Here is a 42,571-nt window from a genome sequence, read left to right as displayed (position 1 = left end):
TGCTTTTATTTTATCTTTTGAAGAAAATTTAGCCATAAAAAATGCACCTCCAATTGTTAGTTATGTGTCTAACAATTGGGGTGCACTTCACCTTACGAGGTCTTTTTTACTTATTTTCCAAATACACTAATTGATTCTTCCTCAATTACAAGTAAACAATTAGCATATTACATGATTTAATATCCCCATAGACAATTCAACTCTATTAATTCGGTTCGATCTTAATATCCCCCTTTTATTCCAAAAACTCAATAATCGTTTCACATACTTTATCCGTCTCCTCGATATCTGGGAAATGTCCACTTTTTTCAAATATAACAAGTTTACCATTTTTCAATTGTCTCGTTATTCTATAACTCATTCCTACACCCGTGTTATAGTCATGCGCTCCAACTATGACACACGTATCAATTTCTAAACCTTTAATACGCTCAATAAGCGGTAAAGATGATTTTGTTCCAAAAATAACTTTGCTCATCTTCCCTGTATTACTTAACTGACTTTCCTCCCAAAGACTCCGATTTAGCTTTGCAAATTCTTCATTTTTAAACAATAATCGATCTACAGCTTTTGTATCAACTATACTCCAAACTTGATTATACCTTTCTTTTAAAGGAATTTCTGACTTACTTATTATCAATATTTCTTCTTTCATTTCTCCTTTCGTTACTTGTAGAAAACCTTCTATCTGCACAGTATACATATCATTTAAATCATCTAACGATGGTGCTTGTAATACCATTTGTTCAACATTTTTTGGATATTTCAAAGCATACTCTAAACAAAGTTGTCCACCAAAAGAATATCCTAACAAATTTATCTTCTCTACATGTAATTGCTTTCTTAATTCCTCTAAATCTTCGACTAGAGTATTGATTGAGTACTCACCGTCATCTTGTGGTGCCTCACTTCTACCACATCCTCTTTGTTCATAATAAACAACAGTCATATTTTCTTCTAACCTCAACCCAAGTGTTCTTTCGAATACATAATGATTGCCACCTGGACCACCATGTACAATAATGAGAGGAACTGTATTATGAGCTGCCCCTGCAACTTTACACCAATGCAATACCCCATTGATTTTCAAATAGTGTACACCATCTTGCAACATTAACTGATTCATTTACCCTCTCTCCTCATCGCTCACTTATTACTATCTAAATGTATAAGTTCTGACCATTCACACTTTCTCCCTTTGTATCCTTTAGACACTATCCTCATTTATATGAATAGCTTTCTTATTCAAAAATAGATTTTTAAAAATTCCTACTCCCACAATTAATAAAACTATACCAACTAATTTATTTACTTGTAATGGAACACTCTCCATTCCAAATAATCCGAATGTATCAATACATAACGCAACAACCAATTGAGTAATAAGACTAATTAGCACCGTATATGCTGGACCTAAGCTCTTTATTGCACCCATTATACAAATAATTAACCCGATGCCAAACAGTCCACTTACATAAAACAAATAATTTGTAGTATACACTTTAATGTTAATACCGTTTTCTGTAATGATATAAAATAGAATAGAACTAATGAGACCTATTCCAAGGACACATGTAGTCGTTAACCACTGTCCTACATTTTCATTTACTTTTGCATTAAAAACAGATTGTAAGCTAATTAATATTCCTGCTAATGTAGCTAAACTAAATCCAATCAAAATCTTCCTCTCCCTTTCATTGCTCATATATATTATCTTTAGCGACTTCCTTCATTCTAGAAAAATCTTTAATTACAATAACTCCATTACTCTTTTCAATTAATTTTTCATTATAAAATTTTTGTAATACCCGTATTACGTGCCTATAACTTACCCCTATAAAATCCGCAATACTCGTTACCGAAGTTGCATCCAAATCCTCTTTATACATATTCCCGTTACTATCTGTTGAAATTGAAAGTAAATAACTAGCTACACGTACTTCTACAGGATAAAGTAAATTAAGAGCAGTAAAACGAGTCGATATTTTTAATGTGTTCGCAATGTTTTCAAGCAAGAACTTCATAAATATAGGATCATGTAATAACTTGTTTCTAATAACCGTATTAGAAATAGAGATTGCTACAACATCTGAACAAGCTTCAACGACATTATGTGCTTTGCTATTTTGAATTAATTCAATATCACCAACAATGGCCAATGGATTGATAAAGCGAAGGATTAGTTTCTTCCCTTCAGGTGTAATCGTGTAAACTTTTGCTTTACCTTTAACAACAAAATATAAACGATCCATTTCGTCATCTATATTGCAAATAAGCTCGCCTTTTTCAAAGTGATTTAATTGAAAATAAGCTGTATCTATTTCTGAAAAAACCTCGAGCGTTTTATTGGTTTTCAAATAATGCGTAATTAAACCTGATCTATTCTCCATATTCATTTCTCCTTTCATTTACATATTAAATACAACAATACCTATAATCATTACTATCGTTCCCACAATATGATATCTCTCCATCTGTATCTTTTTTATATGAAACAGTCCTTTCATTTCAATAACTGTTGCCGTTAACAATTGAGCAACCATTAGTATGCCAGCTGTCAATGTAACTCCTAATGAATATATCGCCATAGTTTCTGCACAAATAATGAATCCACCAAATGCACCAGCTGCTAAATATATTTTTTTCACACTCTTTAAATTTGTTACTTTCTCCTCTTTCTTTAATAAAAATACAGTTGTTGCAATAATGAATCCAATTAAATGGGTTATAATACTCGTCGACCATATACCGATATGTGAACTAAGTTTCGCATTAAAGGTACCTTGAAGTGTTATAAATATCCCCGCAAAAATAGCAAATAGAATACCTTTCAAAAAATCATCTCCTCATCCTTTATTTCTGACTTAATTAAAAACCATCATCCTATAATGGCAAAAGGACAAATGTCACATCACTATGAAAATAACTTGAAATGAACAAAAACACACCTCAAAAATGCGAGATGTGTTTTTAATTATTTATATATAATGTTTTAAAAATGAAAATTACGCTACATTAAAAGATTTCTTTTTCATAACAAACTTTGCAAATAAGAAACGTACAAGCGGTCCCATAATAATTAATTGTAATGGATATGCCATTATGAAATTTTTAATAAAAATCGAAAAATAAATGGAAACAAATGAATCTCCTTGTAGTCCACCATGTAAATACATCATAGCCATACCGAAAAATGACATAAAGAACACCATTCCAATTACCATAGTTGTCGCCATTGCAACGATAATATTTATTTTTTTAGATTTATCAAATGGCAATATGAATACAATTTTTTTCGCACAAGGTCCAACGATACATATTTCAATTAATAGTGCAATAATAAAGCCAATTAATAGTTCTAATGCAATCTCTTTAATATAAATTGGTCCTCCTGTTTCATTCATTAGTAAATTGTAAAACGTCATTACGATAACCATCCCAAGGCACATCATCATGCCAAATTGGAGGTTTTCCTTTCTTGTTGTTGGCAAATTTCATCATCCTTTCTCTTTGAGTCTTTGTCATTATATCGACATTGGAAACCCCTTCGTAAGTGAACATTTTGTGAACGAATTTAAAGCGTTTTCATATTTTTCCTTTCTACTCAAATTCTCACTTTTACTTATAGAGGTTATATATATCGCAATGTTGAATTACTAAATTTAACATTGCATTACACTATTACTAGGAGGATAACCATGAATGAAGCAGAATTTTACGCATATCACATCGTAACAAGGAAAAAAATGCATATCGGACAAATCATTCCTTTTAACAAAAATCAACACAATACTCTATATCACTTCTTTTTTGAAAGAGAACAATTAAATGCTAGTGGTGAAGATGGCATACAAATTTTAAATAAACACTATAAAAATAACGAATTACATATAAATAATGAAAATACTAAAGTAGTTATGAGTTATATGGATCAAACAATTAGAGCAGTTAGAGAAACAATTGTAGAAATGGTTAGACTACAAGAATTCCCTGAATACCCTTCCAGGTTATCTTGCTTATATGCTGCTAAAAGCTATGAGGATGCTTTGAAATGGAGAGCGCTATTTGATTCTTACAATCGAGAAGTTTTACAGATTGTTAAACTACGAGTGATTGGAAGTTCTTTTGAAGGTGACGGGAATCTTTTACCGAAAGAAGATGGAATTCCTTTTTCTCAAAAAATCGAACAAGCTAGAGAGTATTGGAAAGGAAATATTAGAAATGAGCTTCCTGAGCTACTGATTAATGGAGAAATTGAAGTGGTAGAAATTATTGATGACTTTTCCTCAATTCATATTTAATTTCTAACTAAATCATATAGGATGGAGATTACAATGAAGAAAAAAGTGTACTTCAATCATGATGGCGGCGTAGATGATTTAATTTCATTATTTTTATTACTTCAAATGGAAAACATTGAACTTACGGGTGTATCTGTTATCCCAGCAGACTGCTATTTAGAACCCGCAATGTCTGCCAGTCGTAAAATTATCGATCGCTTCGGCAAAGGTAATATTGCCGTAGCCGCTTCAAACTCTCGCGGGCAAAACCCGTTTCCGAAAGACTGGCGGATGCATGCATTTTATGTAGATGCTCTACCAATTTTAAATGAGTCTGGAAAAGTTGTAACACCCGTGGTGGCAAAACCCGCGCATCATCATTTAATAGAAACACTTCTACAAACGGAAGGAAAAACAACTTTATTATTTACTGGGCCCCTAACTGACCTTGCTCGTGCATTATATGAAGCTCCCATAATCGAAGATCAAATTGAACGCCTTGTTTGGATGGGTGGTACATTTCTTAAAGCTGGCAATGTACATGAACCAGAGCATGATGGAACAGCTGAGTGGAATTCGTTTTGGGATCCTGAAGCAGTAGCTCGTGTATGGGATGCAAAAATTAAAATCGACTTAGTGACACTAGAAAGTACAAACCAAGTTCCGTTAACTATAAACATACGTGAGCAGTGGGCAAAAGAACGAAAGTATATTGGTATGGATTTCCTTGGTCAATGCTATGCAATGGTCCCCCCTCTCGTTCACTTCTCAACGAACTCTACTTACTATTTATGGGATGTACTAACTACCGCTTTTGTCGGAAACACTAGCCTTGCAAAAACTGAAACGATTAATAGTATCGTTCATACATACGGACCAAGCCAAGGACGTACAGAGGAAACTACTGATGGACGACCTGTAAATGTCGTTTATGATGTAAAACATGATGTTTTCTTTGAATATATTACTGAATTAGCAAAGAAAGCTTCTATCTGAACCCCTATAAAGTGATATAACTTCAGATAATGAGCCCCAATTTTAGAAATTGGTTGTAACTAGATATTTAACTATTAAAAAGAGTATTGAATTAAATTTCAATACTCTTTTTGTGCAATTTAATTATATTTGATTAATGTAGTGTCTTACAGATTATTCATTTCATAATCATTGACAAAATACGTTATTGTTTCTAACTCATCTGCATTTAATTCTCTATCTAGCTCTTGTTTATACGCTGCCTTTATCTTCTCTTCATCGCCTTTATGAGCTTCTGTATATGTTCCTACTGTTTTTAGCAAATGAATTTCTTGTAAAAACTCGTCTCGATTTATAGCTGTCCCATGAGAAAGAATATATGTCTCAGCATCAAATTTCTCTAATTCATCTATCAATTTAAACGTTTTTTTCGTCGTATAGTTCCACTTTGAAGAAAAAATATCTGCATATATACAATCTCCTACAAACAATATCTTTTCTTCTTTTATATACATAACAACTGAATCATGCGCATGATCTCCGCCCACATGTTTTAACACGCATGTCACTTCACCAAGGTCTAATTCCATTTGATCCTGGAACGTTAAGGTTGGAGGAATAATGTTAATATTTCTCGCTTTTTCTTCAAACTCTTTCTTGATACAATTCGCACAAAATGCAATTTCAGTACCCTCTTTTACGCGTGCGTCCAACGCTTCATCTGTCCATTCATAAGATACTATTGCCTGCATTTCTTTTTTCGTTTCAGCGTGCGAAATAGTTAATGCATTCTGTAATACAGATAATCCAAAAATATGATCCCAATGCCAATGCGTTAATGCTACAAAATCAGGATTCGATACATTTTGTTCTTTTAACATTTCTAAAAATAATTGTGCATGTTCTTCTGAATTTCCTGCATCAATCATTAACGTTTTTTCTTGTCCAACGACCATTCCTAAGATAGGTCTATCTGTTTCAGAAACAGGTGTCATATACCAAAATGAGTTTCCTATTTTTTTAATTTGTTGCATAACCAATTCCCCTTTTCATTTTCTCACTTAAAATTAATATATAAATTATAACGAATCACTACTTTTTTCTCTATAATCAAACACAATTACTTGGACTAATCTAACTTTCTTTTTCGTAAGCTAAAAATAAGGGAATAGAATCGGAGTGTGATACTATGGAACGTTTATGGATTCCAATGATTGTAACATTTTTTTCGTTCGGTGGATTACTATTAGGAGGTGCTGTTGGAGTAGCAACACGCCAACTTATTGAAGAAAAGATGCATCGTTTATACGCATTATGTGGTGGTATTTTACTTGGGCTTTTATCCCTTGAAATTATTCCTGAAACATTTTCAAGCTACGAAATGGTTGGGCCTATACTTAGTATAGCTATCGGTATTTTAGTTATGAGCTTATTAGATAACTATTGTCACCATCCAATGATACATAAAAAAGATCAACAAGCATGGCAAACCTTCCTTTTTCTCTCTTTCGCTATATTTATTCATAATATACCGAGTGGATTTGCGTTAGGTACAGCTTTTATAAATCATAATGACTCTGCCATTCCCTTTTTAATAGCAATCGTCGTTCACCATATTCCAGAAGGATTAGCTTTAATTATTCCATTTCTTTTTACAAAACATAAATATATTTCCTTTTTATTAACGACTTTATTACTTTCTCTTATTCTCGGTACTGGCACAGTTTTTGGCATTTTGATGGAAGGAAAAGCTCTTCACCTGCAAGGCCTCATTATGGGAAGTGCTATTGGTTCACTTGGATATGTCACAATTCATGAAATGCTTTGGAAAGCTAAGAAACAGCTCTCTTTCCTTACATTTCTAATGTGGGCAACTAGTGGTTTTTTACTAATAACAGTGTTCACTTTATTCGCTGGTCATCATTAAAGTTGCTAAAGTGAAACTTTTGTTCCTCCCACACTGATTCTTGGATTACAAATAACTAGATAAATTTCTTACTTGTATATTTTTCCTTTTTATTCAAAACATAATGTTATCTACCTATTATAAGGAGGAACAATTATGTTTGGGAAAACAGCAGGTGAAGCATTAGTTGATTTATTAATTGATTGGGGAGTAGAGCACATATACGGTATGCCTGGAGATTCCATTAATTCTATCATTGAAGCTTTAAGAAAAAAACAAGATAAAATTAAATTCATTCAAGTTCGCCATGAAGAAGCTGGTGCACTAGCAGCGGCTGCCTATGCGAAATTAACAGGAAAACTTGGCGTTTGTATGGCAATTGCAGGACCTGGTGCTATTCATTTATTAAATGGTTTATATGATGCGAAACTCGATAAAGCCCCTGTTCTAGCAATTTCAGGTCAAGTAGAAACCGATTTACTTGGAACGGACTTTTTCCAAGAAGTAAATTTAGAAAGAATGTTTGATGATGTTGCGGTTTATAACCAGCGTATTATGTCAGCAGAGCAACTACCTGCCGTAGTGAATCAAGCAATTCGAATGGCTTATACGAAAAAAGGTGTATCCGTTCTTACTATTCCAGATGATGTCCCGAAATTTGAAGTGAAAAATGGTGCCCGTGTTACAAATACTTCTTTTACTTTGCCTGAATTATTTCCACAAAAAGAAGATTTAGATGCAGCGAAACTCGCAATAAATGAAGCGAAAAAGCCTGTGATTTTAGCTGGAAAAGGAACAAAACATGCGAGAGAATCTTTACTTGCATTAGCAGAACATATTGGTGCTCCAATCGTACTTACATTACCTGCTAAAGGAATTATTCCTGATGAACACCCTCTTTGTATTGGTGGATTAGGATTAATTGGAACGAAACCTTCTTATGAAGCAATGAAGCATGCAGATACTTTAATTATGGTCGGTACTTCTTATCCGTTCACCGGCTTCTTACCTGAAAAAGCAAAAACAATTCATATCGATACAGATCCTGCCCAAATCGGGAAACGTTATGCGACAGATATTGGTTTAGCTGGTGATGCTGATAAAACATTACGATGGTTAATTGAAAATGTTGAAGAACACACAGACCATTCCTTCTTAGAACAGCACCAAGAAATGATGAAAAAGTGGGAAGATAAATTACACGATCAAGAAGAAGACTCTTCCATTCCAATTAAACCACAACGTGTTATGCATGCTCTGCAGCAAGTAGCTCATGATGATGCAATATTATCAGTCGATGTCGGAAATGTAACAGTATGGACAGCAAGACACTTCCGTATGACAAACCAACAATTTATCATTTCTAGCTGGCTCGCAACACTTGGCTGCGGTTTACCTGGTGCACTTGCTGGAAAAATTGCTTTCCCGGATAAACAAGTATTTGCAGTTTGTGGTGATGGCGGATTTGGAATGACGATGAATGACTTCGTAACAGCTGTAAAATATAAATTACCAATCGTTGTCGTCGTATTACACAATAATAAAATTGCGATGATTAAATTTGAACAAGAAGTTATGGGTAATATCGAATTCGAAACAGACTTAACGAACCCTGATTTCGCAAAATATGCAGAGGCTTGTGGAGGTATTGGATACCGTGTTGAGAATTTAGATGAACTACTTCCCGCTTTCGAAAATGCAGTAAAACAAAATAAACCATGTATTATTGATGTAGTTGTAGATGCTAACGAAGCACCAATGCCAGCAAAAATCACATTTGGTCAAGCCGCTGGTTATACGAAGCATATGATAAAAGAATTATTTGAAGAAGGTAAGATTGATTTACCTCCACTTTAAGCAAAAAAAGATAGCTGAAAACAATTTGTCTTCAGCTATCTTTTTTATTTTTGTATCTCTCTATAAAAAGAAAAGTCATCCATAGTTGGTTGTACTTAAGACTCTTATTTTTTATCAAGAGTCTTTTTATTTAATTTCGCTTCAGTTAATACTATGCATCTAAAAATCTTTATACATCTCGCTAACTATTTCAATTCTCTAAAGTTCGGATATACTTTATTTTATGAATGTATCGCACATCCACTTATAGAATTTTTCTTTCTCTTCAAATTGTGGATAATGAGCTGATTTCTCAAAAGTAATAAATTGTTTTTGATCTGCTTCTATCTTATCAAAATATGTTTTTGCTGCATGCAATGAAGTGTTATAGTCATATTTCCCCATAAGGAAATAAAACGGTAGCTTCATTTCAATCACCTTAGTAGGCAATGGATTTTTTAAATCCTTTTCTAATAAGACAGTTTGAGAATGTGATAATCCAACGTTATAACGAATTACGTCTAACAAGTTATATTCATTACAGAAAGATTTGAAAACATCTCGCATACACATTTTTATAAAAACACATAGAAAAGAGCCCTTGCTTTCAACACAAGGACTCTTTTCATAAACTATTTAGCTACCTCTTCTTTCGGCATTACCATACCTTTATAAAGTTGAACAGTTATCCAGTAATACATGAAATAAATGACTAAGAAGATTCCTATTGGCACCCACACTTTCACAAACGGGTCAACTAATATAAAGCTGAATAAGTTAAGCCCTACTAAAACGTGAGAAATGCCAATGATCGCTGGGAAGATAAATAAATATGAAATTTCTTTATATATACTTTTCGTTAACATACTACGTCTCACACCAATTTTTCGTAACATTTCATAACGGCGTACGTCGCGAGAAGCACCTGTTAATATTTTGAACATAAGGGAACTTGCCATCATTGCTAAAAAGGCAATTCCGAGGAAAAATCCCATAAACATCGTTCCGCTCATGAAGCTGTTCATAAACTGATAAATTGTCATTTTCGTAAATAAGTCTGCCTTTTCACCTGTTGCTTTTTCAATTTGTGCTTTTTGTCTCTTATCTATTTCGATCAATAACGGTTTATATTTTTTCATATCATCTACTTTTGCTAATGTTACAGTATGTTCGGTTCCTTGAATCCCTTTATAATGCTCTTCGTCTGCAATTCTTACTGGTTTTCCGCTAAATTGATTATGCGTAATTTGTATCTCTCTTACAACTGCGTCTTCCCAATCCTTTGGCATATGAGGGAATTTTGCTAATTCAGGAGCCTCTAAAGCTGAATATACAGGTTCAGTTAAAGGTTCAGTCACACGTTTGCGAACAGGCTCTTTTAAAGTTTTTGTATCAAAATGGTCTGAAACAAGTGGCGGTTTCGCAGTTAAGTCGTTACGTAAATAATAAACCGCTTCTCCATCTACTTTATATTTGTACTTGCTTTCTTCAACAATTTCCATTTCTTTTAATGCTGCTGTATCTTGTTCGTTTGGATCATGAATTGCAACATCATATACACGAGAAAGGTCTGTCATAATACCTACATTTTTTTGGAAAGCCATACCTGCCGTCATCGCACCTGCGCCTAATGCAATTAACATAGCTACAGTACCTAATACTCTCGATAAACTATTAACTCGAAAGCGTAGCTGTGCGTATGTAAAACTATTTAAGCCCGTTTCATTTCGTTTTTTATTTCCTTTAATTTTCATCACAAAAAATGGGAGTAATGAACTAAAGATGAAATATATTCCAAGTGTTGTAACGATGGTTGCTATAATAAAACCTAATTCAGCATATATTTTTACATTAATCATAAAATAGTACCCTGTACTTACTAGTAATACACCAAGTACTGTCATTATGATAATGCGAGTTTTACTTTTCTTCACTTCATCTAGTGTTTCATCTTCACGAATTAACTCTAGTTCAGTTTTACGTAACAATCGGACACTGTTCATTAAGCCAGTAATGAAAAATAGTATTAAGAAGAAAATAGCTGTGACTAAAATTGCTGGTGTGTATACAGATGCATAACTACCTTTTGCTGAAATTTCCATTCCATTCATTAAAAAGTTTCCTGCTACACTTGCAAGTAACATCCCTACTAAAATACCGATAATAATACTGACAATACCCATACCGAATGTTTCAATAAATAATAACTGTGCTACTTTTTTCTTTTTTGCACCAAGCATCATGTACATACCGAGTTCTTTTCTTCTTAATGTGAGCAAGAAAGAGTTGGCATATATAATATAAAATACAGTAATGAAAGATAATAGTATTGCACCTACCCAAAAGACGAGTCTAATACTACTAATTAGACTATTATCTTTCGTAAATTCACTATTCATCGCCATCGTTTGGAACATGTAGAAAATACTAATACTAATAACGAGGCCAATAAGTAAAACCATATAATCTTTTAACATCTTTTTCATACTATGACGTGATAATTTAAATAACATAGTTTCGCCCCCCTACTTAGACTCAGCAGCTGAGCCCATATGAGCGAGCACATCTAAAATGTCTTGATAGAAATTCTCTCGAGTGCCTTGACGATTTAATTCTTTATAAAGAAGACCATCTTGAATAAATAAAATACGCTCACAATAACTTGCACTAAATGCATCGTGTGTAACCATCAAAATACTTACATTGTGATTTTCATGTAAATCTTGCATCGCTTCTAATAAACTTTTTGCGTTTTTACTATCAAGCGCACCTGTCGGTTCATCTGCTAATACAATTGCTGGATTATGTACTAAAGCTCTTGCCGCCGCTGTTCTTTGCTTTTGTCCTCCAGAAACAGCCGTCGGATATTTTGTTAAAATTTCGGTGATACCTAATTTCTTGGCAACGTCATTTACCTTTCCAGTAATCTCACTTGACGGTACGCCTTGCAAAGAAAGTGGTAAAGCTATATTTTCATAAATTGATAAGTTTTCTAGAAGATTAAAATCTTGAAAAATGAAACCTAATTTTTGAGAGCGAAAATCAGATAACGCATTGCCCTTCATAGAAGTAATATTTGTACCAGCTATCGTCACACTACCACCTGTCGCTTGGTCAAGTGTACTTATCACATTAAGTAAAGTCGTTTTGCCAGACCCAGAAGGTCCCATGATCCCGACAAATTCTCCTTCTTTAATACTTAACGATACACCCCTTAATGCTTTTGACTGATTCTCATTTCTTTTCCCATACGTTTTTTCTACACTTTCTACAGTAACTACATTTGTTGACATCTCTTTCACTCCATCCCTTTTGTATAAAATTAATTTCTCACATATTTCTTATTATTTTGCCATGTGAATTCTTAAGATTTTTTTAATTATTCATTCAATAAGAGTTACACCCTTAACATGAACCTATTTCCTACTCCATATTCTCATTTTTCTACAACTCGTTCCCTCGATTTCGCTTACATTTACCTTACATTTTTGTAAGATAAAAACGAAAACACACTAATTGCTAATAGTGTGTTTTCTTTACAATCAATATTTTCTATTCTTTATTTCTTCTTCAATACTTGCCACAAATACATCTAGCGCAATAACTTCTGACTTCTCTTCCCCATATTTACGTACATTTACAGCTCCGTTTTCCATTTCCTTATCCCCAATAACAAGAACATACGGTACTTTTTGCATTTGTGCTTCTCTTATTTTATATCCTAATTTTTCATCTCGTGCATCTTGTTCAACACGAACTCCAGCTTGTGCTAATTTATGTGCAATCTCATTGGCATATTGTTCATGTACTGCATTTGAAACTGGAATTACTTTCACTTGAACTGGTGCCACCCATGCCGGGAACGCACCTCCAAAGTGCTCAATTAATATTGCTAAGAAGCGATCTAATGACCCTAAAACTGCTCTGTGAATAACAACTGGTCTTTTCTTTTCATTATTTTCATCTATATAATTCAAATCAAATTTCTCTGGCATTTGGAAATCAAGCTGGATTGTTCCGCACTGGTGGCTTCTATTTAAAGCATCTTTAATATGAAAATCAATTTTCGGCCCGTAAAATGCACCGTCACCTTCATTTAGTCTATATTTATAATTTAGCGATTGTAATACATTTTCTAATGCCGCTTCTGCTTGCTCCCATAATTTATCATCACCCATTGAATCTTCTGGACGAGTAGAAAGCTCTACTTCATATTCGAATCCAAAAGTTTTATATACGTAATCAATTTGCGCCATTACTGATTTAATTTCATCTTCAATTTGTTTTGGAGTTACAAATAAATGTGCATCATCTTGGCAGAAAGTACGTACTCTTAATAATCCGTTTAACGCACCACTAAATTCATGACGATGTACTTGACCAAATTCACACATACGAATCGGTAATTCACGATAAGAATGCAATTGATTTTTAAACATAAGCATGTGCCCTGGGCAGTTCATCGGTTTTAATGCAAAACTTTTATTATCTACTTCAGAGAAATACATATTATCTTTATAATGTCCCCAGTGCCCTGATCTCTCCCATACTTCTTGGTTCATCATGAACGGAGTGCGTACTTCTTGATACTTATACTCTTTTTGAATTTCTCTTAAAAATGCTTCCAATTCGTTACGAATCATTTGTCCTTTCGGTAAATAAAACGGCATTCCCGGAGCCTCTTCAGAAAACATAAATAACTCAAGCTCACTGCCTAACTTACGATGATTTCTTTTTGCTGCTTCTTCAACGAAATGTAAATACTCTTCTAATTCTTTTTGAGAAGAGAATGCAACACCATATATGCGCTGAAGCACTTGGTTATTACTATCACCTCGCCAATATGCACCGGAAACGTGAGTTAATTGAAATGCTTTCAAATAACCTGTAGATGGTAAATGTGGTCCTCTACATAAATCTACAAATTCACCTTGTTTATATAGTGTTACACTTTCCCCACTAGGAATTGCTTCTAAAAGTTCTAATTTCAAGCGGTCGTTCATTTCTTGAAACAGTTTAGCTGCTTCTTCTCGAGAAACCTCAACTCGTTCTATCTTTATATTTTCATTTATGATCTTTTTCATTTCTTTTTCGATTTTTCGTAAATCTTCTATGTTTACACTACTTGGAAGATCCATATCATAATAAAATCCATTTTCAATAACAGGTCCTACTCCAAGATTTATATCACCATACAATCTTTTTACAGCTTGCGCTAAAATATGTGCCGCGGAGTGTCTTGCAATTTCTACCCCTTCATTTGAATCTATAGTAATGATTTCCACTTCCGCATTTTCTTCAATATCTCGGCGTAAATCATATAATCCATCATTTACTTTCCCCGCGACTGCTTTCTTTTTCAAACTACTGCTAATGGATCCAGCAATTTCTTCTAAAGTAACTCCATTTACAAATTCTTTAACGCTACCATCTGGAAATTTAATTTCAATCATTTGTTCTTTCATTTTTCATCTCTCCATTTCATAATAAAAAGCACACTCATCCCTAAAATAGGGACGAGCGTGCTTTTACCCGTGGTTCCACCCAGATTCCCATTGTAAATATACAATGGCTTCATTTACGGTAACGTCGTTTACACGGCACTAGATACTTCATTTCCCTAGTGCAGCTCTAAGGTGGTAAGTTATTTTTCTGCGTTAGGAAGTTCTCAGCTTTCCTTCCTTCTCTGTATAACCGGGTAAAATAGCTCGTGTCCTTTTCTTCGCTTATTATGAAATTGAATGCAAAAAAGCATATTCATCCCTAAATATAGGGACGAATATGCTTATATCCGTGGTTCCACCCAGATTCCCATCACAAAAAAACATAATGGCTTCTTTTGCGATAACGTCGCATACACGGCACTAGATACTTCATTTCCCTAGTGCAGCTCTAAGGTGGTAAGTTATTTTTCTGCGTTAGGAAGTTCTCAGCTTTCCTTCCTTCTCTGTATAACCGGGTAAAATAACTCGTGTCCTTTTCTTTGCTTTTTGTAAAACATCCATTTATTGTTATTTAATATATCTTATTCATTTTATTTTTGCAAGTGTTTAAAAAAATTATTTATTTAATTTAAAAAAGCGAAACCAAATTTTTTTGGTTTCACTTCACAATTTTACCAATCTTGTGATTCGTAATTTAAGTCTGCGAATAGACGTCTTTTCTCTTTCTTCGTTAAATCTCTCCACTGCCCAACTGGTAAATTATTCAATTCGATATTCATAATTCTCGTACGTTTTAACGTGTATACTTGATAACCTAAAGCTTCACACATACGGCGAATTTGGCGATTTAGCCCTTGTGTTAAAATAATTTGGAACTCATATTTTGATAACTGTGTAATCTCACAAGGAAGCGTTTTTGTTCCTAAAATTTTAACACCCGCTGCCATTTTCTCTAAGAAATCAGGTGTAATTGGCTTATCTACTGAAACGATATATTCTTTCTCATGTTTGTTTTCAGCACGTAAAATCTCATTAACAATATCGCCATCATTCGTTAACAAAATTAAACCGTCAGAGTCTTTATCAAGACGTCCAATGTGGCTAATTCGTAAAGGATGATTCACTAAATCAATAATATTACCTTTTACTGATTTTTCACTCGTACATGTAATACCTACTGGTTTATTTAAAGCGATATATACGTGATCTCGAGCAATTCGAAGCTGCTCTCCATTTACTCGTACATCATCACCTGGGTTCACTTGGTCACCAATTTTTGCAACCTTACCGTTAATAATTACTCTTCTCTCATTAATTAGTTTATCCGCTCCACGTCGAGACGCTTTTCCAGCTTCACTAATAAATTTATTGATACGCAAATTAGGCACATCCTTTTCTAAAAAAAATTTCAAGCTCACACTGCTTCTACCGTACAATACAAAAGGGTAAGCCTCCTATTATAACTTAAATATATTAACATGAAAGGGTATATAACGTCTTCTATTAATTACTTGTTTATAAGAAAATATCTTTATTATACATTCATTTATGCACTTTTTCAGCGTTTAATATACAAGCCATTCTTCCTTACATACAGCTTGTTTTCCTTTTATCTCTTCTATCTCTTCATGAATATTAGCTAATTTATATAAATCTGTGAAAATCTCTTCCACATAATGTTGATGTGTCTTTTCATCTTTCCAATACGTTAACACTATGTAACGATTTTCATTTTTTAAAGACTTCCCAACTACTCCACCTAACATTCCTTTTGCTTTTTCCATTCCTTTATTCCAAATTGTTTCTTGCTTATGTAAAAAATGATTTTCCTTTTCCATCTTTACATCACATATAGCAACTCTTACGAATGATCCTTCTGTAACAACGTCTTTCAAATGCGTATCAGTTATATCATACAACGTTTGAAATAATTCAATTTCACATGCAAGAAACGTATCCTCTTGATTACTATTTAAATAAATTGTATCGTGAGCACCCTTCATAAATGATTGATATGTACTTCTATCTTCCCATAAAGTAAATACACATGCCTCATCTTCATACCATCCACCAAATTGTCCATGAAAACCATCTAGGTGCCGTATATCACGCCATTTTCCTTGCGCATTTGAAAACAATTCCTTTTTCTCTTCTTCCACCTTACAGTAGATTGTTTTTAGTAGCATTTTTAATTCCCCCTTTAGCATATAATTTATCTTCTTCTCACAATAATTAGTTCACATAATATTTTTATAATCACCCTAATACTTTTTATAGACATATAGAACTAATCATATTTATCACTACATCTATCAAAACATCTATCGAATTTAATTTCAAATGATTCAGAATAAAAAAAGATGTAACTCTTAATGAATTACATCTTTAGCTAATCTCCCTTATTCATCTTTTTCTCAAATAAATAATACGTAATTTCTCCCGGATAATGTACTACTGCTACCTTCCGCTCCCCTTTTTTAAAACTAACAGTATGCCCATTTTCCCCTAAGTTCTCCCATCCACTCGCCTTTGTAATTGGCATTACACTTATATATTGATAGTCCTCTTCCTTATCATCGTTAATATGGATTGCTGACATTGGCACTGGAAAATCTTTAATTTTAGATTCTTTATTCATAAATATGAATGCAATTAAACCAACTAATAACATAGCCATTGAAATACTTAAAACCAGTTTTCTTCTATTCATTTTCACTAAAAACCCTCTTTTCTCGCATATAACTTTCATCATTTTACTAACTTTAATTATTTATGTATAGAGAAGAAATAATTTTAATTATTTCTAACCTATTTTCTCTACTTTAAACAACATTATTGTTATATATTATAATTATAAGTTTTTAAATTTTGGAGGCGTTACATATTGCAGAAATTACTTTTTACTAAATGGACAGTTGTTATTTCTATTTTCATCATTTTCGGTACGATTTTCTATGTTACTAATGTTAAAAATAACAACGAAAAAGCAACTGTAGAAACAGCGGATACAAAAACTTTCAAAACTAAATTACAACCTAAAATTAATGAATTGACTACTCATTATAATGACATCATCGAAAAAGATTGGTTACCTGCCTGGGAAGAGATTAACACGAATGGAGATTCAGTAGATCGAAATAAACTATTAGTTACAATGAGTGCTGTTTCCAAGCAGTACGAAACAATTATGAACGAAATAGACACGCTTAAAATTGAAGAAAATATAGCAGATATAGATATACAAAAACAACTAATTCAATTCACACCTCAGTTTAAATCCGCATCAAATTTCATGAAAAATGCAGCAAATTTAATTATAGACGGAGCAAATAACTCTACTCCAACCGATGAAACTATTGAAAAAACAAAACAAGCTTTAGGACTTGCGGATCAACATATTGTCATCGCTTTATCTACTTTAAATGAAGTTGAAGATAAATTAGGACTTACAAAAAAATAAAACTATTTACTATTTTAAAATAAAAAATGATTGCAATTCACAATTTGTATGTCTATAATGTTTTTATTGATTTACAATCAATGTGTTTATAAATTTTATAATTCGGATGAACCATTCAGGAGAAGGTCTATTGATCTACCGACGGGGCAAAAAGTTGTTATACCAGCTTTGAAACTCTCAGGTCTTGGTTACAAGTAGAACTGCATGGGGACGAATCTCTGGAGAGACTCCCTCTCGCTTTCATAGAGCGCGGAGGAAAACGAGCACCGAAGGAGCAAATCCGCTAATATAGCGGATAATCTCTCAGGTAAAAGGACAGAGACAAGCGAAAGAAAATGCCGATTTGTATCGGTTTATTTTTCTATCCCTTGTTTCTCCAGAGACCATTTCATTTACTTGAAGTGGTTTTTATTTTTTCTAAATAAAGGAGAATAAAGATGGAGCCAGTAAGTAAAGTATTAGAACAAATGAAGAGGATCATTTGGAGCTGATACTGTAATATGTACTGGTGGAATCATTAGTCCTTCACCTGTCGCTTTCAGCACCGCTTCTTTTCGAGTCCAATATGTTAAAAAACCTTCTATTTTCTGTTCATTTGGCAGTTTCATAACTTGCGCTATTTCAATGTCTGTTAATACACCTTCTGCCATTTTCATAACATCTATACTTGGATTCATTTGTTCTACATCTATGCCAACAGGTGCAGATTTTGTAAATGCAACGACAACCCACTCACCTGAATGCGAAACGGATAATTGCGGCATACCTTCTGGTAATTGTGGTCTTCCATGCTGCAATTTACATACTGAGCACATTCGATCAATTGGTACTTGGACTGGTGACATAGAAAGTATCTTGCCGAGAACTAATCTACTTATTACGCAACCTATTATAAAACGAGCTCGATCTGCCGAATGATGATACGAATTTGCTTTCTCTCGCTCTATATCATTTAGTAAATTGTAATGCCATGATTGTAAATCCGAAATTCTTGCCCACCATATTTGACAATCATTCTCATTCAAAGTTGGAATAGAATCTACAACTTTACTTTCTATCATGTAAACTCTCCTTTATTCAACGAATATCAATTTTCATAAAAAAGCATACGTATATTGTTATTCATTGACAAGTACTTTCTCTTTTTCTGATACAGATAATGTTTTTTCTTTCTTCTTTGACATTACCTCTTTATCGGAAATACGTAAAGAAAATAGTAGTGCTATGAGCAAAAATATTGCTGACCCAATTAATGCTGCTTGATATGGTAAAAAATCGGATTGAACGTTATTACCTCCAAAACCAGCTAGTATACTAGCTAAAACCGCTACTCCTATTGCTGAACCTAGTCGATTTTGCACATTGAATATAGTAGTCGCTCTCCCCATAGAAGGCGGCGTGATATTGTTAAAGGCAGAAAATTGAACCGCACCGACAGATTGACCTAAGAAAATACCGATACCAAACAATAATGCCCGGATTTGCCACGGATTCGTATCGTGATTTACAAAACTCAATAAAACAAATATAACCGCCGTACATATTAATCCAATAGAAATTACCTTTCGAGCTCCTAATTTCTTATATGACCATGGTACAATTTGTGAAGAAATCATTAATCCAATCGCCTCTGGAAATGTCGTAAGTCCTGATTCCAGTGCAGAAACTCCTATCACATTTTGATACATAAGAGGAAAAACAAATAACATTCCTAATAAACCAGCTGATGAAAATAATGATATAATGCTCATCTTTCTAAAGACTGGTTCTTTTAATAAGCGTAAATCTAACATCGGTTGCTTTACTTTCAGTTCTACAATTATAAACAATGTAATGAATACAACCCCAGCTATCCCAGTACTCATAATTTCTGGAGAAATCCACCCTTTTGATGGTCCCTGGCTGAGTGCATATATGAGCATCGCAAATCCTGGTGCTGATAAAATAAAGCCGAGCGAATCAAAGCGACCAGCTGATTTTTCAACATGTTCTGCTAAAAATAGAAGTCCAAATAGCAATGCAACGATTCCAAACGGTAGATTAATATAAAATGCCCAACGCCAAGACATTTGATCTACAAAGAAACCACCGATGATAGGACCAATTGCTGGTGCTACAGCAATTGGAAGTATAATGAACCGGGAAATCTTCGGTCTTTCCTCTGGTGAAAATGTTCGAAATAACATCGCCATTCCGACCGGTGTTAAAAGCCCTCCGCCAGCACCTTGAATAATACGGAAAATATTCAATGAAGTAATATCGTTAGCCATTCCGCATAAAGCAGATGCAATTGTAAATACGAAAAGAGCAATTAAAAATACTCTTTTCATACCAAAACGATCTCCTAACCAACCAGAAATCGGAAGGAAAACAGCTAAACTAACTAAATATCCAAAATTCACCGTCCCCATTGCAGATGGAGGTACTTGTAGTTCTCTACTTATCGTTTGCAGTGCTACATTTACAATCGTTGCGTCCATCGCAGCCATAAACATCGCAGTTATATAAACGATACTTACAACTACTTTTGGATTTAGTTTTTCTTTCATTATCGTTTTCCTACTAATGTTTTTTCGCGAACTTGATTACCTTGTGGATTCAAATCTTTCCAGTTATATTCAACATATTCTAAGCAGCTCTGCCTACTAGCTTCTTCATATACGACATTCCAGCCAATAGGTACATCGAGAAAAGCAGGCCAGAGAGAATACTGGCCCTCCTCATTTATTAATACTTTATATGTGTAATTATCATTTTCAAATGGATTCGTCATACTCTACTTACCCCTTTCTTATTCTGCAAATATTTCGCTAATACTTGTCCAATTTCCGTAAGTGGACCTGGCTGACATAGATCTTTATGTCTACAATCAATATCGTGCTGCACAATTTGCCCATCTAAATAATTTAGCCACGTATTTGGAGAAATAGGATCAAACCAGTCTGGTATAACAGTAGATCTAAAGAATAAGATATCTCCGTTATAAACTTTCGGTACATATTTCCCTAACAACCCTACTGAATTTACATATGTTTCTTTCAAGTTCAATATAGTCTCTTCTTCAAGACTTGCTAATGCACTTCCATCTTTACGAAGGATTTCAACTGCACTTTCCATTGTAAGTGGTTTACCATCCATGTTATCTGGGTCATATCCGCCTAAAGCAAGTAATGCGATTAACGCCTCCTCTTCAGTAGGCGCTTCCGTATTCGGTAAGAAGTGTCCAGGATAAGAGTCAAGCATAACGAGTAATTCTACTTCTTCCCCTTCATTTTGTAATTGCGCCGCCATTGCATGCACAACATTTCCTCCAAGCGACCAACCTAGTAAACGATATGGTCCATGAGGCTGTACTTCACGAACATGTTTCAAGTAATCCGCCGCCATCTCCTCTAAACTTTTTGGAAGTTCTTCATTTTTAGCAATACCTCGTGCTTGTACACCATAGATTGGATAATCTGTTCCTAAAGATTTCATAAGTCCTGCATAGCACCAACTTAATCCACCAGCTGGATGTACACAAAATAGTGGTAATTGATCCCCGCTTGCTCGTAATGGAAGCAACACATCAAGTGCACTTTGACCATTCCCCATCTCAAGTCTTTCAGCTAACCCTGCAACAGTCGGTGCTGCAAATAAAGTGCCAATATTTAGTTCCACTCCAAGCGCCTCTTTCATGCGGCTCATAAGTTGCACTGCAAGGAGTGAATGGCCACCAAGATCAAAGAATCCGTCATCAATTCCAATTTGAGGTACACTTAGCACTTCTGTAAACAAGTCACATAACATTTCTTCTTGCGGTGTTCTTGGACCACGACTAGAAGATGATGCAATAAATTCTGGAGCTGGCAATGCCTTTCTATCTAATTTACCGTTTGGAGTTAAAGGTAACTCATTTACTACTACAAAAGCGTATGGAACCATATAATCTGGTAAACTACCACTAGCAAACTGACGCATTTCATTCGTATCAATCGCTTCATTATTTGATGCAACGATATAAGAAACTAACCGTTTATCCCCTGGTTGATCTTCACGTACAATAACGGCTACTTGCTCAACTTTAGGGTGCTTCATTATGACTGCTTCTATTTCTCCTAATTCAATTCGGAACCCACGAATTTTGATTTGATGATCTGCACGTCCTATATAATCTAGCGTCCCATCTTTACGCCAGCGAGCTAAGTCTCCTGTACGATACATTCTTGTACCTGGCTTGCCAAATGGATCTGCGATAAAGCGTTCAGCCGTTAATCCTGCTCTTCCTAAATATCCACGCGCAAGCCCTGCACCTGCAACATACATTTCTCCAACTACTCCAGGTGGCACTGGTTGTAAATAGTTGTCTAACACATACACTTTAAGGTCAGGTATACTGCACCCAATTAAACTATTTGCTCGTAAAGAGACGATAGTTTCATCTATTTCAATATAACTAACATGTACTGTCGTCTCCGTAATACCGTACATATTAATAAGCTTTGGTGCGTTATGAGGATGTCGACTATACCAATCTTCTAAGCGACTTAGCTCAAGTGCTTCTCCTCCAAAAACAACATATCGTAAAGATAATTTTTGACCAATCTCTTCATTTTCACGATCTGCTTGCATCAATTGATAGAACGCTGATGGAGTTTGGTTTAAAACCGTAACCTTTTCTTTAACAAGAAGCTGTAAAAATTCTTTCGGCGAGCGACTTACAGTATGTGGCACTACAACTAAACGCCCTCCATATAATAAAGGTCCCCAAATTTCCCAAACCGAAAAATCAAAAGCATATGAATGGAACATCGTCCAAACATCGTTTTCGTCAAACTGGAACCAATGATCAGTTGCTCCTAAAAGTCTTACTACATTTTGATGAGGTATCATAACGCCTTTCGGTCTACCTGTTGACCCTGACGTATAAATAACGTAAGCAATATGTGATGGAGATAATGGCTTAATGCGTTCCACTTCATCAATATTGTCTTCACTATATTTCTCAACTTCTGCTATTACTTTTACATTATCAATTAAAACTTTTAGTGCCTCATTACATTCAATTTCCACTTCTGAATTCGTTAAAACACATGATGGTTTCGCATCGTGTAGCATAAATGAAATACGGTCTGCTGGGTAATCTGGATCTAACGGAAGGTATCCAGCACCAGCTTTAAGAACAGCTAATAAGCTTACAACCATGTTTAATGATCTTGGCATCGCTAAAGCAACGAGTTGATCAGGACCAATCCCTTTTGCTATTAGGAATCGAGCTATTTTATTTGCTTTTCTATTTAACTCTTCATAAGTTAATTTCTTATCTTCAAAGACAACAGCAATAGAATTTGGATTTATATGAGCCTGCTTTTCAAATAATTGTGGCAATGTCATTTCTGGTGCAATTTGAAAACCACCATTCCACTTTTCTAACACTGTATTTTTCTCTGCTACAGTTAATATTTCTAATGTGCCAATTGATCGATCCGGATGTTTCGCTGCATCATCTAATAACAAAATAAATCTTTCTATTAGTTTTTGAACCGTTTCACGTTTATATAAATCGGTACTAAACTCTAGTAATCCATGTAAACCCTTCGGAGTACCGTCACCCCCGTTACTCTCACTAATTTCAAATGTTAAGTCAAATTTTGCAGAACCGACGCTTTGAATTTCAAGGCTCGCTTCTATATCCGGGGCATCAAAGATTGCTTCTGGCGTATTTTGGAAAGCTAACATAACTTGAAACAACGGGTGGCTGTTTCGAGTACGCACTGGGTTTAACACTTCAACGAGTCGTTCAAATGGAACATCTTGATTTTCATAAGCTGCAAGATTTGTCTGCTTTACTCTATTCAATAATTCTTTAAAACTTGGATCTCCTGATGTATTTGTACGTAACACTAATGTATTTACAAATAAGCCGACTATGTCAGAGAGTACATCATCATTTCTTCCAGCAATCGGACTTCCAATTGGTATATCAGTGCCTGCACCTAATCTTGTAAATAGTGCACTAAGCCCTGCTTGCAATACCATAAACAAACTAGCTCCATTTTCACGTGCAAGCTCTACTAACCTACTATGCATACCTTCATCTATATGAAAATGAATTGTTTCCCCGCGGTAACTCGTCTCAATTGGACGCTGGAAATCTGTAGGTAACTCCATTTGGTCTGGTAAACCTTTAAGTTCTTCTTTCCAAAAATCTAATTGTGTTGAAATAAGACTCTCTGGTGTCGTTTCATCACCTAGCAATTGCTGTTGCCAAAGTGCATAATCTGCGTATTGAACGGGAAGTGACTCCAGCTGAACTCTGTCACCTTGACATCGCGCTTTATACGCCGCTGTAAAGTCTCTCGTTAACGGCTGTAATGACCAGCCATCACCTACAATATGATGTAATAGAATTAATAATACATGTTCGTTTTCACTCACTGTAAAAAGTTGCAAACGAACTGCCGGCTCAAAATCGAGGTTAAAACTATACCTTACCGCCTCTGAAAGTACACTTTCTAATTCATCTTTACATGTATTAGTTATAACCATTTCTAGATTTAAGTTTTCCATATCTAAAATTTTCTGATAAGAACTACCTAATACGTTAGGGAAAATTGTTCTAAGTGTTTCATGTTTCTCAACTACATCATAAAAAGCACCTTGTAATGCTTCCCGATTCAATATTCCATTCATACGAATGACTAGCGGAATATTATAAGTAGGACTTGGACCTTCTAAACAATTTAAGAACCATAACCTGCGCTGTGCAAATGAAAGTGGAACTTCATTTGGCCTACTTGCTTTCTGAATAGCTGGTCTTGCACTTTTTGCATCGTTTAATTGTTTCGCCAGTTCGGCAACAGTTGGTGATTCAAATAGTTTCCCGATTCCTAATTCCACACTTAACGTTTCACGAATTCTTGCCATTAAACGAGATGCGAGAAGTGAATGTCCACCCATTTCAAAGAAATTATCATCAATGCTAATTCGAGAAACACCAAGTACTTCTGCAAATAAATCACATAATATTTCTTCTTTCGGATTTCTAGCAACTCTCTCATTGTTCATTCCATTAAAATCAGGAGCAGGTAATTTCTTTCTGTCAACCTTACCATTTGGCGTTAATGGTAATTCTTCTAGCACAACAAATGCCGATGGTATCATATAATTCGCTAAACTTTCTGAAACATAAGAACGAATTTCTGAAAGATTAATCGGTTCCTTTTCTTCTGCAACGATATACGCAATGATGCGTTTATCATTTGGACGATCTTCTCGTACTATTACTACCGCTTGTTGAATATTTTCATGTCGTTGTAATACCGTTTCAATTTCAGCTAATTCAATTCGGAATCCACGAATTTTAATTTGATGATCTGCGCGACTAATGTACTCTAACGCACCATCACTACGCCATTTCACAAGATCTCCTGTACGGTACATGCGCTTCCCTGATTCTCCATAAGGATTTGCAACAAACCGTTCAGCTGTTAACTCAGGTTTTCCTAAATATCCGCTTGCAAGTCCTTCCCCTGCAGTATATAATTCCCCAATAACTCCAGGTGGAACTGGTTGTAACCCTGCATCCAATACATACACTTCTGTATTGCAAATTGGCTTTCCAATAGGAGGTATACCCTTTTCACCTTCATCAATGTTCATGAAAGTAGACCAAATCGTCGTTTCAGTTGGTCCATATAAATTAGTTATTGAGCAACCTAATTCTTTTAATTTATTTGCTAAATGCGCTGAAAGAGCTTCACCACCAACTAGTATGTTTAGCCCTTGTAGCTTCTCTGGATAATCAGTTACTAACGCCTGCCAAAGCGTCGGTGTAGCCTGCATAATGGCCACTCTTTCTTCATGTAAAAGTGTCGTTAATGCAGAAGGCTCTTGTATGTCTTCTTTTTGCGCAATTGTTAAACTTGCACCACTAATAAGAAGTAAATAAATTTCTAGAGCAGAAATATCAAATGCAAACGTTGTAACTGCTAATAAATGATCATTTTCATTTAATGAAAACTTTTGTTGCATAGCCATTAAAAAGTTACTTAAACCTCTCATAGGAACAATTACACCTTTTGGGTTTCCTGTTGAGCCTGAAGTATATATTGCATAGGCTGGGTTTAAAAGTGATACATCATTCTTACATGCTATATTCATACGAGAATATGTATATAACGCTAGTTTCGTTTCTTCTTCATCTAATACAATTTTTTTCATATCATTTTCTATAACTAACTTAGATGAAACAGATGAATGTGTTATGATACAAACTGGTTTTGCATCATTTACTATATAATTAATTCTTTCTGCTGGGTATTCTGGATCTATTGGTAAATACGCTGCACCAGCCTTTAAGACTGCTAGCATACTAACTACCATTTCTATTGATCTAGGGAATACTAAAGCTACAAACTGGTTTGGTCGTATTCCTTCTTCTACTAAATAATGTGCTAGTTCATTCGCTCGTTCATTTAGCTCTTTATACGTAAGGTTTACACCTTCACAAGTAATGGCTAGTTTATTGGGATTTTTTTGCACTTGTTTTTCAAATGATATAGGCAGACTGATTAACTCATCGTCTTCCTTCGTTTCATTCCATTCCAATAAAACTTTATGATTTTCTTCAGGCAGAGTAATGTTTATTTTTCCAATCGACTCGTTTTTCTCATAATTATTTACTACTAATTCAAATAGATTCATAAATCTTTCTTTATGCAATGCTAGCTCCGCGCCATTATATACTTCAGGATTTGCATCAAAACGTTTATATACATTTATTGATAAATCATCGACAGGTCCTGCTGATAAATTATGCGTAATACCACGATTCCCAGCAAAATTTAGCCCGTAATCAAAAGGCATAACATTCACTAACGGTCCAAACAACCTTTGATTTTCACCTAGTAACTTTAAGTCTCTTCTTAATTCCTCATGACGGTATTTATAATGGCGACGTACATCTCGGATTTCTTTAGAAACTTGTTGCAATAATTCCGCAAGAGTTATATTTGGAGTTACTGTAATACGAAGTGGCACTAAATTCATTACCATACTTGGTGTATGAATAGATACCGAACCTAGACGTCCCATCATCGGTAAACCTAAAACAATATCATGTGCACCTGTTAACTTATGCATATAGATACTTGTTACAGCGACAATGAATTCCGGCCAACTTGTTAACGAAATATTGATATCTTCTAATAAAGTTTTCGTGCTAGAACTAGATAAATAAGCTGTTTCTCGTGAAAATCCATTTGATGTTCTCGGTGCTCGCTCTGCCAAGCTTACAACTTCTGGTTCATCCGCAAATTTTTCTAACCAAAAAGTACGATCTTCCTGAAATTTTTTAGACTCACGATACTCAATATCTTCTTGCACGACTTTTGTAAGAGAATCAAATGGCTTTTCATTCTTGTTTGTTTCTTCTATAAGTGATGTATACTCATTCGCTACTTTTTGGCTAAGAAGTGAAAATCCATAGCCATCCATCACAATGTGATGGATGCGCTGATACCAAAAGAAACGATTATTTTCAACTTGAATAAGTGCTTCAGTAAATAATGTATCTTTTTTCAAATCGACTGGCATAGATAAATCATTTTTCATCCATACTTTAGCAGCTTCTTCAGGGTTTTCTTCTTTACGAACGTCAATAAAATGCATATGAAACTGTGATTCTTCAATAACTTGCCATGGGCCAATTTCATCCTCCTCGAAGCGAACATGAAGTGCTTCTGCTTCCATTACAACTTTACGTACAGCTAATTCGAAAATTTCTTGATGAATATTTCCGTTTATTTCTACATATTCCCCAGTATTGTAAATTGGATTAAGCGGATCTAATTGTTGCGCAAACCACATACCAGACTGCGCAGATGATAACGAATGACGAATCTTTTGACTGTTAGGCATTCTTTACTACCCCTTTATTATGTAGTCTATTTGTTACAGCACCTGTGCTGTTTGTGAAGATAGTAAACTGTACCAACCTGCAACAGTTGGACGTTCTGCTAAATCTGCAAAAGTGATTTCTTTCCCTTCACGACGCCACTTCTCTACTAAACTCATAATTCTGACCGAATCAAGCCCTCTATTTAATAAGTCCTCATCAATATCAATACTCTCTACTGGCTCACGAAGTAGTTGTGCAACTAGTTCATGCACTTCCTGTATAGTGATTCCTTCACTCTCATCATCTTTTACACTTTGTAAATCGTTTAACAGTAGGTTTGTTGATGTCGTTACTGCACATCTATTAGATGCATACTCCAATGCTTGTTTATGATGCTCTAGTGAAAAATCAGCAACTGCATCTGCTACAAAGAACGGCTCTATACCATCCATAAATGCTTCACAAGCTGTTAAAAGACAGCCAATATGCGCATAAATACCGCAAATAATGAGTTGATCTTTTCCTTGTTCATTTAAAATTTCTAATAGATTTGTCTTTTTAAATGCACTATATCTCCATTTTGTGAGGAATATATCATCCTCATCAGGAGTAAGTTCATCAACAATTTTCTTTTTATCTGGTCCAGCAGGTATACCGTCACCCCAAAAGTCTTGTAATAAACCTCGTTGTTCTAACGTTTGCCCACCAGGTTGTGCTGTATAAACAACTGGTATACCAAGTTCCTTACATTTTTCTCTTATCATTTTAATATTTGAAATAAGTTCTACTTTTGGGGATTCTTTATCGCTATATGCATCAAGAAAATATTCTTGCATGTCATGAATTAAAAGCACTGCACGTTTCGAATCTGGTGTCCAATTCACTTTATTTTTTGGTAGTTCTGATTCAATTGGCATTTTATATACTGAAATAGATGGGATGGCCATCTAATCACTTCCTTCCGGTTTTTATTATTGTTTTACTGTAATAAGTTTTTCAGCAATGACTTTACGTAGTTCCTTTTTGCTGACTTTTCCGACTCCTGTTTGCGGGAATGATTCAATAAATTCAATTCGATCTGGAATTTTATAAGCCGCTATACCACGTTCTCTTAAAAACATTTTTAATTCACTTACTGCCGGAACTTGTCCGCGAGCTATAACAAAAGCACAGGTGCGTTCACCTAAATAATCGTCAGGCATAGATACAATTGCTACGTCATGGACCGCATCGTGTGCTAATAGATGATTTTCAACTTCTTCCGCGGCGACTTTCTCACCACCACGGTTAATTTGATCTTTATCTCTTCCTTCTACAATGATGTATCCTTGTTCATTTACTTTTACAAGATCACCTGTGCGATAAAACCCATCCTTTGTAAATGATCGTGCATTATGCTCTTCGGCTTTATAGTAACCACGAATTGTATATGGACCTCGTGTTAATAAACTACCTACTTCGCCCGGTTGTACATCGTTGTCATTTTCATCAACAACTCGCACTTCATCGAGTGCAGACATTGGTCTACCTTGTGTATAAGTAATAATTTCTTCCGGATCATCTAATCTTGTATAGTTCACTAATCCTTCCGCCATACCGAATACTTGCTGTAACGTACATCCAAATGTAGGGCGTATACGTCTTGCAACCTCAGCACTAAACTTAGCACCACCTACTTGAATAACCTCTAGGCTTGATAAATCGGCATTACGAGAAGATGCAGCATCAAGCCAAATCATTGCTAATGGCGGAACGAGCGCTGTAATTGTAACTTTTTCTTTTTCGATAAGAGCAAAGGCCTCATCTGGACTACCACCAGTTGCCAATACCACTTTTCCACCCGCATAGAAAGTTCCAAATGTCCCTGGAGAACTCATTGGGTAATTGTGTGCTACTGGAAGAACTGCCATATAGACGCTTTCTGCATTCAAATTACAAATTTCAGCGCTAACACGCAAACTATAAATATAGTCATCATGCGTTCTAGGAATTAATTTAGAAAGACCTGTTGTGCCTCCTGATAATTGGAGAAATGCAACATCACTTGGCTGAACTTCTGGTAATGAGACGGGATCCATATACAGATCATTTATGTTCACAAACTCTTCTTCTTCTCCCACTACAATTACATGTTGTAAAGTTGGCACTTTCTCTTTCACTTCTCTTGCTAGTTTTCGATAATCAAAACCGAAAGCCTTATCTGAAATAACGTAAGCGCTCGCCTCGCCAAACTCACAAAAATAACTAATTTCACTACTTCGATGTGAAGGCAGTGCAAAGACAGGAAGCGCTCCAATTCGAAATAGTGCAAAACATATTTCGAAAAACTCGATAATGTTAGGTAACTGGATTACAACTCTGTCCTCTTTCTTTATTCCTAAATTGAGTAAACCTGCTGCTAAACGATCTACCTTTTTATTAAGTTCACTATATGTTATATGCTTCTTACCACTTACAACCGCGATTTGATCTCCATATTTCTCAGCCCGCTCTCTTAACACTCCTCCAAATGTTTCACCAAGCCAACATCCTGCTTCTCGGTAACGATCGGCAAATTCTTTTGGCCATTCTGTATAACCTACTAGCATTCTTTCTTCCCCCTATTTTTCATTAAGTGAACTATCTCTTAACCCTAAAGCTTTTAGCATTGTTTGGAACTTAGCTGATGTTTCTGCTAACTCATCTTCTGGTTTTGACTCAGCAACAACCCCAGCTCCTGCATATAAACGCAGTGTATTTTCTTGTACTTCAGCACAACGAATTGTAACAATCCATTCTCCATCTCCATTTAAATCGCTCCATCCTAGCATTCCTGTAAAGAACTCGCGGTCAAATGGCTCAATATGCTGTATAGCTTCTCTTGCTTTTTCCATCGGAGTTCCGCAAACTGCTGGCGTAGGATGAAGGGCAATTGCTAATTGTAAAGAAGAAGTATTTGGATCCTTAAGTTCACCTTTCACTTCTGTAGACAAATGCCACATCGCTTCACTATGAATAACTGATGGCTTTTCTGGAACATGTAATGTATGACAATACGGACGAAGTGCAGCGGCAACCGCTTCAACTACTACCGCATGTTCATGTAAATCTTTTGGCGAAGAAAGTAATTCCTCTGCTCTTCTTTTATCTTCTACTGGGTCCTCACTACGTGGCCTTGAACCAGCTAACGGGTTAGAAATAACTTGCATACCATTACGTGAAACAAGTAATTCAGGGCTTGCTCCAATTAGCGTCTTACTGTTCTCTTTTTCATCTTTCGGTAAATTTACAGCAAATGTATAACCATGCTTATTATGCTCTGCTAATTCTCGCAGAAGTTTTTGCTTATCAATCTTTTCGGAAGATTTAACATCTAACGATCTGGATAGAACGATTTTCTTTAAATCACCGTCCTGTATTTTTTCAATTCCTTGCTTCACACCATTCATATAAACTTCAGGGTCTGGCACTGGTGTCATTTCAAATGTTACATTCTCATTTGTTTCAAGCTGATTTGTTGTATCCAATTGTAAACGCTCAGAAATTCTGCTATATTCTGGTACGATGAGTTGGACTTCTTTTCTACGATCAAATGGCAAAGCACCCACAACGATAGGATTTGGATTTCCAGCTTGTTTCGCATTACTTAATGTCGCTTGCACAAGCTCTGGGAAACTTTCAATTTCACGATGCTTTACTGTAGTAAACTCTCCTTCTGCTAATATCGTTCGAGTTGGTGAAGCGAAAAAGAATGAAGATTCAGTCTTATAATCTTCTAAAAGTTTTTCTGACAATTCCTTTACAGCTATATGTTCATTCATAATATAATAACCTCCTGAATTTTTATTAAACTCCTAACGTAGCACCGCCATCAACACATAAATTGTGCATTGTAATATGACTTGCTCTATCTGAGGCTAAAAATAACACTGCTTCAGCAACTTCTGAAGGTTGTGCAATTTTTTGTAATGGAATTCCGAGTCTATATGTATTTTGAGAACCAGCAATTATATTTTTAGCTCCATTCTCATCAGCCCATAGTAATCTTTGCATCTCAGTTTCAGTAGAACCTGGAGAAACTAAGTTGCAGCGTATATTGTATGCCGCAAGCTCTAGTCCTAAACATTTCATAAACATCGTCGTTGCGGCCTTTGACGCAGCATACGCAGCCATCTCCATTCTTGGCGTATTTGCCGCATTTGAACCGACTGTAACAATTGCCCCCGATTTTCTTAACATCATATTTTTACTTACCGCTCGGGACATATTGAAAACCCCTGTAGTATTTACAGAGAATGTTTTATTCCAATCTTCATCACTTAACGAATGAATTGGTCCCATACGTAAAACCCCTGCAACATTTATTAAAATATCTATTGGCGCTATTTCATTTGCAATATGATTTACCATGTCTTCAACAGCGGCGCTATCACTCACATCTAAACGAAACGTTTTCATACGTGTATTGTTTAATTCATTTTGATTTAAGAGTACATTTAACCCCTCTTCATTTTGATCAACCGCAATAACTGTGGCTCCTCTTTCTAAAAACATTTTGGCAACGACACTGCCTATGCCTTGTGCTGCACCTGTTACTAAAACTGTTTTCCCATCAAATTCCCCTAAGTTCATTTTCTCTATCCTTTCACATAAACATTAATTTCATTAAGTAACACCGATGATATTGATTTTCATTATCAGTTGTGTTGTAAAAAATAATACACTTACTAAACTAATTGGTCAAGTGCGCATTACTTTAAAATTCATTTTATTGATAATGTTTCTCAATAAACTTGTCAATCTTTTTTTATTTTTCAGATAAACCATTTTAATGCTTCTTAATAAAATCATATGTAAACGCATTAAAAGTACTTATATTATAAATAAAATTCAAAGTCCTCTTTTTAAAATTGAAGAAACTAAACTAGAGATACGTTCATTTACAATGCTTTATGAAAAACTCAAGTATATATTTTCTCAATATTTTTCTGAAAATATATCTTACAAATACTAATGAATGTCTTCTTTATCATTTAAGATTTAATATATATTTCGAATACGATGTATCAATTTATTATATTCCAAATGGGTATTCCACTCACTTTTACATCTATAAAAATCCCAAAAGTAATTTAACCTTGTTAAAATAACTCATAAAAAAGCATCCTAATTAATAGAATAGGATGCTTTTTCGTAATCATAGTGTTATAGAAGATTTGTATACTTATGCTACGCTACGATACTCTTCTTCTTTTTCTTTTTTCTGTTTAGGTGCTTGAATTAAAATTGCGATAATGAATGACACGACACATAATACACCTATTACCATGAACGTTGGTTTGAATCCACCTAGAAGTGCACCGATAAAGGAACCTGCAAGCGCCCCAAATCCAAATCCTTGATACACAATTCCGTAGTTCTTACTATGGTTTTTCATACCGAAGAAATCACCAACAATAGCTGGGAAAATAGTGATATTTCCACCAAAGCAAAACGCTACACTTGCTACACATACGAAGTAAATACCATAATTTAAATCTACAAAACTTAGAACTAAGACTGAACTCGCCATAACAACAAAAGTACCAGTAACGATTTTTAAACGCCCAATTTTATCCGATAACGGTCCTAAAATGATACGACCTAATGTATTGAAGATTGCAACCATAGCCACCGCATTAGCTGCTGTTGCTGCGCTAAGTCCTACAAGTTGAACACCAATGTCTTTTACCATACCAATTAAGTATAAGCCACTCATACATGATGTAAATAACATGATAAATAATAAGTATACTTGTTTTGTGCCTAACATTTCTTTCGTTGTGTATTCCTCAGTTTTTGTTTCATGAACTGCTCCTTGATCTGCGGCTTGATGGATTAAACAAGCACCAATTACAATCATAGCTGTAACAATTAAACCCCAGTATATAAATGCTTGGGATACACCAACTGATTCAATCAACTGTGCGTTAACGTATTTAAAGATTAAGCTACCTGAACCATATGCAGAGACAGAAATACCAGCAATTAAACCTTTACGCTCTGGAAACCACTTTATTAAATTTGATAGTGAAGTGATATATGCTGTACCATCTGCATAACCTACAACAACTCCCGCTAGTACATAAAGTAATATTAGTGAGGATGCTTGTGAACTAAGTATTAATCCTAGTCCTAATGCTAATCCAGCTATCATAATAAGTTTACGAAGTCCCCATTTTTCTTGCAATTTACTCGCAAATAAAGTTGAAAATGCTAAAGAAAGACTAGTAATTGAGAAAGTTATCGCAACAGCGTTAAGACTCCAACCATATTTACTAACTAAAGGCTGATTGAATAAACTCCATGTATATATTGTCCCAAGCCCCATTTGTACTATAACTGTGCCAAGGACAACAAGCCATGGATTAACAGGTGATTTTTTCATACCTTTCCGCCTCCTCTTTCTATTTCAATGCTATTCGCTAAATTTACTTTTTTTATGTTCATTTTGGTCACCTCTTTTGATTTGACACCTTCATTGTATAAGATGTTTTTGTTTATGTAAGCACTTACAAGGTAGAGCGTCAAAAACGTAGAATCAGTTACAAAAAACGAAGGATGAAATACAAAAACTACTTATTAAATACGTAACAGTTATTTAATAAGTAGTTTTTGTATAAGCTCGATTTACATTTGTTTTTGAACCCTTTTTTAAAAAGTGAAACTTTAATCAGCCCTCACCAATCGGGCTTTTACGGGCAACAGGGCCCTCGCCTAACTTCTTTGCTTCCACTGAATTTTGAGGCGGGGGTCTTACTGCCCAACAAATAGCGGGATAAACTTAAATAAAATATAACTTTTAACATAGGAGTACTTTATACTCTTCTATTAGAGAACAAATTTTTTTCCAATAAATAAAACTAAATATTCACTAATATATCTATCCGTGGTTTAATATATATAATAAAAAAATATTTCTGTCTTTAATGAGGAGGTACTATGAAAGCAAACGTAGGGGATACTATACTTTTTCAACGAAATAATTTAAAGATTACAGGATCTGTATTAAAACTTTATACTGAATCGGTCTTAGTTGAAATTACAAATGTAAGCGGTGGTACTTTTGAATTTGATCGAACAATTGTAAACCATAAAAACTATAAAGTTTTAAATACAAATACATAAAACACCACAAAATAGCCCCTGCTCAACAGCAGGGGCTATTTTATATAAAAATATTTCACTAGTTTATATACCCTAAAACATTAACAATCTTACTCGCTTTTAAATTGTTAATATGATAATAAATTTCTAAACCTCTTCTCTCTGCTCGTAACACTTTACCCTTCATTTTTGATAAATGTTGTGAAACAGTAGATTGCGGAATATTCAGTAACTCTGTTAATTGTGTTACATTACAAGTTTTTCTCGTACTTAATTCATTTACAATTTGCAGTCGGATTGGATGCGCCATAATTTTTAAAATATCTACATCTTCTTCTGAAACTAAAGTTTTTCTCATTTCACTCGTATATGTTGTCATAAGACATTCCCCTTTTATATGAATTCCATATTCATAAGATCTATTTCCAAATTTTTTAAAACCCTTGATTAAAACTTTCATATAGAAATAAAAGGATTTTAAATTTTTGAAAACAGAACTTACATTCACTTTATTTATTTATTTGGTACATATACATAATACAATGTTAATATGTGCTCTATGTGAAGTTCACATAAATTTGTGATGAAGATTTACTTAGCCACTCGCATCCTACTCATCTAATTACCCACTGCATAAAATCATCAGTTATTTTAACACATTTTAGGCGTTTGTATATACTATTTATAAAACAACTTTTATAAAGGGAGGATTCATATGCCTACAGCGTTACAAGAAGAAGTCGAAGAAGCACGGGAAACATATGTCAGTCGTATCATCTTAGTTGGAGGATCGACTTTATTTTTAGTAGGCGGGGTTATATCGGCAATTTCAGCTTTTAAAGCTTATAATCGTTTGGAGAATACGCCGCCTTCTACAGATAATTCATAGATATTTTATAAAATAAAACGTCGCCTCCAATATGAAGAGACGACGTTTTATGATTCATACATATGACACTAAAAGTATCGATAGATTCCCTACTCCATTTTCTAAGCTTACTTCACCACAAACCTAGTCTGACTACATCCATCCTTCTGCTTCGTTACTTCTAATACAGCTGGCATTGCGTTTTTCAGCTCTTGAACGTGTGAGATGACACCGATAAATCGGCCTGATTTTTGTAAGTCAATTAAGGCATCTACTGCTTTCGTTAATGATTCTTCATCTAATGAACCGAACCCTTCATCGATGAACATCGTTTCGATAGAAATACCACCTTCATATGCTTGAATGACATCTGCCATTCCTAGCGCTAGGCAAAGTGATGCGTTAAATTTCTCTCCGCCGGATAGTGTTTTTACATCGCGTGTTTGACCAGTGTATGCATCGTACACATCTAAACCTAATCCACTTTGACGGTTTCTTTTTTCAACTCGCTCACTTCGTTTTAAATAAAATTGTCCATTTGATAATTTACGTAGTCGTTCGTTTGCGATTTGAACGATTTGTTCTAAATACTCAATTAAGATGTAACGTTCAAATGATATACGACTTTCGTTATCACCTTTCATTACTTCATATAAATCAACAAGTTCTTGGAAGGCTTTTTCTTCCTCGTGAATTTGTTCGTCAATACGTCTAATGTTTTCATGTAAATCAGAAATATATGTTACCGCATTTTGCGCACGTTGACGTTTTTCTTTAATTATATCGAGATTAATTTCTAGATCTTTTATGTGTTCACCTAAAGATGTAATATCCATATACTCTTGATCTTTTAATTCTGAGTTTAACTCTTCAATTTGTTTTGCAAGTACTTCAAGCGATGAATAATAACCTTGAATTTCTTTTTGTAATATCTCCATCTCGGCATCGCTTAATTTGGCTTCTTTATACGTGAATTGATCTGTAAACCCACTTTGTTCTAGCTCTTTCATAAAGCGTGCGAAAGTCTCTTCTTTCTTTAATTTTGCACTTTCAAATTGATTAGAAGCACCTTTTTGTTCAGCTTGAATACGTATATTTTCATTTTGCCAATGCTGATACGCTTCCTGCACTTTCTTCCATTCGTCCTCCATTAACCTAAGTTCCTGCATAGCTTGATTAAACTGTGCTTCCCAAGCTTGTACTGTTTGTAAGTTTTCTGGAATATTTCGTTTATCATGTTCATATGACGTACGAAGTTGCATACACTCCATTTCTGTACGGTGCTGCATTGTTTCCACTTCTCGTTTTTGTTTCTGAAGTTCTTCTATTTTTTCTTCTACGCTTTTCATGTTCGCAGCAATCTGCTTACGTGTTTCTTCACTTGCTTTTAACGTATTAACATCTGCAGCTAATTGTTTTCCTTTTTGAACAAGTGCACTATATGTTTCAGCTAATTTTTCCGAATTGTAGCCGCGCTTCACAACTTCTTCTATCACTTGTTCATATTGTAGTCGATAGAAATTCCATTTCTCCTCTACTTGCACATGGAATTTTTCAGCAATGTTCTTCTTATCTCTTAAATCGTTTAACTCTTTTTCATCGATCGCATTACTTTGCTCTGTAGCTTTTTGTGGATGATTCGTACTACCACATACCGGACAAGATTCACCGTCATGTAAATGAAGAGCTAATATACCAGCTTGTTCACTTAACCAGCGGCGCTCTATGTTTTCATATGCACGAACTGCCACTTGCATTTTATTATTTGCCGCTTCTTTTTCTTGCTCGAATTTTTGTTTTTCTTGCCAAACATCATATGCTTGTTTTAAAACTTTTGCATCTTCTCGCATATTCGTTAGTTCTTCCACTTTAGCTACATATTGCTCAAGTGCTTGTTCTAATTGCTGCAATTCATCAGACATTCTCTGTTTTTGGTTTGTATGCTCTTCTAGTTGTTGATCTAACTTTTGCATACTTTCTTTTAATTTCCCTATTTGAATTTCGGCATTTTGTAAATTCAGCTTTCTCTCAGCTAATGATTCAATGATCGCTTGTAACTCTTCTAATCTTTGAACAAGTTTTTTAGCATCTTCTCGTTCAGCTTCTTTATTCTTTACTACTTCATACTTCTCCTGAGCAAGTTCAAAGCTATTCATTATCTGTTCTTGTTTGACGATTATCTGTTTTAACAAACTTTCAGCTTTCTGCTCATTTTCCATCGCTTCTTCATACCATTGTTCAAATGGTAATAAGTGCTTTGCTTGTTCCGCACGTTTAAAGAATTTTTCTTTCCTTTCAATTGCTGCACGGTTCTCTTGTAAAGTGTTATATTTCTCATTCTTTTGTTGTAAATCTATAAATTTCTCATTTACAGATTTTGCTGCATGAAAACGTGTTTCTGCATCCTTTAATTGCTTCGTTTGAACATCTTGTTCTACTTGTAATTGCTCAACCTCTGCCTTATACACGGTTGTTTCTTGTTCTAACGCTTCTACTACTTGATGCGTATTTTCATGTTCTTGTGCCACTAATGTCTCTAATAATGCTCCATCACGGATTGGTAATTTAAAAACATTACGGAAGTATAACTCTCGCTCTTTCTGCTTTTCTTGTAAGACGTCTTTCCATTGTTTTCGTTTTTGGTCAAGTAACTCACGCATTAACTTATAACGATCCGTTTTAAAAATACGACGTAAAATCTCTTCTTTGTTTTCCGTCTCAGATGTTAATAATTTTCGGAATTCCCCTTGGGGTAACATAACAATTTGGCTAAATTGATGTTTACTTAACCCAATTAAATCTTCCACTTTTTTGTTTACGTCTGTTACATGAAAACGATCGACGGCTGGAACGTTTTCTCCATCAATAACTTCATATAATTCTACTGCATGTCCTGTAATGGTCTTATTCCCTTGTTTTTTATGTCCAAGTTGTCGTTTTATTTCATAGCGTTTCCCTTTTAATTGAAAGGTTAGTTCAACACTTGTATAAACATTATCATCAGCAAATTGACTTCGAAGCATGCTCGTATCACTACGTTCTTCTCCACTAGCCTCACCATATAACACATAACAAATCGCATCAAAAATCGTTGTTTTTCCAGCTCCTGTATTCCCAGAAATAGCGAAAATACGATGTTCTCCAAGATCTTCAAAATCGATTATTTCTTTCTGTTTATATGGCCCGAATGCTGTCATAATAAGCTGAATCGGTCTCATCCTCGTTCACCTTCCCGTTCTTGCACTGTTTGTAATACATCTATAAATAGGCGTTCTTTCTCTTCTGATAAATCTAACCCTTTCATTTCTTTATAGAAAGCCTTTAAAAGAGATAAATCATCCGTTTTATGTCTTGAAACAGTTACTTCATTTGTATCTGTGAGTTCTCGTCTTTGCATCGCTCTTTCAACGTGCATTGCATTTGGATATACAGATCGTATTTTCTCCATTGGCTGTAAGACAGGGTTTTCGTCTAATAATTTTACAAATACGTAATCTTCACTTACTGGGTGCTGTAATAATTCATCTATTTTCGCTTCTACTGTTCGCATTTTACGACGTGGTGAAAGTAACCTTTTTTCAATTGCTACTTCACCAGTTTCATTCAGTTCTACAATGTAATAACCTTTTTTATGTTTCTCTTCAGAAATTGAATAGGCAAGTGGTGAACCTGAATATCGAATCGTCTCATTACGTACGAAATGCGCTTGATGTAAATGTCCAAGCGCTGTGTAATGAAACTTATCAAAATAATGACTATTTACATATTCAGCACCACCAATTGAAAGTGGTCGTTCTGCATCACTTGTATTCTCCTCCGCTTCTCCTGAAGAAGTTACAAATGCATGTCCAACAAATACATGTCTAGCTTCTTTATCCATCGTTTCAGAGAGCTCATTCATAAAAATGCGCATCGCATCATCATGAGAACGTACGTCTTCATTTTTCAACACGTGCCTCACTATGCTTGGGTCTGCATACGGTATTAGATGGAAGTGAACCTCTCCATATTCATCATTTAGTACAACAGGTTCATACGGGAATTGAAATTGACCTGCAATATGCAAGCCCTGTTTTTTCATTAAACTACTTCCAAAATGGATACGATCCGGACTATCATGATTACCAGCTACTGCAATAACTGGTGTTTGTAAATCAATAACTATTTTTTGCAGCACATCATTTAATAAGTCTACTGCTTCTGTAGGTGGAATTGCTCGATCATATAAATCCCCTGCAATAATTACAGCATCAGGTTTTTCTTCTTCAACAGCCTGTACAAACTGATCTAATACAATCTTTTGGTCTTCAGTCATATACACGCCATGAACAAGCTTACCTAAATGCCAATCCGCTGTATGAAATAACTTCATATTTTTCTACTCCTTTTAATTTACTGATTTTAGTGAAACGAGTTGATAGTTTATTATAGTTTTTCCGTTCTCCCACTCTAGCTTTAATATCGTTGCACTTCCAATTCTTTCTTCATTTGATTTATATAAAGGCAATATTTCTTGAACTGTAAATAAGTGATAACCATCCAATATTAATTGAAATATATTTTCTTCAATATGTAATCTTACTTCTTTTTCATTTGAAATAATTTTTGTGTGCATCTCAAATTTCATGATAGATACAACCCCTTTTTATAATCTCTACATTTTAATAGTATAGTGGCTATGCAAGATTGACAAGTACATACACAGCAAAGTACACACTTTTCTATTGTTATATGTTTTATGTATTTTATATAAAATACGGTATGTGAAATTTTATATTTTTCCCAAAATAAAAATGCCTATTGTGACATCTTTATTTTTGTATAAAGTCTTTCATTACATAATATAAAACGGTAATTAAAACGATTGCGACGAAAAATGAGAACACTGCGACAATGTACCCATCTTTATTTAATAAAATACAGAATGAAATAGATATTATAAAAATCGGAAATACGAGACGTACTTTATCCTTCACTTCTTCTGTCGTATCTGTATGATGAAAATACTGCGTTATTCCTATCATTAAAGAAGACAAAATAATAACCGAAAATAGTAAAGGTCCTGGCATTCCGATTTCTCCTTTCTCTATTTCTAATTCAGTGTAAAATTTTTTATTACAATTGTACGATTCATTTTTTCTTCAAACACTCTTTTTAGAATTGATAATGAACAATTCACACCTATATAATAGCGCTTTTATCATTATAACTTCAAATAATTACACTTACAGTAATGTTGTAATATTCCCCCTCAGTCTCTGAAATCCTGCAAAGATAACTCGTCAAAATATGCGGTGACCAAATTAATATTTACCGTCAACTTTTGACGAAATTTATAAAGGACATTTCAGTACATATCAAGAATTAAGAATAAGAAGATATGTAAGGGCGGATGCATTATGACTGAACACGTTTTATTTTCTGTTAGTGAAAACGGCGTTGCAACAATTACTTTAAACCGTCCAAAAGCACTTAATTCTTTATCTTATGACATGTTACAACCTATCGGACAAAAACTTAAAGAGTGGGAACACGATGAGCGTATTGCACTTATCGTGTTAAAAGGAGCTGGCACAAAAGGTTTTTGTGCAGGCGGCGACATTAAAACTCTTTATGAAGCGCGTTCCAATGAAGTGGCATTGCAACATGCAGAACGTTTTTTTGAAGAAGAGTATGAAATTGATACATATATTTATCAATATACAAAACCGATTATTGCTTGTTTAGATGGAATTGTAATGGGCGGTGGTGTCGGTCTTACAAATGGTGCGAAGTATCGCATTGTAACTGAGCGTACGAAATGGGCAATGCCAGAGATGAATATCGGCTTCTTCCCAGACGTCGGAGCTGCATATTTCTTAAATAAAGCGCCTGGATATACAGGACGATTCGTTGCTTTAACAGCATCTATTTTAAAAGCTTCTGACGTATTATTTATTAATGCTGCTGATTACTTTATGACATCTGATTCATTACCAAAGTTTCTTACTGAACTTGAAAGTGTAAATTGGCATAAAGAAGATGATGTACATACTAATTTAAAAGAAGTTATTCGTACATTTGCAACTGCTCCAAACTTAGAAAGCGAGCTTGCTCCTTCAATAGAAGTAATCAATTCACATTTTGCTTTCGATACAATTGAAGAAATCATCCATTCATTGGAGAAAGATGAAAGTTCCTTTGCTCTAAAAACGAAAGAAACACTGTTATCAAAATCCCCTATTTCACTAAAAGTAACATTAAAACAGTTTATTGATGGAAAAGATAAATCCGTTAAAGAATGTTTCGCTACGGACCTTATACTTGCTAAAAATTTCATGAGACATGAAGATTTCTTCGAAGGAGTACGCTCCGTTGTCGTTGATAAAGATCAAAATCCGAATTATAAATATAAACAGTTAAGTGACGTTTCAGAAGAAGATGTGAATCGTTTCTTTAACTTACTTAATGCATAAAATGAAACTGTCATGAGGGGGTGTTTCGTTCATCCCCCACCTAACTTCTTTGCTTCAGCTAAATCTTGTGCGGTAAAAATCTTACTACCCGCAAATAGCGGTATAAAATCGAGGCTATATAGTAGCTGTAATTACAGCTACTATATAGCCTTTTTATTTAATGCTTTTTAAAAAAATTTAATTTTATTAAATCCATTTTTGTGCTACACTATTTTTAATCAAATATTCTAAAAATAAAAAGGAGGGGCGGCTTGGTCATCTCCCTGTCAAGTAGACAGTAATAAAAAGAGTATTATGCCACGGCCTTTTCCCGATATTCTATCGGGGAAAGGCCGTGAAGTT

General features: G+C 34.7%; 33 protein-coding genes, 2 pseudogenes, 1 riboswitch and 2 other annotated features. Of the genes and pseudogenes, 8 read left to right on the top strand and 27 right to left on the bottom strand.

All coding sequences use genetic code 11. The annotated features are described in order from the left end of the window. Positions 1-235: 235 nt before the first annotated feature. The 5 genes from MR169_RS21615 to MR169_RS21595 form a co-directional block, all read right to left on the bottom strand. Positions 236-1,126 carry an alpha/beta fold hydrolase gene (locus tag MR169_RS21615; RefSeq protein ID WP_061664946.1) on the bottom strand — a complete coding sequence of 297 codons (891 nt, stop codon included), beginning with the start codon at positions 1,124-1,126 and terminating at the stop codon, positions 236-238. An 81-nt stretch (positions 1,127-1,207) separates the two neighbouring features. Next, positions 1,208-1,678 carry a DMT family transporter gene (locus MR169_RS21610; RefSeq protein ID WP_242320010.1) on the bottom strand — a complete coding sequence of 157 codons (471 nt, stop codon included), beginning with the start codon at positions 1,676-1,678 and terminating at the stop codon, positions 1,208-1,210. Positions 1,679-1,694: 16 nt separating this feature from the next. Next, positions 1,695-2,390 (bottom strand): Crp/Fnr family transcriptional regulator, encoded by a 696-nt coding sequence (locus MR169_RS21605; protein ID WP_016117888.1) that lies wholly within the window; start codon positions 2,388-2,390, stop codon positions 1,695-1,697. 18 nt (positions 2,391-2,408) lie between these two features. Next, positions 2,409-2,834 carry a DMT family transporter gene (locus tag MR169_RS21600; RefSeq protein WP_242320009.1) on the bottom strand — a complete coding sequence of 142 codons (426 nt, stop codon included), beginning with the start codon at positions 2,832-2,834 and terminating at the stop codon, positions 2,409-2,411. 171 nt (positions 2,835-3,005) lie between these two features. After that, entirely contained in the window at positions 3,006-3,491 is a 486-nt protein-coding gene (locus tag MR169_RS21595; protein ID WP_002103059.1) for a DUF2798 domain-containing protein, read from the bottom strand. A 207-nt stretch (positions 3,492-3,698) separates the two neighbouring features. On the opposite strand from MR169_RS21595, the gene MR169_RS21590 reads away from it, so the two are divergent. Next, complete coding sequence (locus MR169_RS21590; protein WP_001001048.1) at positions 3,699-4,301, top strand: DUF2441 domain-containing protein; 603 nt, start codon at positions 3,699-3,701, stop codon at positions 4,299-4,301. A gap of 21 nt (positions 4,302-4,322) precedes the next feature. Next, a complete protein-coding gene (locus tag MR169_RS21585) occupies positions 4,323-5,276 on the top strand; it encodes a nucleoside hydrolase (RefSeq protein WP_001999745.1) in 954 nt (317 codons plus the stop codon). A gap of 146 nt (positions 5,277-5,422) precedes the next feature. Here the strand turns inward: MR169_RS21585 and MR169_RS21580 are convergent, their stop codons facing one another. Further along, the gene (locus tag MR169_RS21580) at positions 5,423-6,289 is read right to left on the bottom strand and encodes an MBL fold metallo-hydrolase (protein ID WP_242320008.1); all 867 of its coding nucleotides are present in this window, start codon (positions 6,287-6,289) and stop codon (positions 5,423-5,425) included. Positions 6,290-6,444: 155 nt separating this feature from the next. On the opposite strand from MR169_RS21580, the gene MR169_RS21575 reads away from it, so the two are divergent. Together MR169_RS21575 and MR169_RS21570 are read left to right on the top strand one after the other, a co-directional pair. Continuing rightward, positions 6,445-7,182 (top strand): ZIP family metal transporter, encoded by a 738-nt coding sequence (locus MR169_RS21575; RefSeq protein ID WP_242320007.1) that lies wholly within the window; start codon positions 6,445-6,447, stop codon positions 7,180-7,182. A 135-nt stretch (positions 7,183-7,317) separates the two neighbouring features. Next, on the top strand, positions 7,318-9,018 hold the full coding sequence (locus MR169_RS21570; RefSeq protein ID WP_242320006.1) for a pyruvate oxidase: 1,701 nt from the start codon (positions 7,318-7,320) through the stop codon (positions 9,016-9,018). Positions 9,019-9,234: 216 nt separating this feature from the next. On the opposite strand, the pseudogene MR169_RS21565 reads toward MR169_RS21570, so the two are convergent. The 7 genes and pseudogenes from MR169_RS21565 to MR169_RS21535 form a co-directional block, all read right to left on the bottom strand. Continuing rightward, a pseudogene (locus MR169_RS21565) lies at positions 9,235-9,537 on the bottom strand (hypothetical protein); the annotation flags it as partial. Positions 9,538-9,629: 92 nt separating this feature from the next. Beyond that, entirely contained in the window at positions 9,630-11,510 is a 1,881-nt protein-coding gene (locus MR169_RS21560) for an FtsX-like permease family protein (protein ID WP_242320005.1), read from the bottom strand. A gap of 12 nt (positions 11,511-11,522) precedes the next feature. Continuing rightward, positions 11,523-12,290 carry an ABC transporter ATP-binding protein gene (locus MR169_RS21555; protein ID WP_242320004.1) on the bottom strand — a complete coding sequence of 256 codons (768 nt, stop codon included), beginning with the start codon at positions 12,288-12,290 and terminating at the stop codon, positions 11,523-11,525. Positions 12,291-12,539: 249 nt separating this feature from the next. Next, complete coding sequence (gene thrS, locus MR169_RS21550) at positions 12,540-14,462, bottom strand: threonine--tRNA ligase (protein WP_242320003.1); 1,923 nt, start codon at positions 14,460-14,462, stop codon at positions 12,540-12,542. 44 nt (positions 14,463-14,506) lie between these two features. After that, positions 14,507-14,729: a binding site (T-box leader), on the bottom strand. A 36-nt stretch (positions 14,730-14,765) separates the two neighbouring features. Continuing rightward, positions 14,766-14,990: a binding site (T-box leader), on the bottom strand. Between the two features lie 122 nt (positions 14,991-15,112). Further along, positions 15,113-15,820 (bottom strand): 23S rRNA pseudouridine(2604) synthase RluF, encoded by a 708-nt coding sequence (gene rluF / locus MR169_RS21545; protein ID WP_242320002.1) that lies wholly within the window; start codon positions 15,818-15,820, stop codon positions 15,113-15,115. Between the two features lie 186 nt (positions 15,821-16,006). Further along, positions 16,007-16,627 (bottom strand): DUF4937 domain-containing protein, encoded by a 621-nt coding sequence (locus MR169_RS21540; protein ID WP_242320001.1) that lies wholly within the window; start codon positions 16,625-16,627, stop codon positions 16,007-16,009. A 203-nt stretch (positions 16,628-16,830) separates the two neighbouring features. Further along, a complete protein-coding gene (locus MR169_RS21535; protein ID WP_050569647.1) occupies positions 16,831-17,193 on the bottom strand; it encodes a hypothetical protein in 363 nt (120 codons plus the stop codon). 132 nt (positions 17,194-17,325) lie between these two features. Between MR169_RS21535 and MR169_RS21530 the strand changes: the two genes are divergently transcribed. Then, positions 17,326-17,901, top strand: coding sequence for a hypothetical protein (locus tag MR169_RS21530; protein WP_242320000.1), 576 nt, complete (start codon positions 17,326-17,328; stop codon positions 17,899-17,901). A 208-nt stretch (positions 17,902-18,109) separates the two neighbouring features. Then, positions 18,110-18,230, top strand: a riboswitch (glycine riboswitch). Between the two features lie 135 nt (positions 18,231-18,365). Here the strand turns inward: MR169_RS21530 and sfp are convergent. From sfp to MR169_RS21485, 9 genes and pseudogenes are all read right to left on the bottom strand, one after another. Next, positions 18,366-18,962, bottom strand: a pseudogene (sfp, locus tag MR169_RS21525) (4'-phosphopantetheinyl transferase Sfp); the annotation flags it as partial. Between the two features lie 57 nt (positions 18,963-19,019). Continuing rightward, positions 19,020-20,450, bottom strand: a complete 1,431-nt coding sequence (locus MR169_RS21520; RefSeq protein WP_242319999.1) for an MDR family MFS transporter — start codon at positions 20,448-20,450, stop codon at positions 19,020-19,022. Further along, positions 20,450-20,674 (bottom strand): MbtH family protein, encoded by a 225-nt coding sequence (locus MR169_RS21515; protein WP_000184059.1) that lies wholly within the window; start codon positions 20,672-20,674, stop codon positions 20,450-20,452. The genes MR169_RS21520 and MR169_RS21515 overlap by 1 nt, the downstream gene beginning before the upstream one ends. Beyond that, a complete protein-coding gene (locus tag MR169_RS21510; protein ID WP_242319998.1) occupies positions 20,671-27,801 on the bottom strand; it encodes an amino acid adenylation domain-containing protein in 7,131 nt (2,376 codons plus the stop codon). Before MR169_RS21510 ends, MR169_RS21515 begins: the two co-directional genes overlap by 4 nt. Before the next feature lie 33 nt (positions 27,802-27,834). Beyond that, entirely contained in the window at positions 27,835-28,728 is an 894-nt protein-coding gene (locus MR169_RS21505) for an isochorismatase family protein (protein WP_001007287.1), read from the bottom strand. Between the two features lie 24 nt (positions 28,729-28,752). Continuing rightward, complete coding sequence (locus tag MR169_RS21500) at positions 28,753-30,369, bottom strand: (2,3-dihydroxybenzoyl)adenylate synthase (protein ID WP_098782410.1); 1,617 nt, start codon at positions 30,367-30,369, stop codon at positions 28,753-28,755. Positions 30,370-30,381: 12 nt separating this feature from the next. Beyond that, positions 30,382-31,581 carry an isochorismate synthase DhbC gene (gene dhbC, locus MR169_RS21495; RefSeq protein ID WP_001002075.1) on the bottom strand — a complete coding sequence of 400 codons (1,200 nt, stop codon included), beginning with the start codon at positions 31,579-31,581 and terminating at the stop codon, positions 30,382-30,384. A gap of 25 nt (positions 31,582-31,606) precedes the next feature. Further along, positions 31,607-32,392 (bottom strand): 2,3-dihydro-2,3-dihydroxybenzoate dehydrogenase, encoded by a 786-nt coding sequence (dhbA, locus tag MR169_RS21490; protein ID WP_001048430.1) that lies wholly within the window; start codon positions 32,390-32,392, stop codon positions 31,607-31,609. 592 nt (positions 32,393-32,984) lie between these two features. Beyond that, positions 32,985-34,187 (bottom strand): L-lactate MFS transporter, encoded by a 1,203-nt coding sequence (locus MR169_RS21485; protein WP_016117767.1) that lies wholly within the window; start codon positions 34,185-34,187, stop codon positions 32,985-32,987. A gap of 554 nt (positions 34,188-34,741) precedes the next feature. Here MR169_RS21485 and MR169_RS21480 point away from each other — a divergent pair. Then, positions 34,742-34,927: a YkvS family protein gene (locus MR169_RS21480; protein WP_000646793.1), complete on the top strand. Its 186-nt coding sequence runs from the start codon at positions 34,742-34,744 to the stop codon at positions 34,925-34,927. A 58-nt stretch (positions 34,928-34,985) separates the two neighbouring features. On the opposite strand, the gene MR169_RS21475 is transcribed toward MR169_RS21480, so the two are convergent. After that, complete coding sequence (locus MR169_RS21475) at positions 34,986-35,285, bottom strand: ArsR/SmtB family transcription factor (RefSeq protein WP_000214801.1); 300 nt, start codon at positions 35,283-35,285, stop codon at positions 34,986-34,988. A 336-nt stretch (positions 35,286-35,621) separates the two neighbouring features. On the opposite strand from MR169_RS21475, the gene MR169_RS21470 reads away from it, so the two are divergent. Next, on the top strand, positions 35,622-35,795 hold the full coding sequence (locus MR169_RS21470; RefSeq protein ID WP_001141668.1) for a hypothetical protein: 174 nt from the start codon (positions 35,622-35,624) through the stop codon (positions 35,793-35,795). A gap of 107 nt (positions 35,796-35,902) precedes the next feature. Here the strand turns inward: MR169_RS21470 and MR169_RS21465 are convergent, their stop codons facing one another. The 4 genes from MR169_RS21465 to MR169_RS21450 form a co-directional block, all read right to left on the bottom strand. Then, positions 35,903-38,992 (bottom strand): AAA family ATPase, encoded by a 3,090-nt coding sequence (locus MR169_RS21465; RefSeq protein ID WP_242319997.1) that lies wholly within the window; start codon positions 38,990-38,992, stop codon positions 35,903-35,905. Then, positions 38,989-40,146 carry an exonuclease SbcCD subunit D gene (locus tag MR169_RS21460; protein ID WP_000765150.1) on the bottom strand — a complete coding sequence of 386 codons (1,158 nt, stop codon included), beginning with the start codon at positions 40,144-40,146 and terminating at the stop codon, positions 38,989-38,991. The genes MR169_RS21465 and MR169_RS21460 overlap by 4 nt, the downstream gene beginning before the upstream one ends. A gap of 15 nt (positions 40,147-40,161) precedes the next feature. Then, entirely contained in the window at positions 40,162-40,401 is a 240-nt protein-coding gene (locus MR169_RS21455; RefSeq protein WP_000667345.1) for a DUF2584 family protein, read from the bottom strand. Positions 40,402-40,585: 184 nt separating this feature from the next. After that, positions 40,586-40,843: a hypothetical protein gene (locus MR169_RS21450; RefSeq protein ID WP_242319996.1), complete on the bottom strand. Its 258-nt coding sequence runs from the start codon at positions 40,841-40,843 to the stop codon at positions 40,586-40,588. A gap of 330 nt (positions 40,844-41,173) precedes the next feature. Between MR169_RS21450 and MR169_RS21445 the strand changes: the two genes are divergently transcribed. After that, positions 41,174-42,229: an enoyl-CoA hydratase/isomerase family protein gene (locus MR169_RS21445; RefSeq protein WP_000134923.1), complete on the top strand. Its 1,056-nt coding sequence runs from the start codon at positions 41,174-41,176 to the stop codon at positions 42,227-42,229. The last annotated feature ends 342 nt before the right edge of the window (positions 42,230-42,571 follow it).

The organism is Bacillus cereus group sp. BfR-BA-01349 (assembly GCF_022663795.1).
In the GTDB taxonomy this organism is placed as follows: Bacteria; Bacillota; Bacilli; order Bacillales; family Bacillaceae_G; genus Bacillus_A; species Bacillus_A cereus.
The sequence above is the reverse complement of the archived record's forward strand: the minus strand, read 5'-3'. Positions and strand labels throughout refer to the sequence as shown.

Bases quoted from the DNA above. Each gene is read 5' to 3' on its own strand.
- MR169_RS21505 (WP_001007287.1), bottom strand. From the start codon at position 28,728: ATGGCCATCCCATCTATTTCAGTATATAAAATGCCAATTGAATCAGAA.
- MR169_RS21585 (WP_001999745.1), top strand. From the start codon at position 4,323: ATGGAGATTACAATGAAGAAAAAAGTGTACTTCAATCATGATGGCGGC.
- MR169_RS21485 (WP_016117767.1), bottom strand. From the start codon at position 34,187: ATGAAAAAATCACCTGTTAATCCATGGCTTGTTGTCCTTGGCACAGTT.
- MR169_RS21615 (WP_061664946.1), bottom strand. From the start codon at position 1,126: ATGAATCAGTTAATGTTGCAAGATGGTGTACACTATTTGAAAATCAAT.
- dhbA (WP_001048430.1), bottom strand. From the start codon at position 32,392: ATGAACTTAGGGGAATTTGATGGGAAAACAGTTTTAGTAACAGGTGCA.
- MR169_RS21555 (WP_242320004.1), bottom strand. From the start codon at position 12,290: ATGTCAACAAATGTAGTTACTGTAGAAAGTGTAGAAAAAACGTATGGG.
- MR169_RS21515 (WP_000184059.1), bottom strand. From the start codon at position 20,674: ATGACGAATCCATTTGAAAATGATAATTACACATATAAAGTATTAATA.
- MR169_RS21570 (WP_242320006.1), top strand. From the start codon at position 7,318: ATGTTTGGGAAAACAGCAGGTGAAGCATTAGTTGATTTATTAATTGAT.
- MR169_RS21575 (WP_242320007.1), top strand. From the start codon at position 6,445: ATGGAACGTTTATGGATTCCAATGATTGTAACATTTTTTTCGTTCGGT.
- thrS (WP_242320003.1), bottom strand. From the start codon at position 14,462: ATGAAAGAACAAATGATTGAAATTAAATTTCCAGATGGTAGCGTTAAA.
- MR169_RS21520 (WP_242319999.1), bottom strand. From the start codon at position 20,450: ATGAAAGAAAAACTAAATCCAAAAGTAGTTGTAAGTATCGTTTATATA.
- MR169_RS21475 (WP_000214801.1), bottom strand. From the start codon at position 35,285: ATGACAACATATACGAGTGAAATGAGAAAAACTTTAGTTTCAGAAGAA.
- MR169_RS21605 (WP_016117888.1), bottom strand. From the start codon at position 2,390: ATGGAGAATAGATCAGGTTTAATTACGCATTATTTGAAAACCAATAAA.
- dhbC (WP_001002075.1), bottom strand. From the start codon at position 31,581: ATGAATGAACATATAGCTGTAAAGGAATTGTCAGAAAAACTTTTAGAA.
- MR169_RS21540 (WP_242320001.1), bottom strand. From the start codon at position 16,627: ATGCTACTAAAAACAATCTACTGTAAGGTGGAAGAAGAGAAAAAGGAA.
- MR169_RS21450 (WP_242319996.1), bottom strand. From the start codon at position 40,843: ATGCCAGGACCTTTACTATTTTCGGTTATTATTTTGTCTTCTTTAATG.
- MR169_RS21560 (WP_242320005.1), bottom strand. From the start codon at position 11,510: ATGTTATTTAAATTATCACGTCATAGTATGAAAAAGATGTTAAAAGAT.
- MR169_RS21470 (WP_001141668.1), top strand. From the start codon at position 35,622: ATGCCTACAGCGTTACAAGAAGAAGTCGAAGAAGCACGGGAAACATAT.
- MR169_RS21465 (WP_242319997.1), bottom strand. From the start codon at position 38,992: ATGAGACCGATTCAGCTTATTATGACAGCATTCGGGCCATATAAACAG.
- MR169_RS21535 (WP_050569647.1), bottom strand. From the start codon at position 17,193: ATGATGAAAGTTATATGCGAGAAAAGAGGGTTTTTAGTGAAAATGAAT.
- MR169_RS21445 (WP_000134923.1), top strand. From the start codon at position 41,174: ATGACTGAACACGTTTTATTTTCTGTTAGTGAAAACGGCGTTGCAACA.
- MR169_RS21590 (WP_001001048.1), top strand. From the start codon at position 3,699: ATGAATGAAGCAGAATTTTACGCATATCACATCGTAACAAGGAAAAAA.
- MR169_RS21480 (WP_000646793.1), top strand. From the start codon at position 34,742: ATGAAAGCAAACGTAGGGGATACTATACTTTTTCAACGAAATAATTTA.
- MR169_RS21510 (WP_242319998.1), bottom strand. From the start codon at position 27,801: ATGCCTAACAGTCAAAAGATTCGTCATTCGTTATCATCTGCGCAGTCT.
- MR169_RS21455 (WP_000667345.1), bottom strand. From the start codon at position 40,401: ATGAAATTTGAGATGCACACAAAAATTATTTCAAATGAAAAAGAAGTA.
- MR169_RS21580 (WP_242320008.1), bottom strand. From the start codon at position 6,289: ATGCAACAAATTAAAAAAATAGGAAACTCATTTTGGTATATGACACCT.
- MR169_RS21460 (WP_000765150.1), bottom strand. From the start codon at position 40,146: ATGAAGTTATTTCATACAGCGGATTGGCATTTAGGTAAGCTTGTTCAT.
- MR169_RS21500 (WP_098782410.1), bottom strand. From the start codon at position 30,369: ATGCTAGTAGGTTATACAGAATGGCCAAAAGAATTTGCCGATCGTTAC.